The sequence below is a fragment of the Citrobacter sp. RHBSTW-00859 genome (assembly GCF_013729795.1).
Lineage (GTDB): Bacteria > Pseudomonadota > Gammaproteobacteria > Enterobacterales > Enterobacteriaceae > Citrobacter > Citrobacter braakii.
This window is the reverse complement of sequence record NZ_CP056284.1, coordinates 3,091,240-3,146,776: the sequence shown is the minus strand read 5'-3', so window position 1 is coordinate 3,146,776 and position 55,537 is coordinate 3,091,240. Positions and strand designations below refer to the sequence as shown.

The window sequence follows — 55,537 nt, the reverse complement described above, 5'->3', positions numbered from 1 at the left end:
TGGTGCCTTGCCAGACCAGGGTTTTACCGTTGGCGACGGTTTCGGTTGCGCCCGTGACGGGATTAGTGACGAAAACCTGATAGTCGAGACGATCCCGCGCATCGGTCTGACTTCCGCCGCGTCGCCGGATTGAAAATGCCTCTTCAGCACGGTCCGTTGAGGGGAGTCCGTCGTCCTCAAACCGAAGATAAGTGCGGGTGCTGGTACTGTTTTTGCCGTCGTACAGGCACATATCCAGCGTGTTTTCACCCTGAATTTCACTGCCACCCGGCCGCCCCGGGAAGTTGGTCAGGTTGAGGTTAACGACAGGCGTTGAGTGCGGAAATGCCGGCAGATAAATCTGCTGATTACCCGGATCGACAACCTCAATGCGCATCGTGGCCTGCCAGCTAGCAATGGCGCGATAGCCTGGACATCCGGTATTGGGGTCAGCGAAGTTCCCGCCGCAGTTGCCACTATCCCATTGACGCAGGTTCTGCCTCAGCGTTGCGGTCCAGATACCCGGCAGAGCGAGCTTTTCCAGTTCGCTTTTCACGATATAGAAATCGAAGTAGGGTTCTCTGGTCCAGTTTGCAACAATCTCTGTCCCTCCCGTGATAAAACTGGGATAGGTAAAGACTTTATTATTGAAAAACATGTAGTGGTCGCCATAGACCTTAAGATCCACCGTTTTGCTGGTAAGGGCATGCGTAAAACGTAAATTGATGGCATAAGGTGTCCCCGGGTTCGCCGTGAACCAGGCCGGGGCGGTCATGCAGGCGCCAACTGCGGAGTCGGTACGGGACAGACACGTCAGAGTATTACGTCCCCACTTTTGCGGATCGGCGACATCATAGCCGCTCGGTTCATGAACCCAGATATCAAAGCGCGCGGGGGGGGCCATGCGATCGAAACTGATATCGACGCTGGTGTTTCTTCCGGCAGGGGCCGCTGCCTGGGTCTGGCCCGCCCACAGGCTTAAAAAAAGTAAAATAATTAAGTGCTTGTTCACATCATTTCCCTTTTGTGATGTTGTCTGCATTCATGGCAGTTGGACCCGTTGGTACCGATCGTCCGGCGAGCATCAGCTGTGCCTGTTGCTGGACAGTATCCGGCAGGGCAGAGAAGGTTAATTCCCGGCAAGGGATCGACCCGACGTAACGCACGACGTCGCGCATAGTCTTTACATTCAGCTCGCACTGATAAAACTGCTGCTGACGCACCAGGTAGAGGTTATGCAGCAGAGCGTCGCTTTGAGCGCTAAACCCGCCGTTGCCAAGGTCGCTCCAGCCGTTAACGTTCAGTGGCACGCCGCCGATAAACGGCGAATGTTGCTCGTCAGTTAACTGGCCGAGCCAGGTGTAGCTTGCCGTGGTTTGCACGTCCCGGCGGAGCAGTTTGCCTGGCACCATAAACAACGTTCTGCTGCCTGAACCTTGTGTGATTTCACTGCTGGCACCCCGCGAGACATCCAGCGATTCGTTAATCGTCAACGTAGTCTGCTGATAGCCCGGCACGGCGAAGAGGGCGCGGCTATTGCCTGGAATGTCTGCACTGCCGCCGTTATCCAGCGACACGGCAATGCTCGGATCCTGGGAATCTTCTGGTGTGGCAACGTTAACCGCGATGGCTGAAGCAGGACGTCCGTCGCTCCAGCGGCCCAGCCACAGACCAGAGCGCGACAGCGCAAGCGTGGAGTTGTAATTGCCGCTGCTGCTCAGGGTATGGCGCCGATCCTGACGATCCCAGACATCGCTGACTGTCAGGCTCCCGTTGCCATATCGTCCGCCCTGGCGCGTGTAGGCAGAGGTATTGAGTGAATCGCTGTTAATACCTGATGCGCTAAGTCCATACTCATTTTCACCACGTGCGTCGGCATACCAGTTGTGCGCCACGTTATAGCTCAGCTGGTTTTTATCATGCTGCTGGTGCTGCCATGTCGCGCCCAGAGAGGTATAGCTTGTCGCATTGCCCTGACGGTTATGCGCCATTGACAGACTCACGCTCAGGTAGCCGCCTTTATCCCTGCCTTCGCGCGAGTCATCGTTACGCATGAAAAGGTTAATACTGCTGTTGATGTTCAGACCGCGCGTGCTGAAAGCCGTACTCAAGCCACCCTGCCAGGCCCGCGTGCGTGAGCGGGTCATATAAACCGACTCCCAGGGCAAGCCTGCATCGTGGCGATCGTCACTGTCCGGGAGTTCCCGACGAGAAACGTACCGTCCTTCGTTGCGGTTATCCGAATATCCCAGGCTGGCGTACCAGGTACCGACAGGGACGGAGAACATCACCGACAGGCTTCGGTAACAGCCATTTACGGCGTCATATCCCGCGCTTCGGGTATTGCAGTTTTCTGCTGATAACGCGTTGCGATAGAAGCTCAGTGAAAAACCGTCGTTATAGCTGATTTGCTGAATATTGCCGCGTTGTCCTTCGCTGCCGTAAAGGTAGCTAAACCGGGTCGAGAGTACGCCATCGATCGGACCCGCATTGAAACCACGACTCCAGTCGAGTGCATTTTCCAGAAAACGTTGGTTTTTCTTTATCGCTGCGCCACTGGTGAGTGCCAGCGTTGGAGTGACAGGCAGGCGGACACCCGCCTGCGCGACCGCGCTACGTTCATCGTTTTGATTGTTATTGTCGGTTTCGCCCGCCTGCAGGAACCACTCGACGCGGTCAAACGGCGTAATACCGGTGCGGGTAAACGGTATCTGCTCGGTACGTGTCAGCCGGTTATTTTCATAGACGGACAGCGTCACGGTATAGCTCCCATCGGGGAACGATCGCGTGTCCAGAGTCTGGGCCCCAGCATTGAGATAAAAACTGGCCAGCAGCTGATTGCCCCGGCGGGCGTCAATACGCGCATCATGGGAAAGCAGCACGGTGATAGGGGTACCCTTTGACTGCTGAACCGGATTAATCCATGCCCTTGTCGAGCCTGTGCGCAGGCCGCGAATTTTGCCCAGCGGCAGTTGGCTGAGGTTGATATTCCCACCAGCATTACTGAACAGATCGCGGGTATCCATCTCGCCTAACTGAATATAGTACTGACGCCAGATATCCTGGCGAAACCAGGCATTGTTGACGGTTATTTCTTGTTGCTGCTGGTGCCTTGAACGCTGCCCCAGCCAGGTCCAGTCGAGATTAAAGTAGCCGTCCTGCGTCATGGCCAGCGCGCCATTGCCCTGAACAGTGGCTGACTGGTAATCCCTGTCGGCAACAAAATTGATATTTTGTTGATGGATCAACGCATTCTCAGTGCCCTGCGTAGGCTGATACCACTGGTTTTCTGTGGTCTGTTTAGGCAGAAATTTCTTGTCCAAAAACAGGCTAATGCGCGCGTTATTCTCATCATAGATAATGGCCGCACGATGGGTATCAATGTAATCACATCCCGTTGCGGAGCCATTGCTGCTGCACGCCAGGTTGCCGTTACGGGCAAGTGGAACGGCGAGAGCTGCGGACACGGTGGCAACGAGGGCAGGAGCGTCATTAAACTGACGTTTGATAGCCGCGACCACGGTTTCGGGTGCGACAAAACTTACCGATTCAAGTGTGATATCCGTTTCAAAAAGGCCAAGCGATTCGCCATAGAGGTTAACCTCTATCCACAGGCGCTGCGTTTTCGCCAGATCTTCGAAACCTGCCGGGACGGCCATCTCGGCGCAGGCGAGTTGGATGGATGCGGGTAATAAAGCAACTAAGAGGAGAGTATTTCTGTGAAACGCCATGACCAAGCCTCGACATCATCCTGACGTCAGAGGGTGGGCACCCTCTGACGTTATCCCTTATGTACTGTGGTGTTACGCACCGCCTTCCGTGGTCGTCGCCTGCGTCAGCATCAGGCTGACAACGCCGCTGTACTGACCGGTTTTCAGAATGCCTTTGGTGGTCTGAGAAATGGTCAGTGGCAGTACCGCTGAACCGTTTTCAATGCTGCCTGGGAACAGTTCAGTTCCGGTAAATTCGGCATCGGTGGTAGACAGTGTTTTATCACCCAGAATCACCGTCATCGGTACAGTCTCGTCGCCATCCATATTGGTGAGCTTAGCTGCGCTAACGAGGCGCACTTTGACATTGCTGGTGGCTGAGTTCGACCACACCTTGGTGTTCAGGCGGTAGCTTTCCAGCCCACGACCTGGCAGGTACTGCATGTCGATGCTGGCCGGCAGTGGCGTGTTATCGGCCTGAGTCATATCCAACTGTGAGTCAACGCTGGCGTTGACGGTAATATCTTTTTGAATCGCCAGCGCGCTAAAGGACGAGGCCATCGCGGCAACAATCATCAGAGGTTTAATATAGTTACGCATTGATATCTCCATATTTACAAATGAGCACCTTGGCTCTTTAAACAAACTACGTGGGTTTTTACTGTGCCGTCGTGTTATTGCACGACGGGTAAATCAGCTTCTTCAGCGGTTTTATTCACCCAGTTGAAGTAGCGGAACTTATATTTCTGACCCTGTTTCATAGTGAGCGTTTTTAATTTCCGTTCAGTGTCCGGATAAATCGTCGCGTCTTCTTTTATCCATTTACACGATGAAACAGCATCACAAATACCAATCTCTCTGAGCGGCACACGCAATGTGCCGTTGTTTTTTAACGTTCCCCGGCGAGGGTCAATCGACAGTGAAATTACGTTTTCTTCTGGAGCAATGTGGACCAGTGCACCCCAGATCACATTGACACCTAATGTCGCCATTGCTGCAGGGGGTTCTGCCTTGCCCGGAATAATGCTGTCAGGTTGTTTTACCCCTTCAAAATAGACACGCCAGGTGGTCTCTTTTTTCGGCGGTATAAGCGATACCAGACGAACAACGCGCATCGCGCCTGCAGCTAGAGCAAATTTCTCGGGCGTAACCACCACGCCACCTTCTTTCCACGAAGCGACGTCAATTTCTTTTTCCTTGGCCGTTCCGGGATTAAGAATTTTCTTTTGCCTCACCCGAATGAACTGAATATCATCCGTTTTTGAAGCCACCTTAATTTGCGCCGCACCGGATCTGTCTACATTCAGCTCCATGGGATACACGCTCATATTGGCCATTGTCATTTCTGAGAAAAATGGCAATGACAGCGCGGCGACATAAAAGGCGGTTGTCATGCTCACTCTTTTTTTCTGTTTCACAATCAGTCTGCCTGCTCTGAGTTTAAAGGCGGCGCGTTAACACCAGGACACCGTCTGCTTTCGTATCGCTTCAGGGCAGGGAAACTTTAACCAGAACAGCGATTTGTGAAAATTTGTATTAGTTAACTCGTTATATACAGTTTTTTATCCTGCTTTTCTGGCTTTAAGGTTGTATAGTTAAGCGAAAATACCGCGGCCAAGGATGGGAGGAAAATTCCTTCTGATGAAAAAATAAGCAGGTCAGGGGGCGGTTTTCATATCGACGTACCAGGGAATAAAAAGCATGCGGTAACAGCCGAGAATAAAAGATGTTTTTTATATGCAATAATTCGTTGTTATTTGATCCTGAAGCACATGCAATAAGTCTTGTTGGACAACCCGAGTCTGTATTAACACTTTCGGCGCCAGCCGTTCGTCTTTTACAGGAATTCATTAAACACCGAGGACGCGACTTAAGCCGGGAGGAATTGATCGCTCGCGTGTGGGAAGAATTTGGCTTTACGCCATCAGGAAATAATCTCAATAAAGCGGTAAGCGAACTGCGTAAAAGCTTCCAGTCTCTGGGAGAGGGGCACGAATTGATCGTCACTGTCCCGCGCTATGGTTTCCGTTTTGATGCTGATGTGATTTTTCAGCCTGGAGAGAAAATTCAAGCCGTTGATCCGCAACCCCCCTCAGCGCAACAAGACGTTCTGCCCCGGCGAGTATCCCTGAAAAAGTGGTTCAGAATAGGGGCATTGATTGCCGTGCCGTTGGGAGCGATCTTTTACGTTAGCCGCCCGCAGGAGATAACTGTTCCGGCGAAATTAAAGCCGGTCCAGGAAAAAATCGCGCGTTGTAGTATCTGGGTTATCGAAGATCATGGACGGCCGTTAGTGCTATCAAAATTAGCTGAGCGACTGGAGGCCAATGACGTGGCTTGCGAGCGCGAGGAGTATGCTATTTATTTTTTCAGCGCCCGTTTTTCGCTTGCAACTGCTGATGAACTGTTTATCGGGGCCTGCCCGGTCAATAAAACACGTCTGTGCAAGACCATTCGCTATAAAAACGGGGCTGGAAAATGAAAATAAGGCTTCTTTTTGGACTGGGCGGAGCCCTGGTCGGCGGCGCGCTGGCGCTGTTTTACTATTGCGGCGCGACGGGAAAAAGCGATGTGCTGGCCTGCAGCACTGAATTTAACTTTACGCGCAATGAAGGGAAAGCAAGTGAAGTGAAGGTAAATGCCCTTGCTCAGTTCTATTTTCATCGGGACGGTACAGGGTTGACCACCTATAAAGGTGCGGCAAGAGCTGGCGGGCAAAATTTTATCGTTGACAGGGATGTAGACTTTACGTGGGAGCAGCGGGACGATGACAACGTCATTGTATTGACCTACACCAAAACCTGGCTTCGCCACAATGACAATACGCCGAATGCCCAATGGGGGAGTTTCGCCTATCCGACCTCACGCTACTACCTGACGATCTCTGAACTTTCACCTGCTGTGTGGCTTATTCAGGACCGGCGCTATCCTACCTATATCTGCCGGGGTCAATAAGGTATAAAAAAAGAGAATGCCATTGGCATTCTCTTTTTTCGTATCAGTGATGCTGCTTAATCGCGGCTGGCGAAGCCCAAAATGCTCAGCAGGCTGACGAAGATGTTGTACAGCGAAACGTACAGGCTGACGGTGGCACGGATGTAGTTGGTCTCACCGCCACGGATGATATTACTGGTTTCAAACAGGATTGCGCCTGAAGAAATCAGAATAAACACCGCGCTGATCGCCAGATGTAAAGCCGGCAACTGCAGGAAGATATTCGCAACCATACCAATCAGCACCACCACGATCCCTGCCATCAGCATACCGCCGAGGAAGGACATGTCTTTCCGCGTGGTCAGCACGTAGGCTGAGCAGCTGAAGAAGACCAGCGCCGTACCGCCCAAAGCCATGGCGATAACATCACCCATGCCCGCAGACAGGTATGTGTTCAGGATCGGTCCCAGAATGTAGCCCAGGAAGCCGGTGAAAGCGAAAGCTGACAGAATACCAACCGGTTTATCCGCCGTTTTATAGGTCAGGAACATCAGACCATACATACCCACCAGCGTCAGGATAAGCCCCGGAGAAGGCAGCATCAGTACGGTACTGGCAGTCGCAGTGAGCGCCGAAAACGCCAGCGTCAGGCTGAGCAGGAAATAGGTATTGCGCAGCACCTTATGCGTGCTGAGTAGCGATGTACGATCGCGTGAAGAACTAATAATACGATCCATGAGTCACTCTCTTATGACAGATGTAATTAATGATGGAGGATAATGAAATCAAGGGGAATGACACAGCGGTTTTACCCATCTTTACGCATTTTAACCCGCCAGGCTTAAGCATATTATTTCAACAAAAGCTCCCGAATTAGATGTTAGCACTATATGTGTAAAAATGCCTGTTAGATATCTGCCAGGTAACTGAAAAATATTGCGTTATTCCTGTTTCTCTCTGACAGTGACAGCGGTGTCTACATAAAACAGAGCAATAAGGTAAAGGGAATGATTCAACATAAATCGAAGATATTGACGTTTACGCTGTTGACTGTCTGTTTGATGTCTATCAACGGCGCGGCGATGGCGGCAAATGTTCCTGCAGGAACAATACTTGCAGAAAAACAGGAACTGGTCAGAAACAATGGCAGTGAGCCAGCGTCGCTGGATCCGCATAAAGTCGAAAGCAACGTTGAGTTTAATTTAATCAGCGATATGTTCGACGGACTGGTGGCGGTTAAGTCGGATGGGTCTATCGAACCCCGGCTTGCCGCGTCCTGGGAGAACAAAGACAACACCGTCTGGACCTTTTATTTACGTCCGGGTATAACCTGGTCAGATGGGTCTGCCATTACCGCACAGGATGTCGTCTGGAGCTGGCAGCGTCTGGTCTCACCGCAAACAGCTTCACCTTATTCCTCGTATCTGGGCAATATGCACGTAGCAAACGCCCTCGATATTGCCCAAGGGAAAAAAGATCCCGCCGCTATCGGGGTCAAAGCCCTGGATGATAGCACGCTGGAAATTACCCTGACGCAGCCAACGGCGGCGTTTCTGGCGATGCTGGCGCACCCGTCACTGGTTCCGCTGGATAAAGTGCTGATCGGCCGCTTTGGTGATAAGTGGACCCGGCCAGAACATTTTGTCTGCAGCGGGGCGTACAAGTTATCGCAGTGGGTAGTCAATGAGCGCATCGTTGCCGTGCGTAACCCGCATTATTGGGACGATCGGCACACCGTCATTGATAAGGTCACTTATTTGCCCATCAGTTCAGAGTCCGCAGACGTTAACCGCTATAAGGCCGGCGAAATCGACATTGTGTATAGCGTCCCGGTCAATCAGTTCGCGCAGTTGAAAAAGACGATGGGCGATGAACTCCATGTCTCACCTCAGCTTTCAACCTATTACTATCAGTTCAATACGACTCGAGCGCCGTTTAATGACCCGCGCGTGCGCCGGGCGCTGAATATGGCGTTAGATAAAGACATCATCGCACAAAAGGTGATGGGGCAGGGGCAACGCGCGGCGTGGGTTATCAGCCAGCCGGAAATAGGGGGAGTGCAACTGCATGCGCCGGAATATGCGGCGTGGCCGCTCGAAAAACGCATTACCGAGGCTAAGAAACTGCTGGCTGAAGCTGGTTTTGGCCCTGAGCATCCGCTTAGCCTAAATCTGCTCTATAACACCTTCGAAACGCACCAGCGTATTGCCATTGCCGCATCGTCAATGTGGAAGAAAAACCTCGGCGTAGAGGCGAAGCTGCAAAATCAGGAATGGAAAACCATGCTGGATACCATGCACACCGGTAATTTTGACGTCGTGCGCTACGCATGGATCGCCGATTATGATGATGCCTCAAGTTTCCTCAATATTTTCCGTACCGGCGATAGCGAGAATACCACCAGGTACAGCAATCCCGCTTTTGATGACGCGATGCGCAAGGCGGCGAAAGCAACTTCGCTGGAGGAGCGAGGCAAATACTACCAGCAGGCTGAAGACCTTTTAGGAGAGGATGTGCCAGCGATTCCGGTTTACCACTATGTCCGCACGCATCTTGTGAAGCCGTGGGTGGGAGGATTTGCGCCAGATAACTGGGGAAATTACTACACCAAAGATATGTTCATCAAAAAACATTAAGCGCTGTAGCCAGTATTTGTGCTGAATAAACGGTCAATCTGTTGTTATTTCAGTCGATTAACAATATTTTGGCTGTTTTTCAGGCAAACGAACGCATTGGTGCTTTACAGGTCCGTTCGGGATGTTTATAGTGCGCCTCATTGGAAGCGTGGCCGAGCGGTTGAAGGCACCGGTCTTGAAAACCGGCGACCCGAAAGGGTTCTAGAGTTCGAATCTCTACGCTTCCGCCAAATTAAACAAGGGGTTACCGAAAGGTAGCCCCTTGTTATTTTCGGCTATTGGAATATCTTGTTGGAATATTTTCCTCATCTGTCAGAACTTAGACGAAAAAAATCCCGCCGAAGCGGGAGATTTTTAGGCTTGGATTAGTCGTTTAAACAGCAACTGTTTGACGTCTTGGCGGTGTGATAAAATTGCATGTGCCGTAATCGTTGAACCATCTACCGAATACAAAACTCTATAACCACCTGCAGTGTTACACTCACGATACTTTGCAACCCCAATCTTGATCAACTCCGGGCAAACTTGGCAACCGAGGGGAAACTGGCTGACCTGTTTCTCAAACTGCTCAAGAATGTCGGTAATCACGGGTTTCACTTCCACGTCAACGTGATGCAGATAGTTGGCAATGTCATCAATGCAGGTTTTGACTGTATGCGTGTATTCGATTTTGACGCTTTCCATTACAGGATCCTTATATCAGTATTCTCTCATATAAGCCCATCCAGTAACTGCTCCTTCGAAAGTACCTTACCGTCAGATTTATCTTTCTCAGACAGTGTGAGTAGCTTCAGAAGAGCAATAGCATTTTCCCGCTCCTGCACTTGTTCATAAGACTCGATAACGTACGCGGGAGTGCCATTTTGTGTTACTAGGATCGGCTCAGATAAATTGAGAGAAGCTGCGTTTTTCTTAACGAAGCTAATAGTCTCAATTCGCATCGCACTTTCCTTTATCAGTTATGGGAGTCTTAATTTAGTCTAAATTTGATCTAAATGCAACGGTGTTGTTTTTCAATGAATGGAGCGTCCAACGTCGGCGTCACCTTCACTTTGCGGTCGTAAACCAGCACATGATTTCCGTTTTATGACCAGAAAATAGTTGCTTGTCCCGGCTGGAACCTGCGTAGTCCGAAATCTCCTTTGCTCTAATGTCGTGGAAATTGCGGTCGAACGGAACGCTGGCTTTCTGCTCTGCAGTTCGTTTCGCATCGTCCACCAGTTATTTAACGTTTTCGGGATCACACGAGTGCCTTTGTTTGTCGTCACAACAAACTCACCGCCGGTACCGAATGTATTCCGCGCCAACAGCACTTTTAAACGAAGAGACTAATAGATTAGTATCCGTAAATAACTCATCGTGATAAAAATCACTGTTATTAAGATCATCTATTGCAGTGAATGTTTACTTCTAATGAATAATTTCAGTTAATTTTTATAAATTCCTAAAGTTGTTAAAATCACGGATTCGCTCTGGCACTGTTCGCGCGTAGTGATACGGTGCGATTTTTCCAGGCATGGAGTTGTAAAATGAAACGAGTGGCGATGTGTATTTTGGGAGTGTTATTTTTATCGGGGTGCAGTCAGCGCGTTGCTGATCTAACGGTGGCAAGCACTAAAAATTACAATATGAACGGAGGACAATTTGTCACCGGTAATCGTGTTACCGGGGAGGATAGTTCCGCGATAGTTATTTTCCCTCTCGGTATGCCAAATGTTAAGGAAGCAGCGGACAAGGCTATTGAGAAAGATCGTTGCGCTGTGGGATTAACTAATGTTGTTGTCGAACACTATATGTACGCATTTTTATTTGGTGTTCAGGGGTTTACGGTTGAAGGCAACCTGATACTGGATAAAACCCTGCCAGGGTGTTTTAACGCTAAATAGATAATAATTTTAAATAACTAAAACCTCGCTCCGGCGGGGTTTTTTATTGCCCGGAGGAAATCATGTCAGAAGACCTGGGAGGCATTTATTACACAGTAAATGCCCAGACCGCCCCTTTATTGATCGCACAAAAAGAGGTTGATAGCGCGAACAAAAAAATGCTGTCGGGTTTTGACAAAACTGATAATTCCGTAAAAAAAGTCAGTGCCTCATTTGGCAAATTAAGCGCCGTTGCATCAGCGGTAGCGACCGCATTATCAGCAAACGTTGTTGTTGAATACGAAAACGCATGGACTGAATTAAGCAACAAACTGGTTAACGCCGTCAAAGCAAATGAAACGCTGGATGAAGTAACCAACCGTGTTTTTAAGGCCTCACAGGATATGGGGCGAAAAGCCATGCAGTCTCAGAAAAACGATCATTTTGTGCAGAGTATCCGAACTGAAGTCGACAGGTACATTCAGGAGCGCCAACCAGAGGCGCCGCAACCCATGCAGGCAATTATTGCCGTTCTTGAAGAATCTCTGCCCGGCGATGATTTAAAATTTGTGGCTGAAAATATTACTGTGCAGCCGGATTTTTTACGCAGTCAGGATGGAAAAGATTTTACTGGGAATACTGGTGAGGGAATTAAGAAAAAGGGGGAGCAGTGGCACTAATACAACCCCGGCCGCCAATGCCGGGAACACCACCTGATGATGGTGATTATGATGAACGGGAATTGATAGCCATGGAAGGCAGATTTCTTTGAAAGTGTTGGTATACTATCTTCAAGGTTGTGCCTAACATGTTGTTTTTTTCTGGGTACAAAGTTCGTACAATTTACCAAGAAAAATATCATGTCATTGATTTTATTGAAATTGTCATCGGTCTTGAAAACCGGCGACCCGAAAGGGTTCTAGAGTTCGAATCTCTACGCTTCCGCCAAACATAAACCCCGAGCTATTTAATAGCTCGGGGTTTTTTCGTTTTGTGCAGTTTATGTCATGCCATCTTTCACCAGCCTTAGTCGCGCAAGGGCAACTCAGCGCTGCTGCCCGGCGGAAAGCTGACGAACTGAATCATCTTCATATCTGGCAATGCCTACATGAGCGAACGCCTTTTCATTCGTCGTAATATCCATAGCAGCCCCAGCATAAAGGCCAGGTAGCCCATAACGTAATATCCCTGCTGTCTTCGTTCTGCGAGCGTTGGGTCGGCTGCCCATGCCAGAAAGGCGGTAACATCCCTGGCATATTGCTCTTCCGTTTCAGCTTGTAGCGACGCCGGGCGCCATTGAATCTCTCCGCTGGTCAACGGTTTCGGCATGTTAATCACGCCGCCGGGAAAATAGCGATTAGCCTTCAGTTCAGGGTCGGTAGGTTGATAACCGGTTAGCAGTGCGTAGACGTAATCTGCTCCCTGGTCCGTGTAGGGCAGAAAAGCATCCAACAGAAATTGCGGGAATCCGCGATCGTATGAGCGGGCACGTACGATATAGCTCAGGTCAACGGGGGAAGCACCATTGTTAAGGTATCGTGCTTCCTGCTCGTTTAGATACGGCGAGATGAAGCTGTCATTTAGCGTCCCGTCTCGCTCACCAATCTGGCCGTCATCCTGAAGCTCAGGAAACTGATAGCCGCTGGCGATACTTCTTGCTTCTTCAGCCGTGAGTTCCGGACCGCCGGGCCTGGTCAACGACCGAAAGCTAAGGTGCTTTATGCCGTGACAAGCGCGACACTTCTCTTCATAAACCTGCAGGCCACGCCGAAGCTGCGCTTTATCATACTGGCCATTGATGCCGCTGAAGCTCCATTCCTGCCGTTCAGGCGTGGCTTCCTGCGCATAGGAGGAACCCAGTCCCAACAGAGAAAAGGACAGAATGCTGATTTTCAATAGTTGTTTCATCATCAGTCCTGTTTTTCCAGAAAACGACGGCAAGGTAATACGATTAAAAACCAGGCAAACCAAATGAGAGTCGAAAGCTGCGATGCGGCACGGATCCAGCCCTCTTCGTTACGGAAACCGTCAATAAGATCGGGGCCAACCAGCGCTTTCGACCCTAACCAGCCTAAAAAGCAGGCATTAATGACCCACAGCCAGAATCCGCATTTAACCAGTTTGCTGTAATGGCGAAAACGAGCCCGGGAAGTATCAAGCCAGGGAAGGAAATAGAAAATCAGTACCGAGCTGCACATTGCGGCTAAGCCAACGAATTCATTTGGGAAGCAACGCAAGATGGAGAAGAAGGGGAGAAAATACCATTCCGGCGCAACAATCGCGGGTGTAACTGTTGGGTCCGCAGGAATAAAATTATCGGCGCTGCTCAGATAGTGCGGCGCGAAGAATAAGAACCAGGCGAAGATCATCAAAAAAAGGATGATTTTGATGGCATCAAGATCGGTAATTTTGTAATCGAACAGCAGGCTCCTGGACTCTTTCTCGCTAAACCTCTTTTTCATCGCCTGCGCAAACGCCGACTGTACGGTGCGAATATGAAAAACCGTTGCTCCAACAATCACAAAGGGAAGAATAAAGTGGAGAACAAAAAAGCGGCCAAGCATCGGCGTTCCCGGAGTATGGCTGCCGACTAAATATGCGTAAAGGGTATCACCCACCAGCGGAATGGCCTGGGCAAAGCGGGTAATTACCGTGGCCGCCCAGTAGCTTTTTTGCCCCCAGATAAGGCTATAACCAAGAAATGCGGTCATCATCAGCAGGATATACAGCGTCACGCTAATCATCCACATTGTCGTCCAGGGCTTGCGGTAAACGCTGTAGTACATGCCACGAAAAATATGCAGATAACAGGCAAAGAAAAAGAGCGACGCGCCAATAGCATGCATGTTGCGTAACAGTTCTCCATGGCGAACCGCACGCATAATATGAATAATGGAGTCAAATGCCAGCTCGGCCGTCGGCACGTAAAACATTGCCAGCACGATACCCGTAAGGATCTGCACACCGAGTATAACCAGCAGGATGGCGCCGATTGCGAATACCCAGAGTCCGGCAATCGAGCGAGGAAACGGGATACGCCAGCGAAGCGAATAGACGCGCTCACTCCTCATTTCAGGCTTCCTTCGTGCCGATACGCACGGCCTGACCATCCGAATGAATAACATAGTCCGGGATTGCCAGGTTGGTCGTCGCGGGGCCGCGCGTCACGCGCCCGGAGGTATCAAACTCTGAGCCGTGGCACGGACAGATCCAACCCACGCCTCCAGGTCGGGCGTTGGGTACGCACCCGGCATGTGGGCAATACCCTTGAACCACCAGCCATTGAGGATGAGTAGCAGAGACCCTCTCGCTGTCCGGTTGTGGGTCGATAAGCGTATGCCAGTCGGCACTTCTGGCAGTAATAATCTCATCCTGGGTGCGATGGTGAATAAGAATCAGCTTTCCCTGCCATACGCGTCTGACGGTTTGTCCAGCAGCAACCCCCGCAAGAGAGACATCAATCGGTTCATTTTCCGCAAGAGTCTTCTCATCCGGACCCAGGACCGAAACCAGCGGCCAGACGGCAGCAGCGACGCCTGCCGCACCGACGAATTTTGTCAGTTTACACAGACATTCCCGGCGCTGTTCCTGGATTTCGCCATCTGCAAGTTTATTCTCTGTCACCTCGTATTTCTCCCTGAGCATCGCGGATTAACGTTTGTCGATACGCGCGTAAATTTCCTGAAAGCGCTTATCAGCAATACCCGGCGCTTTGAATGCCCGATAGCTTGCTGGTAACGTGGCATCTCCAACCTTTATCAGCATCACCATGCCCTGAGCGTAATGCGGTGTACATTTGATGCCGTAAAATCCGGCATTGTCATAAGTTACTTCGATCTCTTCATCGATTTTTCCCAAAAAACCGGGATAGTTAGCCGGAGACAATTCAGCGATTGAAGCCGCGTTGTGACTCTTATGTTTACGGATAAACTTCACCGTATCCCCGGGCTGGATCTCCAGATAATCCGGCTCATAGACCATTGGTCCCGCAGACCCACGATTTTTCATCAAAACGTCGTGAGTTTGTGCGAAGGTTGAAGAGGCGAGGGCGAGTAAACATAAAACTTTCAGACTCTGTTTGAGATATTTCATCGATTCTTCCTTAAAATTCATCCGGTCTTTGATAACGGATAAAACAGTTTTCAGCGCCTGTTTCATGTTCAACAATGGCGTCGATACCAAACCAGGCATGGAGGTTTTCACGGGTAAACACGGCGCAAGGAGTCCCCTGCATCGCCATATGCCCGGATGTCATGACGATGATGCGATCGCAGAACATCGCGGCATGATTGAGGTCGTGCAGAGCGGCAATGACCGTGAGCTTTTCACGTTTAACCAGACTAAGCAGGCCAATCTGATGTTGAATGTCGAGATGGTTGGTGGGTTCATCCATCAGTAACAACTGCGGCTGCTGCGCCAGCGCCCGGGCGATATGCAGGCGCTGTTTTTCTCCCCCGGAAAAGGTATGCCAGCATCGGTGCTGTAATTCACGGAGATCGACCTTCTCCAGCATAGTTTGCACGATATCGTCATCTTTGGCGGACCAGGGCGAGAGCAGGCTAAGCCAGGGCGTGCGCCCCAGAGAAACGGCTTGTAAAGCGGTAAGACGCTCGCTGGTTTCTGCCTGTTGTTCGACCAACGCCACCCGCTGCGCAAGGTGACGCCGCGAATAATGCTGGAGCGCCTTTTGCTGCAGGGTGATACGCCCGGAAGTTGGCTTCAGCAAACCGGCCAGCAGTGAAATCAGTGACGTTTTGCCCGAGCCGTTGGGACCGATGATGCCGACAAACTAGCCGGGCGTTACGCTGAGTGAAATATCTTCAACAATCGTCTTACCTTTTACCTTCCAGTACAAATTACAGGCTTCAATAACGACTTGCGCAGAGGCAACGAGTGGCTGTACGAGATTCACCGTCATTTGTTCTGGTTTCCTCTAATCAGAATGATTGAAAACGCAGGAGCGCCAACCAGAGCCGTGATCACGCCTATTGGGAGTACCTGACCGGGTAGTAACGTGCGGGAAATAACATCAGCGATAATGAGGAAAATAGCTCCGGTAAGCGCACTAACCGGCAGCAGTCGATGATGCTGGTTGCCGACCAGCAGACGAGCAGCATGAGGGATCACCAGACCGACAAAGCCGATCGCACCCACAATGGAGACCATAATCGCCGTCATGCCGGTGACGGCGGCAATCAGTACTGCACGGGTACGTTTTACCGGAATGCCCAGCGATGCCGCAGACTCCGCACCAAAGGAGAAAGCGTCAAGATGGCGGGCATAACAGAAGCACAGCGCGATACCGACCAGAGCGGTAGGAATGGCTAAGACAACATCGGGCCAGCGTACACCGCTCAAATTGCCCAACAGCCAGAACATAATACCGCGTGCTTGCTCGGCGTTTGCTGAGCGGGTAATGATAAGCGACGTGATCGCATTGAAAAGCTGGGAGCTGGCGATCCCGGCAAGGATGATTTGGGTTGTCACACCCCCACCTTGTCTACCGCCAGCGGCCATCGCCAATAGCGCAACGAACAGAAATGCCGTCAGCGCACCAATGAAAGCGCCCAATGACATACTGATGATGCCAGCCCCAAGTCCAGTGAGAGCAATCAGCACCGCTCCGGTGGACGCTCCGGCAGAAATCCCCAGTAGATAGGGTTCGGCGAGAGCATTGCGTAGCAGCGACTGTAACACTACGCCGGAAACAGCCAGGCACGCGCCGCAACTGGCCGAGACCAGCGCTCGGGTCAGGCGGTAGTTCCAGACGATCCCTGCATCCAGCGCATCGACAGGATAGTGTGTATCAAAAAGATGATTTGCCAGCGTGCTGAGAACATGCTGCCAGGGGATAAGCGTTTCGCCGATGGAAATCCCCGCCAGCAGTACGCCACACATTAGCGCACTGACCCAAACGGCATGCCCACTGACTCTCACCGCAAGCTGACCAACAGCGCGACGCATCCTGCGTGAATCACTCATGATTATCTGCGTTCCTGAGTAACGGAGATGCGCTACACCGTGCGAGGATATAGCGCAAAACGTAGATTAATGAGCAGCCTGCGGATGTGCTAAGCCATATTCAACAAGGGCATCAGCCAGTTTTTCCACACCATCAATAGTTCTGATCCCGGCATTCATGGTCTGTACGTCAATGACCGGTAGATGGTTTTCTTGGACGGCAGGAACCAGTTTGGCGACAGGATCGGACTTGAGGTATTCCATCTTGACCTTCCAGTCATCCGCCGGGAAACGGCGACGGCTCATCTCACCGAGCACAATGAGTGAAGGATTCGCTTTTGCGATGGTTTCCCAACCCACCGTTGGCCACTCTTCAGCAGAATCAATCACATTCTTCACTCCCAGCGTTTGGGCGATCCATGCCGCCGGACCAAACTTCCCGGCAACGTAAGGGTCAAGCTGGAGATCGGCGCTTGAGAACCAGAACACGGCGGAAACATTCTCATCCATTCCGGTAATTTTATTTTTCGCTGCGGCTTCACGTGCTTTAAGGCTGGCAATCAGCGCCTCGCCTTTATCCTGAACATCGAAGATTTTCGCCAGATCGGCGACTTCCTGATACACCATGGCAATATCAAACATGCCCTTACGGACACCATCACCACCATCTTCGTTATCTTTCGCACAGTCAGCTGGCGCGGTGTAAACGGGAATTTTCAGTTCACTAAACTGTTCGTAAGAGGCAACCGTGCCAGCAGGGCCGATTTGCCACTCAAACTGACTGGCGATCAGATCCGGTTTTTTCGCCACGATCCCTTCAAAGCTTGGAATATTTTGCGCGATAACGGCGACTTTTTCATTTGCTGTTTTATAAGCCTCCAGTACCGGGCCAAACCACAGCGAAGTACCCACGACGCGATCGGCCAGCCCCAGTGAATAGAGAATCTCGGTACTGTTCTGACCCACCGTCGCCACGCGCGTTGGTGCCTGATTGAAGGTAATATCGCGGCCACAGTTTTTAATCGTCAGAGGATATTCGGTTTTTGCTGCCTCGGAAAAACCGGAAGTAAGCAGGAGAGCAGTCGTGCCAAAAATAGCCAGAAGCGTTTTTTTAGAGAAGTAAAAGGTAGAATTAGCGTGCATTATCATCGTCCCGTTGATGCCAGAATCTTAAGGTCTGGTCATGGCTTATTTCATTCCATATATCGGGAGGAGACATGAAGATAGATGACATTGAATCGTGAAATTTAAGAATGAAGATATGCAAAAAATGCAAATAAGCTTTACTCAGCCAAAATCTTATTCATAAATACACTACCGCTTGCGTCAAATAATTCATCCCATGGACCATCCCGTCCACTCAATGGCATATACCTTTGACAGCAGGTCTCCTGACTCACGGTAATCAGAATATCGGCCTTCCCATAAAGATGAACTTTACAGTGACCTGTGGTTTATGAGCCACACAGGGATATTCTGCATCCGCCTACAGTTGCGGGGGCAGTTATGGAATTGAATTGAATAATTCTCACCATATTCCTATTCATATACAAAAATGTAATGAAATGCTGTCGAAAGCGACTCTAGCGGCAATTGTTAACAAGGTCAACCATAGAGGGTAAGGGATAAAAGGTAGTGGTGTAGAAAAAAATACCCATTTAATACAGTGAGTTATGATTTTGTTGGTTACTGCGATGTTGTAAATGAAAATAGCAACAGGAAGCTAAATGAGAATTGGTTGATATTGATCAAATTACACGCATGCTGAAACTTCTGTGTATGAAACATATTGATCACCATCAAAAGTTCCGCATATCAGCACTTGACTCTTTTTTGTGTACTCTCCATATGTACCAATTGCCATTCATCCTGCATATCCATAATCACGTTGAAATTGTTACGCAACCAGAAATAATACCCTCCGGGTAAAAAATGATGTGTGTGGAGATACAAAATCTTATATTGATGTCGCTGACAGAATACCTCAGCTAAAGCAAACAACTGACTTCCGATCCCCTGTCTGCGGTAGCGCTCATCCACGTAACAACGACAAATTTCCGCCGTTTCAGCCAAGTTATAGCGACCACGTAGTTCAGTAATACGATCATCATATTGACATACCGCCAGTGTAGCGATTAATTCCTGGTTTTCACTCCACGCGCAAAGCAATGAATTCCTTTCCTGCAAGATATACTGTTGTGCGAGATCAAAGAGATCTTCTTCGGCAGAAGGCATGGCTCTACCGGCATTGAAGAATAAATTAAGATGCTCAACAAGAAACGACTGAACAGCAGGAATATCGGCGGGAGTCATCTCACTAAACCTAAATGGGATCATGGCAGCATAACTCAAATTTAGAACGGAAAATGATAATAACAATAAGACCACTTTAAAAACAATATTGAGCAGTAAGAGACAGACTCGCAATTGCATACGGAGCTATTCTCATTACGGGTTATAAATGGGTGTTTGGGCGGCCACCACAGAGTGCAATCAGGCAGAAACACTTAACAAAACTCTTCGCGCAGAAGGTCAGGCTGTCGCGAGAACTAAGGTTTTCAGCGTCCTCTTGGGATAGAAAAAAGAATTGCATCTTATTGGGCTGCCAGGCATTTGCAACTGGGGCTGCATTTTTTTCTTCATTACCTGGATTGCCCTAATAGAAAAGCATCTGACATTTTGTTTTTGAAAACGACGTCTCAAAACATATCTGTATTCATTCTCTAAGCAGAATATTATAGAAACTAAATTATGAGTGGTAAGAGTAAATGTCACAATAAGGTGATTTACAATATAGATTATTTCATACTGTTATAGTTGATTATGGTTAGGGTTTAGAGTATCTTTAATCTAATCGTACATTTTCAAATAAAAGTAGACAATAACAGTATGAAAACCAGACTCTATAATTTTTCAGAAGACACAAATGAAATTTTTGTTTTTAGATGGACTCGGAAGCACTATGAATTTTGGGTGATGCTGCCAACTTACTGATTTAGTGTATGATGGTGTTTTTGAGGTGCTCCAGTGGCTTCTGTTTCTATCAGCTGTCCCTCCTGTTCAGCTACTGACGGGGTGGTGCGTAACGGCAAAAGCACTGCCGGACATCAGCGCTATCTCTGCTCTCACTGCCGTAAAACATGGCAACTGCAGTTCACTTACACCGCTTCTCAACCCGGTACGCACCAGAAAATCATTGATATGGCCATGAATGGCGTTGGATGCCGGGCAACCGCCCGCATTATGGGCGTTGGCCTCAACACGATTTTACGTCACTTAAAAAACTCAGGCCGCAGTCGGTAACCTCGCGCATACAGCCGGGCAGTGACGTCATCGTCTGCGCGGAAATGGACGAACAGTGGGGCTACGTCGGTGCTAAATCACGTCAGCGCTGGCTGTTTTACGCGTATGACAGGATACGGAGGACGGTTGTGGCGCACGTCTTCGGTGAACGCACTCTGGCCACACTGGAGCGTCTTCTGAGCCTGCTGTCGGCCTTTGAGGTCGTGGTATGGATGACGGATGGCTGGCCGCTGTATGAATCCCGCCTGAAGGGAAAGCTGCACGTAATCAGCAAGCGTTACACTCAGCGCATTGAGCGACATAACCTGAATCTGAGACAACATCTGGCAAGGCTGGGACGGAAGTCACTGTCGTTCTCAAAATCGGTGGAGCTGCATGACAAGGTCATCGGGCATTATCTGAACATAAAACACTATCAGTAAGTTGGAGTCATTACCGAATTTTGCATGGATAACGATATCTTTTTGAATCATAGAGGTAAGAAAGTTTATAAAGAAAGAAATTTGTTACTGTTCTCGAAAGGTGACAAAATTAGAATTGAAGCTGATGTTATTGCTGAACAATATTCCACAATGCCAGTAAAAAGTTTTTCTAGCGTTGGTGCGTTTTCATTTCCAACCTGTTATTTTCCGGGTAATGTAAATATCGGAAGATTTTGTAGTATTGCATCAAACGTAAAAATCATGGGAGGGAACCATCCTATGAATCGTTTTACAACTCATATGCTTACTTATAATGGCGAGTTTGATAAATATGCTGCCAACGAGTTCGGACAAAACTGGGTATTGAAACCATTTATTACAAAGCCTAAAAATACAACGATTGGCAATGATGTCTGGATTGGCAATGATGTCGTTTTAAAAGGTGGTATTTCAATTGGTGATGGTGCTGTTGTTGCAGCAAATTCCGTTGTTACTAAAGATGTGCCTCCATATGCTATTGTCGCAGGGGTTCCTGCGAAAATTATCAAATACAGATTTGAGTCAGATATTATTGAACAGTTGTTAAAAATAAAATGGTGGAACTATAATTACACCGATTTACCCGATAACAGCAAGTGTGATGATATTATAAATTTTGTCACTGAAATGAGCACGTTGATATCGAATGGCACTATAAAAGAAAAAGCATATAAAAAATTTAATCTTACCGAAATATTTACAACTCTTTAGTTTAATATGTCATTGTTGGGACTGTTATCCGGCGAAAGCAAAATGAGATAAGGACAACACGATGACAAAAGTTAGCATCTTGCTAGTGATGAGCGTTTTGCCATTGTCAGCATACGCAGCAACGACCGGACTAACCAGACTGGCACCGAGCGTCTGTGTAGAAACGATCGCTATTTCGGGCCAGATGGTAAGCGTAGCGGGAAAGTGAATACTCGTTACACCGCTCTATTGTTCAGACAGAACGATAAATCCTGATAGTCCTGCGCGTTTTCACTGCCTGCGCGGCGGGGACGCTGTTTTCTGCTTTTCCATCTGCCCGCAACACTAACTCTCAGAAATGAGAGGCCGATCCTCTGAGCAGGACTTTTGTCCTCAATCCTCTGCAAACCGCTGGTTACAATCCCTGCATATCTTCAATACACATAATTCAGGAATTGTTATGACTGCACATATTAATGCCAAAGCGGGTGATTTTGCGCCAACCGTTATTATGCCGGGCGATCCGCTTCGCGCTAAGTTTATTGCTGAAAATTATCTAATGGATTACCGCGAAGTCACCAATGTACGCAATATGCTGGGCTATACCGGTCTTTATTTTGGGCAACCTGTTTCGGTGATGGGACATGGCATGGGTATTCCGTCAATGACGCTTTATGCTCATGAACTGGTACATGACTTCGGTGTACAGCGAATTATTCGTGTCGGCAGTCTGGGGGCAACACAACATCATGTCAAAATGCGAGATATTATTCTTGCCGTCGCCGCCGGAACGGATTCCGTCACAAATTTAAAACGTAGCGCGGGCTACACGATGGCGACATCTGCCCATTTCCCATTATTGCAGCAGGCGTGGGCATTGGCGCAGAAGGCCGGTATTGACGCTAAAGTCGGCAATGTCTTCAGTGGCGATCTTTATTACGATCCTGACGAAAATTTAATACCTGCACTGGAAAAGTTTGGTGTGCTGGGTGTGGATATGGAAGTGGCAGGGTTATACGCTTTAGCGCATCAGTTTAATATTGAAGCGTTGGCTATATTAACCGTATCCGATCATTGCCTGACAGGAGAAGAAACAACGGCGGAAGAACGGCAGTTAACCTTTAAAAATATGATAGAGCTGGCGCTAAATACAGCTGTTACGGCTTAGCATCAGCATTTAAATGAACCAATCAGAGATGGCATTATATGAAGAATAAAATAGCACTTACGCTGATTAGTTTTCTGGCAAATTTTATTATGGCAGGATTTGCCAGTCAGTTTGGCATGCTGATTGAACCGATTGCAGTACGCTACAGTGCCGATGTGAATACCGTCGCCTCGATATTTTCGTTGCTTAACGGTGGGGCTTTAGCCGGGACCATCGCCGCCTTTTTCCTGATTGAGAAAATCGGCGTTAAGCGTATGACGCTCATTATCTATTCGATAGTGTTCCTCTGCGCTCTCGCAATGCACTTAAGCCCTGGCTTATGGCCGGTGATGGTCGCCATGACCCTGGTGGGTTTCTGCGGCGGGATTGGTCTGTGCGTGGCGGGAACGATCGTGGTGTCGGTTTGGCAGGATCGCATTCAAAGTACGATGCTGGTGGTGCAGGACGCCACCTTTAACGTCGCGGGCGTAGTTTTCCCGCTGATTACCACCTTCGCCCTGACGCACAATATGTCGTGGAGTTACAGCTATCTGAGCGTAGGCATAGTGGCCTTACTCACGCTGGGCGTTGTGGCTCTCACCCGCTTTACCGCCTGTGAAACGGCTCCTGCAGCGGATAGCGCAGACCCGGTGAAATCCGAGTGGAATCCAGGGATTATCAGCGGAGGCATTGGCCTGTTCTTAGGTATGTTGGCGCTGTATACCTTCCTGACCTGGGCACCATTATTTGTGAAGAACAAATTTGGTATTCCCTTCGAAGAAGCAGGTAATATTATTACGCAATACTGGGGTGCTGCGCTGGTCGGCGCGTTAGTCTCAACCGTTATTGTTTCCCGCGTAAAGATACATTATTTCTTGCTTAGCATTATTTTGTTAGCTTGCGTTATTACCACCATCATTGTCACGAAGGAAAATATCTCCGGGCTTGATTATCTGGCCTATAGTTACGGGTTTGTCTGCGCAGCACTGTATAACTCCTTTATTGCCTACGGGGTTTCTTTCGTGAAGCGCGCGAGTAGCCAGAACGTTTCTTATATTTTAATTAGCGGTAGTGCTGGCGCCATGTTCAGTCCGGCGATCAGTGCGTTAATGGAAAAAACTATGGGATTGCAGAAAATTATGTATGCAATACCGGTGTTGTATTTAATTATCTTTATTATGTTGATGGGTACATTAAAACTCAAACGTAATTAAACACAGTAATAACGCTTACCTCTTTAATTAGATAGCCCGCCGTCACGCCATTTAACTGGTGGGGCGACACTCAACTTTGCTCAAAGGAATTGAAAATGCTGAAGAAAAATAAATCAATGATGAAAAAAACAGTTCTGGGTGCGGTAATTGCGATGTGCTGTACGCAAGCGCTTGCGGCTGATTATGCCGATGGCAACATCCGCAAAAATGATTTTAACTGGATGCAGATGAACTTAATGCAAAGTGTGGATGCGAAAGTGCCTTATGGTATTCGTAATGACACCTATCTTGAGCTGGAGTTTGGCGCACGATCCGGGATTATCGATCTGTATGGTTATGTGGATTTCTTTGATATTTTGGATCGCGAGCAGGACGATCGTCACGGGGGGGATAACTTCTTTGCCAAGATATCTCCACGTTTTTCCCTCGACGCCATTTTTAATAAAGATTTATCCGTTGGGCCATTTAACGAATTCTATATCGCAACGGTAAATAACATTGGCGACCGGGAATTATTCGAGCATTACGTTGGTCTCGGCACTGATGTTAAAGTGCCGTGGTTTGGTCTGGTGGGAATGAACATTTATGCGCACTATGTACGTGAAAATTACGGTGCGGATAACGAAGGCAAGTGGGATGGTTACATGTTCTCGACCAACTGGTCGACGCCGTTCTATACATTCGCCAACGGCAGTTATTTGAACTATCAGGGTTACTTTGACTACCAGTTCGCCGCGAACAAGATTGCTAACCAGCCGTTATATAGCAATAACGCGATTGAATGGTATAACGGCATCTACTGGCATTCAGAGCATTATGCAGTAGGTTATGGCTTAAAATATTTCCGCAACATGGCATTGATGGAAAACCACGGTGGAGCAGGGCGTACCACCGGACTGGGTCACTATTTCAACCTCACCTATAAGTTCTGATTGCGCTGAAATGACACACCAATGCTCCGTTTGCCAGGGTTGGTGTGTCAGTCAATGATGTCATTGCCGAGAAATTTACGCAGCCCATCCAGATCCTTAATTTCCAGTCCTTGCTTCGTGCGCGTTACCAGTCCGGCATCCGTCAGCGCTTTCACCGCCCGCCGATAGACCCGGTCGGTGGTGCCGAATCGCTCAGCTTCCTGGTATTTTTTATGAAAACCATCCATTGGCTGCTTGTCCTGATGCTGGCGATACAGGTCATACGCTACGTTATGTACGATAGGGTAGAGCATCCGGTGCAGGAAGATTTCCAGCATATCCTGATAATCAACGGCCATTGCGCTGGCGAAAAATATCGCCAGTCTGGGGTGCTGGTTCAGCGCTTCCTCCAGACGGTCACAGTTGCATACCGCCACGGTCAGCGGTTCTTCGGCTACGATATCAAGCTGGCAACGATACCCGGTAAAAAACTCCATTTCGCCAAACAGTTGCTCATCACATTCCATTGCACCCAGTTGAAAACGGCGACCATTCTCCGCGCTATAACGCAGAGAAATTCTTCCTGACTGCACCATGATAAGTCGATCGACTACCTGTCCCTGGCGGTAAAGATAGTCATCTTCCTGGATAATCTGTGTTTCAGAGAGCAACTCCTGGAATATCTTCTCAATTAAGGCATCATCTTGCTGCCAGATATTGTGAAAACGACCTTTTGTGAGGGGCTTAAGCTGCATGGCTCAACGTCTTATTGTTTGAGATAATTCTTATCGCTGACTGTATGCCATCTGCTGCGCAATGTCATTAAGAGCGGGTTGCGGATAATAAAAGGGCCAGCACCATGCTGGCCTTGACACACTAAGGATGGCTGATAAAGCGAGACAATCGCTGGCGCAGCAGGCGGTTTTCCTGCCGCAGTTGAGCGTTCTCTTCCAGCAATGTCAGCGCAACGGCAATTCCCGGCCAGTCAAGTTCCAGCTCCTGACGCAGGCGTATCGCGCGACGCATGACGTTCAGCGCATGATCGTCAAAAGTCTCGTCTTCATGAGGTTCTATCACCCCTAAGCCGACAATCTCATGTAGCTCTTCTTCTGACACACCGGTGTACAGACAAAACTCGGTAATGGTAAAGGTGACGGTGACGTTAGCCATTATGCTTTCCCCCACTCTTTGCGCGGATCAAAGGTCTTTTGTGCATCCGCCAGCTGCTGCCACAGGGCGGCGCTGGCGTCGTCAGGTTTCGGAGGCATGACGATTTTGATCACCGCATACAAATCGCCGGTATGTTTTTTACTTACCAGACCTTTGCCCTTAATGCGTAACCGCTGCCCGGCCTGGCTGCCCGCAGGAATGGTCAGCAGGATGCTCTCTTTTAACGTCGGAACGGTTACTTTCGCGCCCAGCGCGGCTTCCCACGGCGCCAGGGGAACGACCACTTCCAGATCCTGATTAACGATATCGAACAGCGGATGTGGCGCGATATGAATCACCAGCCACAAATCACCGTTTGGCCCACCGTTTTCACCGGGGGTGCCCTGGCCTTTCAGACGAATACGCTTACCGTTACCGACGCCAGCCGGAATTTTCACATTCAACGTTTTAGGAATTTCACGTTCGACCATGCCGAACGCATTGTAAACCGGCAGGGTGTAACTGATCGTGCGGCTATGCTCAGTAAGCGTTTCTTCGAGGAATACGGCGACTTCAATTTCAATATCGTGCCCGCGGCTGGCATGACGCTGGCGAGACTGTTGCGCATGCTGACCAAAAATGGAGGAGAAGATATCGTCGAAATCTTCGGCGTTATAGCGTTGATTCTCTCCTTGTTGGAATTGACGGTTGAACTGTGGGTCGTTGCGGTGCTGCCACAACTGGTCGTACTCAGCGCGTCGCTGTTCATCACTCAGGACTTCCCAGGCTTCAGCAACCTCTTTAAACCGGGCCTCCGCGTCAGTCTCTTTGCTGACATCAGGATGATATTTACGGGCGAGTCGACGATAGGCGGTCTTGATTGTCTTGAGATCGTCTGTCGGTTTCACGCCCATAATGGCGTAATAATCCTTTAATTCCATAGCGTTCTCTCGTGTAAATCAACACTTGCAGAAGGTGAACCCTGACAACAGGTATCACCGCTAAGTTTAGGGTAATCCTGATAACGGAGAATGCCAACCGGGAAGGGAGGATATTGCTATAAACGATGCGGGCGTTGCACCACCAACAGCGCTTTTTAACGTTATGGCGTCTGTTGTGTGGTGCGAATAGAGAGATTAGCTAAACATCAGGATTTAGTGATCAGGAAGCGGACCGTATCAGCATAGTTTTGTACGAACGCGTTAAGGTCATCAGATTTCAGTCCTTTCGGATTGATCATATATTTACCGTTGATAAAAATGGCGGGCACCCCGGTTAAATCTACGGCTTTAGCCATTTCTTGCTGTTTGGCGGTTAGTGATTTTACGGCAAAACTATTCCATGCGGCATCATAATCACTGGCACTGACGCCCGCGCTGATAAATACGTTACGAATATCGTCCGCCGATTTAATGGTTTGTTTTTTCTGCACGGCATCAAAAAGCAACGGTTTGACTTTATCTTGCACGTTCAACAGCATGGCGACGGACCAGGCGTGCGTCATGTCCTGCCCCAGAGGGCCTAAAAAGTCGACGTGGTATTCGGTGAGTTTGACGTCAGCAGGCAAAACTTTTTTCACGTTATCAGTGATTTCAAAAACTTCATCGTACTGATAGCAGGAAGGACAATAGAATGAGAAAAACTTCAGCGCTGCCGGGGCTGAAGCGACGGGTTTTTCAAGTGAGATAAACTCTTTGCCGTCGGTAAATGGTGCTGCCTGAGCGCTAACGGTAAAAAGTAACCCAATCAGGGGTAATAAATATTTTTTCATTTCCATATACTCTAAATAACATTCAATAAACAAATTTTCTGCGAATGAATACGCTATTCATTGCGTCGGGCTATAATACGATAATCACCTAAAAATGCGCTGACCCTTACTTTCATTTACGCATCAATACGTAGCGGGACAGTATTTATGTACTGTTCTGCGAATATCCTTTGGTACTCTTCGTAAATAGTGAATGATCACTTCCGTGATATTTTCGTAATTACTTTGGCAATGTTATATTGTAATAAATAAAAACGGAAATATGATTAATTATCATTTAATTTATAAAACGTGAGCAGCAACGCGTTGCGCTATGTTCTGTCAACGCAGCCGTAAGATTCTCTTTTTCTTGTAGCGTGTGAATGAATAGGGTAAGTGTCTGAGATGAGCAACCAAAATGGATATCGCTATGATTGACCACCTGGATCATCTGGTATTGACCTCCAATAATGAAGAGGCATGCGTTCGTTTTTATGTCGAACTTTTAGGGATGAGGCTGGAAACCTTCGCGCAAGGGCGGAAAGCCTTCGTCTTTGGCAATCAGAAAATTAACCTCCACATTCGGGGAAAGGAGTTTGAACCCAAAGCTTACGCGCCAACGCCGGGGGTGCTGGATTTGTGTTTTATCACCACGCGTGCGCTGGAAGAGGTGATAGCCACGTTTCAAACGCACGGGGTCGATATTGTTGAGGGGCCGGTTGCACGAACCGGTGCGATGGGACCGATTCGCTCGGTTTATGTCAGAGATCCCGATCTCAATCTGATTGAAATCGCGGTATATCCTGCTGATGACAGGACATAACTTTACAGCGCAAAGGTTGCCAAAACCTGGTGAGTGGTTAAGATAACTCGCATCAATCAGTGAGGGTATAATGGCGAAACGTCAACGGATGGGATGGTGGTTCCTCTGTCTGGCATGTGTTGTGGTGATGGTTTGTACCGCACAACGCATGGCGGGTCTGCACGCGTTGCAGATGGACACCGTTGCCACAAGCGTGGTCGTAAGCGCACAAGCGCAGACCGATGAGGCCTCGTCCGTTACCCCTTGTGAACTGAGCGCGAAGTCATTACTGGCGGCGCCCCCGGTACTGTTCGAAGGCGCTATTCTGGTGCTGTGTCTGCTACTGTCGCTGCTGGCGCCAGTGCGGGCGTTTCGTCTGCCTTTTTTCCCACCGCGAGCCATCTCGCCGCCCACACTAAGGGTACATCTGCGATTTTGCGTCTTCCGTGAATGACAGAACAGCCGTTGCTGACTGTTAGATAATTATTCACGGAGAAAATATATGATGACTGTTTTCAGGCAGGCGCTGCTCTGTCTGTTATTGCTATGGCTGCCCGTATCCTGGGCGGCTGAACCCGGCTGGCTGCGTTCACCCGATAACGATCACGCCAGCGTGCGGTTACGCGCTGATACGTCCTCAGGCGGCGAAACTCGTCTGTTGCTGGATGTTAAACTGGAGGACGGCTGGAAAACCTACTGGCGTTCGCCGGGCGAGGGAGGCGTCGCGCCATCTATCGCCTGGCAAGGGGAAATGCCTGCGGTCGACTGGTTCTGGCCAACCCCTGCACGCTTTGAGGTCGCTAATATCACGACCCAGGGCTATCACGATAATGTGACATTCCCGATGGTTGTGCGCGGCAGATCGCCCGCCACGCTTAGCGGTGTTTTGACGCTATCCACCTGTAGCAACGTTTGCCTGTTGACGGATTTTCCTTTTTCCGTGACCTCCACGACCCAGGACCCGACTTTTGCGCATGACTATGCGCAGGCAATGGGGCAGATCCCGCTTGCCAGCGGCCTGACCGATACTTTGCGCGCTGGCGCACGGGCCGGCGAGCTGGTCGTCGAGGCTCACCGCGCGGGAGGCTGGACTGCGCCTGGGCTGTATCTGGACGCCGTTGATGATGCTGATTTTGGCATGCCGCAAATTCACGTCGCAGGTGAGACGTTACGCGCCACGGTACCTGTTCATGACGGTTGGGGGGAAGGCGCGCCGGATTTACGCGGTAAGTCGGTCACGCTGGTGCTGGCAGATAACGGTGTTGCCCAGGAAAGTCGTCTTGCGATTGGCGAAGCCCCGGTTATTGAGAACGCCTCACTCCCATTGTGGCAGGTGGTGCTAATGGCGCTGCTGGGCGGTTTAATCCTCAACCTGATGCCCTGTGTGTTACCGGTTCTCGGCATGAAACTGGGCTCTATTTTGCTGGTTGAGGAAAAAAGCCGTCGCCAGATCCGCCGTCAATTCCTCGCATCGGTAGCCGGGATCCTGGTCTCCTTTATGGCCCTGGCGCTATTGATGACAGTGCTACGTTTAACCAATCAGGCGCTGGGCTGGGGGATCCAGTTTCAGAACCCGTGGTTCATTGGCGTCATGGTCGTGGTGATGCTGACGTTCAGCGCCAGCCTGTTCGGGTGGTTTGAATTCCGCCTGCCTTCGGCGATGACCACCACGCTGGCGACTCGCGGTGGCAACGGCTTGTCGGGACATTTCTGGCAAGGCGCATTTGCGACCCTGCTCGCCACGCCGTGCAGCGCCCCGTTTCTCGGAACGGCGGTAGCGGTGGCATTGACCGCTTCGCTGCCAACGTTGTGGGGACTGTTTATCGCACTCGGCCTGGGGATGAGCTTGCCGTGGCTGCTGGTGGCTCTGCGTCCCGGTCTGGCGCTGCGTTTGCCGCGTCCGGGACGCTGGATGAATATTTTGCGGCGTCTTCTCGGTGTCATGATGCTGGGTTCGGCTATCTGGCTTGCGACGTTGCTGCTCCCGCATTTAGGGCTGGCCGGACACGCTAGCGCTAAAGAAAGCGTGAACTGGCAACCGCTTAGCGAGCAGGCGATTGAGGATGCGCTGGCGCAACATAAGCGTGTGTTCATTGACGTCACTGCCGACTGGTGCATCACTTGTAAGGTGAACAAATACAACGTGTTGCATAAAGATGACGTACAGGCCGCGTTGCAACAGCCGGATGTAGTGGCGCTGCGCGGCGACTGGACGCTCCCTTCTGAAGCCATCACCGAATTTCTGAAAAAACGCGGCCAGGTTGCTGTGCCGTATAACCAAATTTATGGCCCCGGTCTGCCGGAAGGCCAGGCGTTACCAACGTTGTTAACCCGCGATGCGGTATTGCAAACGTTGACCGACGCCAAAGGAGCAACCCCATGAAAATAATGATTGTTCTGCTGTTAACCCTGTTTTCTGCCGTCAGCGTAGCGAAAGAGCCTGCACCGTTTACACCGGAACAGGAAAAGCAAATTGAAGCATTAATCCAGGAGGCCCTGTTTAACGATCCCAACAGCCCGCGGATTGGCGCTAAGCAGGCGAAACTGACCCTGATAAACTTCACCGATTACAACTGCCCGTACTGCAAGCAACTGGATCCCATGCTGGAAAAAATTGTGCAGAAATATCCTGACGTGGCGGTAGTGATTAAACCGCTGCCGTTTAAAGGGGAAAGTTCGGAACTGGCGGCGCGGACCGTGCTGACTACCTGGCTTGAGCATCCGCAGCAGTTTCTGGCGCTACATGAAAAACTGATGCAGAAAAAGGGTTACCATACCGACGTCAGTATCAAACAGGCGCAGGAAAAATCGGGAGCCAGTCCGGTGGCGTTGGATGCCCAAAGTGCTGAAACGCTAAGCACTAACCTGCAACTGGCGCGACTGGTGGGCGTGCAGGGCACCCCCGCAACGATTATTGGTGATGAGCTTATTCCCGGTGCGGTGCCGTGGGAAACCCTTGAGGAAGTGGTCAAAGAAAAGCTGGCGGCGGCAAATGCTCAGTAAACTGCGCCGCTGGCTGCGCGAAGGGCTGATCTTACTGGCGCTGTTGGCAGGGGCGATGCTGCTGATGGATGTCTGGCGCGCGCCGCAGCTCCCTGGCTCTTTTGACAGCACGCCTTTGCAAACGCTGGATGGTGAAACCGTCACGCTGGCGGCGCTCAGCAAAGACGAGCCGGTGCTGCTTTATTTCTGGGCGAGCTGGTGCGGCGTTTGCCGCTTCACGACGCCGGAAGTCGCCAGGCTGCGTTCGGAAGGGGCAAACGTGATGACCATTGCGTTACGCTCCGGCAGTGAAGCTGAGGTGTCTCGTTGGCTGTCGCGTAAAGGCGTGGACTTTCCGGTCATCAATGATGCGAACGGGGCAATTTCCCGCAGTTGGGCGATTAGCGTCACGCCCACGCTGGTGGTAGTGTCACAAGGTCGGGTGGTGTCAACAACCAGCGGCTGGACCAGCTACTGGGGCATGAAGCTTCGGCTGTGGTGGGCCAAAACGTTCTGATAATGTGCCGGGGAAACCCGGCATTTTTATATTATTACCCGTAAGCGGGAAGACATATTTCGTTGCCTGGCGAAGCGAGTGCCGCGATTAACGTCCAGAATGGGTCATCTTCTCTTTTTCAGGAAAGTGCAACATGACGAGTTCGTTAGCGTTTGGGCCCGCTCTGGTGATGATGATTGCCGCCACGTTTGTCCTCGCCGGGATGGTAAAAGGCGTCACTGGTATGGGATTGCCCACCGTGGCTATGGGGATCCTCGGATCGCTTATTTCGCCGGTTGCGGCGGCGGCCATGCTGCTGTTGCCTTCGCTGATTAGCAATCTGTTTCAGTTTGGCGGTGGCGGAAATACGCGTCAATTAGTCAAACGACTGTGGCCAATGTTATTGACGGTGGTGGTGGCGACACTGCTTGCCAGCGCCTGGATTACCGGCGGCGATACCACCCGTACCCAGTTTGCGCTTGGCGTGGCGCTGGTGGCTTACGCTATCTGGACGCTGGCCGGAAAGAAAATCGCAGTGGCTCCGCAGCATGAAAAACCGTACTCCCTCGTCATAGGATTTGTTACTGGCTTATTGACTGGTGGAACCGGTGTGTTTGTGATGCCCGCCGTGCCCTGGATCCAGTCATTGGGTTTTGAGAAGGATGAACTGGTTCAGGCGCTCGGGATCTCTTTTACGTTTTCGACATTGGCTTTGGCGCTTGGTCTGTGGTGGCACAACGCGCTGCCCGTACAGTCGTTGAGCTTATCGGCTTTGGCCATTGTTCCCGCGCTGATTGGTCAGTGGTTAGGAACCCGTGTACGACGGGTTATTTCTCCGCTCGTGTTTAAACGTTGTTTTCTGTTTTGTTTGGTCGGGTTGGGTATCGAGATGATGCTGCGTGCGGTGTGACCTGTGCGCTGACTTTAGAACGCTTTCATGGCATCGTTAATTCAGACATTCAGGGTCAAAGAGGTCGCTATGGCATCAGTGATGTTAAGTGAGGAAGAGAGCGCTCTGGAGTCGCGAATGGCGCTCACCGCGGCGGCGATGGCCGATAAATCGCGCTCGCGAATGTTGTGCGCCCTGATGGATGGCCGCGCCTGGACCGCGACCGAGCTCAGCGCAGTGGCGGATGTGTCAGCGTCAACCGCCAGTGCGCATCTGGCGCGTCTGTGCGAACAACGTTTTGTTGTGGCGCTCGCGCAGGGCAGGCATCGTTATTTTCGCCTTGCAGGCTCCGATATCGCTGAACTGCTGGAGCGCCTGATGGGCGTGGCGTGGGCTACATCTACGCCACGAAAAATCACGACGCCGCCAGGCTTACGACATGCCCGAACCTGCTACGATCATCTTGCTGGCGAGGTGGCGGTGAGGCTGTTCGATACGCTGGTTTCCCGTCAATGGTTAACGCCGGATGGTGAAACGCTGACGTCTCTTGGGCAGGAAAAACTGGCACAAATGGGGATTGTCCTTGCTGCGAGCGCATCGCGGCGGAAATTAACCTGCGGTTGTCTGGACTGGAGTGAACGACGTTACCATCCCGGCGGCGTGCTTGGCGCATCGCTGCTACGCTGGCTGATTGAAAAACGATGGATAAAAACGGAGCTGAGTGGTCGCCGCGTCACCTTCACCCCGCATGGCATTCGCAAATTAGAAACCGAGTTCGGTATTAAAACGACACCATAGATGGTGCGTTTTGCGAAAGCGTTCCGGGAAATATGTCATATTTCTGTCACACTCTGTTGTGATTGATAACAACAAGAGGTCGTAGGGATGAATAAATCGTTAATCGCCGCAGCCGTGGCAGGGGCTGTATTAATGTCAACCGCCGCGCAGGCGCAGACCGCGCCGGAAGGCTATCAGCTTCAGCAAGTATTGATGATGAGTCGGCATAACTTACGCGCACCTTTAGCCAATAATGGCAGTGTTCTTGAGCAGTCCACCCCCAAACAATGGCCAGAATGGGATGTCCCCGGCGGACAACTGACCACCAAAGGCGGCGTGCTGGAAATCTATATGGGCCACTATATGCGAGAGTGGCTGGCAGAGCAGGGGATGGTGAAATCGGGCGAATGTCCGGCGCCGGGTACGGTTTATACCTATGCTAACAGCCTGCAGCGTACGGTCGCGACGGCGCAGTTCTTTGTCACCGGTGCTTTCCCGGGTTGCGACGTCCCGGTCCATCATCAGGAAAAAATGGGCACCATGGATCCCACCTTTAACCCGGTGATCACCGATGATTCCGCCGCCTTCAGCCAGCAGGCGGTTCAGGCAATGGAGAAAGAGCGTAGCCAAATGCAGCTCAACGACAGCTATCAGTTGCTTGAGCAAATGACCGACTACAAAGACTCTCCGTCCTGCAAAGAAAAACAGCAGTGTTCCCTGACCGATGCCAAAGATACGTTTAGCGCGAAATATCAGCAGGAGCCTGGGGTTTCGGGGCCGCTGAAGGTCGGAAATTCGCTGGTTGATGCCTTCACGCTGCAATATTACGAAGGCTTCCCGATGGATAAGGTTGCCTGGGGCGAGATTAAATCCGATCAACAGTGGAAGGTTCTGTCGAAGCTGAAAAATGGCTATCAGGACAGCCTGTTCACCTCCCCGGAAGTGGCGCAGAACGTCGCCAAACCGCTGGTGAAGTATATTGATAATGCGCTGGTTACTGAACGCGTAAAAGCGCCAAAAATAACCGTGCTGGTGGGGCATGACTCAAACATCGCATCGCTGCTCACCGCGCTGGATTTCAAACCGTACCAGCTTCACGATCAGAACGAGCGTACGCCGATTGGCGGGAAGATTGTCTTCCAGCGCTGGCATGACAGCAACGCGAATCGTGATCTGATGAAAATCGAGTACGTGTATCAGAGCTCACAGCAGTTGCGTAATGCAGACGTTCTGACTCTGAAATCCCCGGCGCAACGCGTAACGCTGGAGCTGAAAGGGTGTCCGATAGATGCGGATGGCTTTTGCCCGATAGATAAGTTCGACAGCGTGTTGAATGAGGCGGCTAAGTAAAAGAAAAACTCCCCCGTGTTCGCGGGGGAGTCTGAGCGCTAGACGTTTTTGCGTTCGATAGTCTGTTCACCCCAAAAGAGCGAATCTTTGTCTGTTTTCTTAAAGGCTTTGATGAGCACCTCGTCGCTACCTTCTTCCCAAATTTTTTCCGCCAGTTTCTCGTCATAATGCGCGACTTCAAAAATGGCTTCGGCTATTTCCGGCGATGTATTGCGCAGACTTGCCCATTCGCCGACGCGATGGGCTTTCGCTTCTTGAGTTGGCATTCGAATCCTCCTGTTGAAGATTAGCCGTTGAGTTTTACTGCCAGACCTGCGACATATTCACCCTGATAGCGGGCGATAGATAATTCTTCCTGACTTGGCTGGCGAGAGCCGTCGCCTCCGGCGATGGTGGTTGCGCCGTAAGGGGTACCGCCGCGAACTTGAGAAACATCAAACAGCTCTTGCGCCGCGTAACCGATAGGCACAATCACCATCCCATGGTGAGCAAGCGTAGTCCAGGTTGATGTAATGGTTTGTTCCTGACCGCCGCCGGTTCCTGTCGAGCTGAATACGCTGGCGAGTTTGCCGTACAGGCCGCCTGAAGCCCACAGCCCGCCAGTCTGGTCGAGGAAGGTGCGCATCTGACCGGACATATTGCCAAAGCGTGTGGGGGTACCAAAAATAATGGCATCGTAATCTGCCAGTTCTTGCGGGGTTGCGACTGGTGCGTTTTGTGTTTTGCCGCCAGCTTTGAGGAAAATCTCCGGCTGCATGGTCTCTGGTACGCGCTTAATAATCACTTCCGCGCCATCAACCTTATTTGCGCCTTCTGCGACTGCATGGGCCATAGTTTCAATGTGTCCGTACATGGAATAATAAAGCACCAGAACTTTTGCCATTTTACACTACTCCTCGAGTTAACCGTGTCCGTAGCGACTCGCTACCTACCTTTAAAGATATGACGTACTGTCAGGAGTGCAAATTTCACAATCACTTCTTTGATTTATAACAATTTTTATAACAACTTCTCTTGTTGCAAAATGATACATATTTAACCGGGTGGAATTTGGTAGTCATAAGAAAGACTTATTGATTTCTCGCTGTGATTATTTCTCTATCACCACCAATCCTGTTGCAGGATATTACAGTTAGCGGCTGCTCAGGCCACGCTTCACTATGCTTAATCCCACGCAGTTATTTTCAGGGTATCGCCCGTAACGCTGCGTGAGGTATCACTCCTCAGTACCTATGCAATATGATGTCTAATCAATGACGGAGGTCAGTAATGGCAAACCATCGAGGCGGTTCCGGCAACTTTGCGGAAGATCGCGAAAGAGCATCAGAAGCAGGTCGAAAAGGTGGCCAGCACAGCGGGGGCAATTTTAAGAATGACCCGCAACGCGCTTCAGAGGCAGGCAAAAAAGGGGGCAAAAATAGCCACGGCAACAACAAATCGTAATTGCCGGGCTAGCTGTCAGATATGCCGTGACGGCTGAGGATCAGAGTCAGACGTTACGTAGCCACCCACCGCCGCCGGTTTCTTCCGGCGGTTTTTTTTGTCTGCAAGGTTGAACTGTAACAAAACGCAACGCAGACTAACGACATTCAGTTAATCGGGTGTCTCATGTCATTACTTTCTCGTTATTCCTTCTCTGTTAAACCTCAGGAAGCGATCCTCATTGTGATCACTATGTTCTGGGGTGGCACGTTTTTGGCCGTGCAATATGCCGTTACCCTGAGCGGACCTTTTTTCTTTGTCGGCGTGCGTTTTGCCACCGCTGCGCTGGCGGTCGCGCTTTTGTCACTACGCTCATTGCATAAACTGACGTGGCTGGAAGTCAAAGCAGGCGTTGCGATCGGTATCGCAATTGCGTTGGGCTATAGTCTGCAAACCTGGGGACTACAGTTTATTCCCAGCAGTAAATCGGCATTTATTACCGCGATGTATGTGCCGTTGGTACCGCTTTTACAATGGCTGTGTCTGGGGCGTATGCCCGGCCTGATGCCGTGTGTCGGCATTGTGCTGGCCTTTATCGGGTTGATTTTTCTCGCCGGACCAGGAGGCAATTTGCTGGCTTTAGGTGAAGGAGAGTGGATCACACTCGCCGGCGCGGTGGCGATTGCGGCAGAAATTATCCTGATTAGCGCGTGGGCGGGAAAAGTGGATGTGCGGCGGGTAACGGTGGTACAACTGGCAACCGCTTCGATAGTGGCGTTTATTGCGATGGGACCGGCCGGAGAGACCGTACCCCCGATGTCTACGGGATTGCTGGTGGTGGCGCTGGGGTTGGGGATTTTCAGTGCGATTATTCAGGTTACCATGAACTGGGCACAGCGCAGCGTTTCGCCGACGCGCGCGACGGTCATTTATACCGGTGAGCCGGTGTGGGCGGGGATCTTTGGTCGCCTGGCGGGGGAACGCTTACCGCTACTGGCTTTGCTCGGCGCAGCATTCATTATTGTTGGCGTGCTGGTCAGCGAACTGAAGTTCAAAAAGAAAAAAGGGGTAGTGCAAGAGGCACCGCCGGAGTCGCTTTAATTTAACCATTCACCGCGTGATTTGGTATGCTGACGCCCTCACAAGAAGGAGAGGGCGCATGGTCCAACGCGCAGAGAAAAAAACAGGTAAGCGCTCGCAGGCCGTCAGTGCAAAACGCCAGGCCATATTAACCGCGGCATTAAATATCTTCTCCCAATATGGGATCCACGGCACGCGTCTCGAACAGGTCGCTGAGCAGGCGGGTGTGTCAAAAACGAATCTGCTTTATTACTTCCCGTCAAAAGAGGTGCTCTATATTGCCGTTTTGCGGCAAATCCTCGACGTCTGGCTGGCTCCGTTGAAGGCTTTTCGCGAAGACTTTGCGCCGCTGGTGGCCATTAAAGAATACATTCGCCTTAAGCTGGAAGTGTCGCGCGATTACCCTCAGGCTTCACGACTGTTTTGTATGGAGATGCTGGCAGGTGCGCCTTTATTGATGGCTGAATTAACGGGCGATCTCAAAACGCTAATTGATGAGAAATCGGCGCTGATTGCCGGTTGGATCAAAAGTGGGAAACTGGCTCCGGTCGATCCGCATCATCTGATTTTTATGATTTGGGCTTCAACCCAGCACTACGCCGACTTTGCCCCACAGGTAGAGGCGGTAACGGGCGCAACGCTGCGTGATGAAGCCTTTTTTAACCAAACGGTGGAGAGCGTGCAGCGGATGATTATTGAAGGGATCCGCGTGCGTTAACTGGCTGGCGGTAACGGACAGCTTAAATCGCCCTCTTCGCACTGTAAGAGTGAGGCGAGAAACGCTTCACGCTCGTTGGTTTTATCCGTCAGGCACTGGCTGGAAATCATCGCCTGGGCGCTACCGCCTTCGGTGCCGGAACTGATTAACGCGCAGTCCGCATCGCGCAGGGTTATCCATGAGATTTGCGCTTTTTTCAGTAAATCGCGCTGGGTCGGGGCGGCGCGCTTAAGCGCATTCTGATAAGTGTCATTAAGTTTGGTGTCGGCCGCCTTAAACTGCTCTGCCGCACAGGTGTTCATCTCAATCTGAGTGTTCGCGTTGGCGCAGTCATCCGCCAGCGCCTGGCCGCTCAACAGCAGCGCTGCACATGTCAGTACGATTCGTTTCATGCTTCCCTCTGGATCCATAAAAAAAGGCCCCGTTACCGGAGCCTTAATTAACCACAACCTTAGCCGATTGTCATCAGGCTGGCGTTCCCCCCGGCAGCGGCGGTATTGACGCTCAAGGAGCGTTCAATGTACAGCCTCTCCAGCAGAATATTGCTTTCGCCACGGGCAAAGCCCTGGACTGATACAATCGCCCCTTCGCGGGCAGCTACCGCTTCGCACAGGGAACGCAGTTGATCGGAATCGCCGTGGAAAATAACGGCATCAAACGGCTGCGTGGTTATGTTGTCCGCTTTGGCAAACTGAATGCGCCCGGAGACCGCGGCAGGCAGACGTTTTGCCAGTTCACGATGGAACGCATCATCTGGCCACAGGATTAAGCTACCAACGGAAGCTACGGCCGCAATCTGTACCAGCGCATCCTGTTCATCATCGGCGATACAGAGTACGCGTTCACGCGGCAACAGCGTCCAGGTATTGCGCTCGCCAGTGGGTCCTGGCAGCAGACGCTGAGTACCGGCCTGCGCCAGTTCGCCAAACTGCTGGCAGAGCGCATGCAGTGAGGGTCGATCGGTTGCCCATTCGCTGAGCGCTTCCAGCGGCTGAACGAGTGCAGCTTTAAGCTGCGCATCGACCGGGTAGTCGGCATCCTGGCGGGCAAACGTAATGCCTAACGCATTTTCCGGGCGGTTAGCCAGCAGGCGATACAGATACAGCGGTCCACCTGCTTTTGGCCCGGTACCAGACAAGCCTTCGCCACCGAATGGCTGCACGCCGACGACGGCGCCGACCATATTGCGGTTAACGTACAGGTTCCCCACGTGTGCCGATCCTGTGACCTGGGCGATGGTTTCATCGATACGGGTGTGTACGCCCAGCGTCAGGCCGTAGCCGGAGGCATTAATTTGCTCAATCAGGTTGCCCAGATTGTTACGGGTGTAGCGCACGACGTGCAGTACCGGACCAAACACCTCTTTTTGTAATTCGTCGAAGCTTTCCAGCTCGATCAGCGTCGGAGCAATAAAGGTACCGGTTTGCCATTCACGCGCATCGTCGCTGTTTTCGCGCACGGCCTGAAACACCGGACGTCCTTTGGCGCGCATGGCCTGAATATGGCGTTCAATATTGGTTTTGGCTTCTTCATCAATTACCGGCCCAATATCGGTGGTCAGGCGACCTGGATTACCCATGCGACATTCCGCCATCGCGCCGCGCAGCATTTTCAGCGTATGGTCGGCTACATCATCCTGCAGACACAGGACGCGCAGCGCGGAGCATCGCTGTCCGGCGCTGTCAAACGCTGAAGCCAGAACGTCGACCACGACCTGTTCCGTCAACGCGGAGGAGTCGACAATCATTGCGTTCATCCCACCGGTTTCGGCGATAAGCGGGATTGGACGCCCCTGAGCATCAAGGCGGGTGGCAATATTGCGTTGCAACAGCGTGGCGACTTCCGTTGAGCCGGTAAACATGACGCCGCGTACGCGCTCATCGGAAGTGAGCTGCGCCCCGACGGTTTCACCCTGACCAGGCAACAGTTGCACCACGCCCGGCGGTACACCCGCTTCGAGCAAAATAGCGATGCCCTGGGCGGCAATTAACGGGGTTTGTTCCGCCGGTTTCGCCAGCACGCTGTTACCCGCCGCCAGCGCGGCGGCAATCTGCCCGGTGAAAATAGCCAGCGGGAAGTTCCATGGGCTGATACAAACCACCGGTCCTAATGGTCGATGGGTTTCATTATCGAAATCATCGCGAACCTGACCGGCATAATAATGCAGGAAGTCTACCGCTTCGCGCACTTCCGCAATGGCGTTGCTGAAGGTTTTACCCGCTTCGCGTACCAGGATGCCAATCAGCTGCTGCATCTGACCTTCCATCAGAACGGCGGCACGATGCAAAATGGCGGCGCGCTCTTGTGGCGGTGTGGCGAACCAGATCGGCGCGTTATTCGCTGCGTTCTGTAACGCCTGTTCTACTTCAGCGTGAGTCGCCTCACGCACGTAACCGACAATGTCTTTCGGCTCGGCCGGGTTAACGACTGGCGTCATTTCTCCGTCAGCAACCGGGTGCTCCAGAATGGGTTTAGCGTGCCATTTTTGTAGCGCGCTGTTGAGCAGGGCAGAGGACAGCGAGGCCAGACGATGTTCGTTAGCTAAATCCAGCCCGCCTGAGTTTTCGCGGCCTTTACCGTACAGGTCGCGCGGCAGGGCAATCTTCGGATGCGGCAGACCGGCCTGACCTTCTTGCTGCGCCAGTTTTTCAACAGCCTCGACCGGATCGGCAACCAGTTCATCCAGCGGCAGGGTCGTGTCGGCAATGCGGTTGACGAACGAGGTGTTGGCGCCGTTTTCCAGCAGACGACGCACCAGGTACGCCAGCAGCGTTTCGTGCGTGCCGACCGGTGCATAAATGCGGCATGGACGGTTCAGTTTGCCATCCGCAACTTTGCCGGTGACCTGCTCATACAGCGGTTCGCCCATGCCGTGCAGGCACTGAAACTCGTACTGGCCTGGATAGTAGTTTTGACCGGCTAACTGATAAATCGCCGCCAGCGTATGGGCGTTGTGGGTGGCGAACTGCGGGTAGATCAGATTCGGTACGGCAAGCAGTTTTTTCGCACAGGCCAGGTAAGAAACGTCGGTGTACACCTTACGGGTGTAGACCGGATAACCTTCCAGACCGTCCATCTGGGCACGTTTAATTTCGCTATCCCAGTAGGCGCCCTTAACCAGACGGATCATCAGGCGGCGGCGGCTGCGCGTGGCGAGGTCAATCAGGTAGTCGATAACATACGGGCAGCGCTTCTGGTAGGCCTGGATAACAAAACCGATCCCGTTCCAGCCTGCCAGTTCGGGTTCAAAGCACAGTTTTTCCAGCAGATCGAGGGAGATCTCCAGTCGGTCAGCCTCTTCGGCGTCGATATTAATGCCGATGTCGTACTGACGTGCCAGCAGAGTAAGCGATTTCAGACGAGGATAGAGTTCATCCATTACGCGATCATACTGCGCACGGCTGTAACGCGGATGCAGTGCCGACAGCTTGATAGAAATACCTGGCCCTTCGTAGATACCGCGCCCGTTAGAGGCTTTACCAATGGCGTGGATCGCCTGCTGGTATGAAACCATATAAGCCTGTGCATCGGCGGCGGTCAGGGCCGCTTCGCCCAGCATGTCATAGGAGTAACGGAAGCCTTTTTCTTCCAGTTTACGCGCGTTAGCCAGCGCTTCAGCGATGGTCTCCCCGGTGACAAACTGCTCGCCCATCAAGCGCATGGCCATGTCGACGCCTTTACGCACCAGCGGCTCACCGCTCTTGCCGATAATACGGTTGAGTGAGCGTGAGAGGCTGGCTTCGTTATGCGTAGAAACCAGACGACCGGTAAACAACAGCCCCCAGGTCGCCGCGTTGACGAACAGAGACGGGCTGCGGCCAATGTGCGACTGCCAGTTACCGTTGCTGATCTTGTCGCGGATTAATGCATCGCGGGTCGCTTTATCTGGAATACGCAGCAAGGCTTCGGCCAGACACATCAGCGCGACGCCTTCCTGTGAAGAAAGGGAGAATTCCTGCAATAAACCTTGTACCATCCCGGCGCGGCCGCTGGCGGTCTTCTGGTTACGCAGTTTGTCTGCCAGATCGTATGCCAGCTTATGCGCCTGCTCGGCGATAGGCTGCGGCAGACGAGCCTGCTCCATCAGCATCGGTACGGCGTCAGTTTCGGCGCGGCGGTAAGCGGCGGTGATTGCCGCGCGAGAAACTGACTGCGGCAGGATCTGTTCAGCAAATTCCAGGAAAGGCTGATGCGCTTCATTTTGCAGCGTGGTCGACTCATCGCCCTCATTCGCAGCACCTGCCAGCAGGGCCGGTAGTTCAGGAAGCGCGTCGTCATTTTCCAGTCTTTCGAGATAATTAAAAATGGCTTGTTTGATCAGCCAATGTGGCGTGCGATCGATTCGTGATGCTGCTGTTTTAATACGCTCGCGAGTGGCGTCATCCAGCTTAACCCCCATCGTGGTGGTTCCCATGCCGTTTACTCCTGTTGTACTGAAATACGGGTCTGATAGTTACCGAGAAATATCCACTATGTTGCAACTTTGTGCAACCGTGTTAAATGTGACTTGGTTTGCAAGCTTGGAAATGAATGAAATGTTAATAAACGTGAGTGTTTTGACGGGGGCTATAAAAGTTGCCGAATCTTTTTCTCTGCGGTAGTTAACACTTTTAAAAGGTGCAACCGAAAAAAGTGTGAGAGAGTGCAACCTACAGAAAAATGCTATCTACTCTGGATTAAATTTGATGTAAATGGTGTGTTAAATCGATTGTGAATGACCATCGCTTCCGGCAGGATACGGTCGCCCTGGTAAACATAGATATCTTTGCCACGTTCCGGCAGGGTAATAAAACGGCAAGCCACGGCATTGCTGATACATAATTTTGGAGAGTTTTGATGGCTATTAGCACACCGATGTTAGTGACATTCTGTGTCTATATTTTCGGCATGATATTGATAGGGTTTATTGCATGGCGTTCAACCAAAAACTTTGACGATTACATTCTGGGTGGACGCAGTCTGGGTCCATTCGTGACCGCGTTATCCGCCGGGGCATCTGACATGAGCGGCTGGTTGCTGATGGGGCTGCCTGGCGCGATTTTCCTGTCGGGGATTTCAGAAAGCTGGATCGCTATTGGCCTTATTTTGGGCGCGTGGATCAACTGGAAACTGGTGGCCGGACGTTTACGCGTGCATACCGAATACAATAACAATGCGCTGACGTTACCGGATTACTTTACCGGTCGCTTTGAAGATAAAAGCCGTATTCTGCGTATTATCTCCGCGCTGGTTATTCTGCTGTTTTTCACCATCTATTGTGCTTCCGGTATTGTGGCAGGGGCGCGTCTGTTTGAAAGCACCTTTGGCATGAGTTACGAAACAGCGCTGTGGGCAGGGGCGGCCGCGACGATTATTTATACCTTTATCGGTGGTTTCCTGGCGGTAAGCTGGACCGATACCGTCCAGGCCAGCCTGATGATCTTCGCCCTGATCCTGACGCCGGTAATGGTAGTCATTGGCGTGGGTGGGTTTGATGATTCGCTGGAAGTGATTAAACAAAAGAGCATTGAGAACGTGGACATGTTCAAAGGGCTGAATTTTGTTGCCATTATTTCCCTGATGGGCTGGGGTCTAGGCTATTTCGGTCAGCCGCATATTCTGGCGCGCTTTATGGCGGCTGATTCTCACCATAGCATTGTTCATGCTCGCCGCATCAGTATGACCTGGATGATCCTGTGTCTGGCAGGTGCAGTTGCCGTTGGCTTCTTTGGTATCGCTTACTTTAACAACAACCCACAGCTTGCCGGTGCCGTTAACCAGAACGCCGAACGCGTGTTTATTGAACTGGCGCAAATCCTGTTCAACCCGTGGATTGCCGGTATTCTACTGTCTGCGATCCTCGCTGCGGTGATGTCGACTCTGAGCTGCCAGCTGCTGGTGTGCTCCAGCGCAATCACCGAAGACTTGTATAAAGCGTTCCTGCGTAAAAATGCCAGCCAGAAAGAGCTGGTATGGATTGGTCGCATCATGGTGCTGGTTGTGGCGCTGGTGTCTATCGCGCTGGCGGCGAACCCGGAGAACCGTGTGCTTGGTCTGGTAAGCTACGCCTGGGCCGGCTTTGGCGCGGCGTTTGGTCCGGTGGTTCTGTTCTCCGTAATGTGGTCGCGTATGACGCGTAACGGCGCGCTGGCCGGGATGCTCATCGGTGCGGTGACGGTAATCGTCTGGAAGCAGTTTGCCTGGTTGGGTCTGTATGAAATCATCCCAGGCTTTATTTTCGGCAGCATCGGTATTGTGGTCTTCAGCCTGTTGGGTAAAGCGCCTTCAGCCGCTATGCAGCAACGTTTTGCCGAGGCTGATGCGCATTATCACACAGCTCCGCCATCGCGTTTACAGGCAGAGTAATCCGCCTCGCTCCTTAAGCCCGCCGCGTGCGGGCTTTTTTATTTGTCCCCGCTGCAAAACCGCCCTAATCGTTACCCGCCTAACTGTTTACATTAAGTCATCATTCTCAAAACATTCTGCTTGAGTTTTTCTTTACTGTAATGATAATCACTATCACTGTAATTTACTTTTCTTTTCATCAATTGACTGAGAATAACGTTTAAGGGTTCTTCGCATGTTTGTTCCATTTCTTATTATGTTGCGCGAAGGGTTAGAGGCCGCGCTGATAGTCAGCCTGATTGCCAGCTACCTGAAACGGACTCAGCGTTGTCGATGGATTGGTGTGATGTGGATTGGTGTTCTGCTGGCGGCGGCGTTATGCCTGGCGTTAGGCGTTTTCATCAATGAAACCACCGGTGAATTTCCGCAAAAGGAACAGGAGCTGTTTGAAGGCATCGTGGCGGTCATTGCCGTGGTGATCCTCACCTGGATGGTGTTCTGGATGCGTAAAGTTTCGCGCAACGTCAAAGTCCAGCTTGAACAGGCTGTCGATAACGCGTTGCAACGCGGCAATCATCACGGCTGGGCGCTGGTGATGATGGTCTTTTTTGCCGTTGCCCGTGAAGGGCTGGAATCGGTGTTCTTCCTGCTGGCGGCATTCCAGCAGGATGTAGGCATTTGGCCACCGTTAGGTGCGATGCTGGGGCTGGCCACCGCGGTGGTACTGGGTTACTTGATTTACCTCGGCGGCATTCGCCTCAACCTCGGGGCATTCTTCAAATGGACCAGCCTGTTCATTTTGCTGGTGGCCGCTGGTCTTGCCGCTGGGGCCATCCGCGCGTTCCACGAAGCCGGGTTATGGAATCATTTTCAGGATGTGGCGTTTGACATGAGCAGCGTGCTTTCAACGCATTCGCTGTTTGGCACATTGATGGAAGGTATTTTCGGCTATCAGGAAGCGCCGAGCGTCAGTGAAGTCGCCATTTGGTTTATCTACCTGATTCCGGCATTGATTATGTTTGCACTGCCGCCGCGTTCAGGCACTACGGCATCGCGTACCGCACCCTGATAAAAACGCGATGCAGAATACTCCTTAGTTACAACATACTTATTTATAGGGATAGGTTATGACGTTTAATTTTCGCCGTAGTGCGCTGCAGTTGGGTATTGCCGCGCTGTTTGCCTCCGCTTTTTCTGCACAAGCCGCCGATATCCCGCAGGTGAAAGTCACGGTTAATGACAAACAGTGTGAGCCGATGACGATCACGGTTAACGCTGGGAAAACGCAGTTCATCATCCAGAACCACAGCCAGAAAGCGCTGGAGTGGGAGATCCTTAAAGGGGTTATGGTGGTTGAAGAACGTGAAAACATTGCGCCGGGCTTTAGCCAGAAAATGACAGCTAACCTGCAGCCAGGTGAATATGATATGACCTGCGGTCTGTTGACCAACCCGAAAGGCAAACTAATTGTAAAAGGTAGCGCAACGGCGGATGCCGCGCAGGGCGATGCTCTGCTGAGCCTAAGTGGCGCGATTACTGAATACAAAGCCTATGTGACAGCCGAAACTGCACAACTGGTTGCGGGCACCAAAGCATTCACCGATGCGATTAAAGCTGGCGATCTGGAAAAAGCGAAATCGCTGTATGCGCCAACCCGTCAGCATTATGAGCGTATTGAACCGATTGCTGAACTGTTCTCCGATCTCGACGGCAGCATCGATGCACGTGAAGATGATTATGAGCAAAAAGCCGCCGATCCTAAATTCACCGGCTTCCACCGTCTGGAGAAAGCGTTGTTCGGCGACAACACCACCAAAGGTATGGACAAGTATGCCGACCAATTAAACCGCGATGTTCTTGACCTGCAAACGCGTATTAGCGAACTGGCCTTCCCACCGTCAAAAGTGGTTGGCGGGGCAGCAGGACTGATTGAAGAAGTCGCTGCCAGCAAAATTAGCGGAGAAGAGGATCGCTACAGCCATACCGATCTGTGGGATTTCCAGGCCAATATCGATGGCGCGCAGAAAATCGTCGATCTCCTGCGCCCTCAGTTACAAAAATCCAATGCTGAGCTGTTGGCGAAGGTGGATGCGAACTTCAAAAAAGTCGATACCATTCTGAGCAAGTACCGTACCAAAGACGGTTTTGAAACCTATGACAAACTGACCGACGCCGATCGCAATGCGCTGAAAGGGCCTATCACGACGCTGGCGGAAGACTTGTCGCAATTACGCGGTGTTCTGGGTCTGGATTAAGCAAAATGCAGCAAGATAATGAAAACGGCGTGAGCGAACCTTCACGCCGACGTTTACTGAAAGGGATGGGCGCCCTGGGTGGGGCGCTGGCGCTGGCGGGTGGATGTCCGGTTGCCCACGCGCAAAAACCACAAAGCGCGCCGGGAACGCTGTCCCCTGATGCGCGTAGTGAAGCGCAGCCGTTTTATGGTCAGCATCAGGCAGGGATCCTGACGCCACAGCAGGCATCGATGATGCTGGTGGCGTTCGATGTTCTCGCCAGCGATAAGGCTGATCTGGAACGCTTGTTCCGCTTGCTGACCGCCCGATTTGCGTTTCTGACCACGGGCGGGCCGGCACCGGATACGCCGAACCCGCGTTTACCCCCTATGGATTCCGGTATCCTCGGCGCATACATTGCGCCAGACAACCTGACGATGACGTTGTCAGTCGGCGCCTCGCTATTCGATGAACGTTATGGCCTGAAATCGCAGATGCCGAAAAAGCTGCAAAAAATGACCCGCTTCCCGAATGATTCGCTGGATGCGGCGTTGTGCCATGGTGATTTGCTGCTGCAGATTTGTGCCAACACGCAGGACACCGTTATCCATGCGCTGCGCGATATCATTAAACATACGCCCGATCTCCTTAGCGTGCGCTGGAAACGTGAAGGGTTTATTTCCGACCATGCCGCGCGCAGCAAAGGCAAAGAGACCCCGGTCAACTTGCTTGGCTTTAAGGATGGCACCGCGAATCCGGACGCGACGGATGCGAAGTTGATGCAAGACGTGGTGTGGGTTACGGACGGGCAGGGCGAACCTGTCTGGGCGCAAGGTGGTAGTTATCAGGCCGTCAGGCTCATTCAGTTTCGCGTCGAGTTCTGGGATCGTACGCCGCTGAAAGAGCAGCAAACGATATTTGGTCGAGATAAACACACCGGCGCGCCGCTGGGTATGCAGCACGAGCATGATGTGCCTGACTATGCCAGCGATCCCGAGGGTGAGGTGATTGCGCTCGACAGTCATATCCGCCTGGCGAATCCGCGCACGAAAGAGACCGACTCCAGCCTGATGATGCGCCGTGGCTACAGCTATTCGCTCGGTGTGACCCCATCCGGTCAACTGGATATGGGACTGTTGTTTGTCTGCTATCAACACGATCTGGAAAAAGGCTTTTTGACTGTGCAGAAACGCCTCAACGGTGAAGCGCTGGAAGAGTATGTCAAACCAATTGGTGGGGGCTACTTCTTTGCTTTGCCGGGTGTCAAAACCGCAGATCAATATCTGGGACAGTCTCTACTCGAAGCCTGATGATTACGCCCCGTTGTACAGCGGGGCTTTTCCTGACATCTGTATGAATGAACAAATTATTTTTTATGATCGGTACGAGACTGAAATAATTCTGTCATCTCTCTGCAAGAGACTGTCTCTGGTGATTAGATAGAATTTAAGTTAACAGCAAGTAAAAATATTGTTGCATTAACGAAAGATTATGATGTAATTATAAGAAACAGCGGTAGTTCCCGGCGGTGATAGTCGTTCACTATGGAGATCGCGATGGAAAAGTCCTGTATTGGACACATTTTTCACAGTAGCTGCAGTACGTTACGCGGACGTTTCTCTTCCGGTAGCCACCTCGTCACCGCTAAATCTCTCTCCCTTTCACTTCTTATCTTCGTAACTGACACCTTGTACGGTGCGCGTAGCCGTGTGTGGCGTCTTATCCGAAAGCAAGCAATGGCTTACAAGGAAGCCAACCCTCAGATGTTCGTGCGCATAATCGTGCCGCCAACGGCGCGTGTGATGTATACCTACAACTCAAGGTGCTATCCATGGGAAGACAAAAAGCAGTGATCAAAGCTCGTCGTGAAGCAAAACGTGTGCTGAGGCGGGATTCGCGTAGCCATAAACAACGTGAAGATGAATCGGTCACCTCGCTTGTGCAGATGGGCGGCGTAGAAGCGATTGGTATGGCGCGTGATAGTCGCGACGCCACGCCAATCACGGCGCGGAATGAAGCTCAGGCCCAGTACCTGAATGCTATTGAGAGTAAACAGCTGATCTTCGCTACAGGTGAAGCCGGGTGTGGTAAAACCTGGATCAGCGCGGCAAAAGCAGCAGAGGCCCTGATCCACAAAGACGTGGACAGGATCATTGTAACCCGTCCAGTTCTGCAAGCTGATGAAGACCTCGGCTTCTTACCTGGAGATGTTTCCGAGAAGTTTGCGCCTTATTTTCGTCCAGTGTATGACGTGCTGGTGAAACGTCTGGGCGCCTCCTTCATGCAATATTGCCTGCGGCCTGAGATTGGTAAGGTGGAAATCGCGCCATTCGCCTATATGCGTGGACGCACATTTGAAAATGCAGTGGTCATTCTTGACGAGGCTCAGAATGTTACTGCAGCACAGATGAAGATGTTTTTGACTCGCCTCGGGGAGAATGTGACGGTGATTGTGAATGGGGATGTGACCCAGTGCGATCTACCCGCCCACGTTCGCTCAGGGCTAAGCGATGCGCTGGCCCGTTTCGAAGAAGATGATATGGTTGGGATTGTTCGTTTCAATAAAGACGATTGCGTCCGTTCGGCACTCTGTCAGCGGACGCTCAATGCTTACAACTGATAAGTACTCCGTCTTCAAGGCCCGGGAAACCGGGCTTTGTTATTTGACGTCAGCAGATTACTTTCTTTTGCTGCTCCAGTAGTTGGCGCAGGCCTGGTCAAACAGCTGGTTATTTTCGTCTATTTTCTTTAGCGCTTGTGCCAGAAAGGTCAGCAGGTCATCCTTATAAATCCCGCCTACCGTAGTTTCTTTTCGTAAGATCCCATTGCTGGTGTAGGTTTTTTTAATGGTGACGTTATGCCTGACGTTGCAAATAACCGTTCGCTGATACTCTTCGTAGAATCGGCTGTCAGGATCGAAAAACGTATTTATTTCATTCGGTGTACGTTTGAGGATTTTTCGCGAGAAAACCTTCAACGGAATAAATCCTGCTTCGTCTGCCTGCGACATGATCTCATCCAGCAAAGTTCCTTCTATGTTTAACATGCCGTTATTTTCCTGATTGCTTGAGAAAGCGGTTGTTACAGCATAAGAGTGGTTTGGATAATGTGCAACGGGGCGGGGGATGATGCTTGATAGCACGTTGCTTATCAGACCTACAGGTTAACGCTATTCAGGACGGGTCACATGCGAAAAAAAAAGCCCGTACTTGCGTACGAGCTCTTTCTCGAATATGGCGGTGAGGGGGGGATTGACTCGCTTCGCTCGCCCTTCGGGCAGCCTGTTCGCTGCGCGCTCAGTCTGTCCAACTGGCTGCGCCAGTTGTCGACCCCCGGTCGGGGCTTCTCATCCCCCCGCAGGCGTGCAACATGCGAAAAAAAAGCCCGTACTTACGTACGAGCTCTTTCTCAAATATGGCGGTGAGGGGGGGATTGACTCGCTTCGCTCGCCCTTCGGGCAGCCTGTTCGCTGCGCTCTCAGTCTGTCCAACTGGCTGCGCCAGTTGTCGAACCCCGGTCGGGGCTTCTCATCCCCCCACAGGCGTGCAACATGCGAAAAAAAAGCCCGTACTTGCGTACGAGCTCTTTCTCAAATATGGCGGTGAGGGGGGGATTCGAACCCCCGATACGTTGCCGTATACACACTTTCCAGGCGTGCTCCTTCAGCCACTCGGACACCTCACCATATTGTTGTCCCTGTGCTACCGGAACGGGCGCTAATTTAGGGAAATACCGCTCCGGCGTCAATCAACTTTTTGAAATAAACGTGCATTTACACAAACTTCAATCAATATGTAGCTTAAATAAGCGGGAATTGTTTTTTTTGCCAGCACCCTAAAATTTGCTACTCTGATGTTCCCTCGAAAAATGATGATTATAAGTGCGAGTACGTTCCGCATAACAATGTTCAGGAGACGCTATGGATATAATTTTCTATCACCCAACATTCGATACAACCTGGTGGCTTAATGCGCTGACAAAGGCCATACCTGGCGCGCGGGTCCGTGAGTGGAAGGCAGGTGATAATGCGCATGCTGACTACGCGCTGGTCTGGCATCCTCCGGTTGAAATGCTCGCCGGACGAAAATTAAAAGCCGTATTTGCGCTGGGTGCGGGCGTCGATTCTATTCTCAGTAAACTAAACGCTCATCCGGAAATGTTGGATGCGTCGATCCCGCTTTTCCGTCTGGAAGATACGGGGATGGGCCTGCAAATGCAGGAATATGCGGTTAGTCAGGTATTGCACTGGTTTCGTCGCTTTGATGACTACCAGGCATTAAAAAACCAGGCGAAATGGCAACCGTTGCCAGAATATACTCGCGATGAGTTTAGCGTCGGGATCATGGGCGCTGGTGTTTTAGGTGCAAAAGTTGCAGAAAGTCTGCAAGCATGGGCGTTCCCGCTACGCTGCTGGAGTCGTACGCGTAAATCCTGGTCTGGTGTGGAAAGCTTCGCCGGTACCGAGGAACTGAGCGCGTTTTTGAGTCAAACTCGCGTGCTGATCAACCTCCTGCCTAATACGGCAGAAACCGTAGGCATTATTAACGCTGATTTACTCAGCCAATTGCAGGATGGCGCTTACGTGCTCAACCTGGCGCGCGGCGTTCATCTCAATGAAGACGATCTTCTGGCATCGCTGGACAGCGGCAAAGTGAAAGGTGCCATGCTGGATGTCTATAGCCGTGAACCGCTGCCGGAAACCAGCCCGCTATGGAAACATCCGCGTGTGGCAATGACGCCGCATATCGCCGCGGTAACACGCCCGGCAGAGGCGGTGGACTACATCTCCCGTACGATTTTGGACCTGGAAAGTGGGAAATCCGTAACGGGTCAGGTCGATCGCGTTCGGGGATATTGATGGTAACCCGGCAAGTGCCGGGTTTGAGCTAATAAATGGCGACGATACCTGCTATCCTTGACGGAAAATGACTACAGGAGAGAGTTATGTATCCCGTTGACCTGCATATGCATACCGTCGCCAGTACCCACGCCTACAGCACCTTAAGTGATTACATCGCCGAAGCCCATCGCAAAGGCATCAAGCTGTTTGCCATAACCGATCATGGACCGGACATGGCGGATGCGCCTCATCACTGGCACTTTATCAATATGCGCATTTGGCCTCGTATCGTCGATGGCGTAGGGATCCTGCGCGGCATCGAGGCGAATATTAAGAATATTGAAGGCGAAATCGACTGTTCAGGTCCGATGTTTACCTCCCTGGATCTCATCATTGCGGGCTTCCATGAGCCGGTTTTTGCACCTCACGATAAAGACACCAATACCCAGGCAATGATAGCCACGATGGCCAGTGGTCACGTGCACATCATCAGCCATCCGGGGAATCCCAAATATCCCGTTGATATCACAGCGATTGCGCAGGCGGCGGCAAAATACCAGGTCGCGCTGGAAATCAATAACTCCTCGTTTTTGCATTCGCGTAAGGGGAGTGAGGACAATTGTCGCGCGGTCGCTGCGGCGGTGCGTGATGCCGGAGGCTGGGTGGCGTTAGGGTCGGATTCACATACCGCTTTCACACTGGGTGAATTTGGTGAATGCCGTAAAATTCTGGATGATGTAAATTTCCCGGAAGACAGAATTTTAAACGTCACCCCTAAACGCCTGCTGGCGTTTCTGGAATCGCGAGGCATGGAGCCGATCGCGGAATTTGCTGAACTGTAATTGTTACTAACTGGAATATATCAATGAACGAGTTTTCTATCCTGTGTCGTGTACTGGGCTCGCTGTTTTACCGCCAACCGCAGGACCCTTTACTGGTTCCCCTATTTACCCTGATTAGTGAAGGTAAACTGTCCGCCAACTGGCCGTTGGAACAGGACGAACTGCTCACTCGTCTGCAGAAAAGCTGCGATATGCCTCAGTTGGCTGCGGATTACAACGCGCTGTTTGTCGGCGACGAGTGTGCGGTGCCGCCTTATCGTAGCGCCTGGGTAGAAGGGGCGAAAGAATCCGATGTTCGTGCATTTCTTTCTGCTCGCGGAATGCCGCTGGCAGATACGCCTGCAGATCATATTGGCACGCTGTTGCTGGCGGCTTCATGGCTTGAAGACCAGTCTGCGGAAGATGAAAGTGAAGCACTCGAAACCTTGTTTGTGGAATACCTGTTGCCCTGGTGCGGCACGTTCCTTGGCAAAGTTGAAGCGCACGCAAACACACAGTTCTGGCGTACCATGGCACCGTTAACGCGTGATGCCATTGGCGCGATGTGGGACGAATTGCAGGAAGATACTGAAGAATAAATGTGATTTAAATCTCATTAAACTGCAACTCAATTTACATCATTGCATGAATTGTGTGCACGATCTCATTCGCATGCCGTTTTTCTGCTAAGATACGCGGCATGAACATACTTCTCTCAATTGCAATCACAACGGGCATTCTCTCTGGGATTTGGGGATGGGTGGCCGTATCTCTTGGTTTACTCAGTTGGGCTGGCTTTCTGGGCTGCACGGCCTATTTTGCCTGTCCGCAGGGTGGGCTGAAAGGGCTGTGGATCTCGGCGTGTACGCTGCTAAGCGGTGTGGTGTGGGCGTTGGTGATTATTAACGGTAGCGCGCTTGCCCCGCATATGGACATTATTGGTTATGTCATGACGGGAATTGTCGCGTTTCTCATGTGTATTCAGGCAAAGCAATGGTTGCTTTCATTTGTGCCGGGCACCTTTATTGGCGCATGCGCAACGTTTGCAGGGCAGGGTGACTGGCAGTTGGTCGTGCCTTCTCTGGCGCTGGGGCTGGTATTCGGCTATGCGATGAAAAACAGCGGATTGTGGCTGGCATCTCGTCGTGAGAATCGGCTATCGTCGACGCTGACCAGTAAATAAAAAAAGCGTGAGGGTTTTCCTCACGCTTTTTATGCTGTATCGACCACTCAGGATTCCGGAGGTACCGACAAATGGCGGTATTTAACCAGGATGTCATTATCAACTTGTTTCTTATCCTGCAAATCCCACAATCCGCGATCAATCCCGTCATTAATCAGGAAGATAACGCCGGTTTCAATTGCTGACATCAGACAAAGCATAACCGGTTCGTTAGAGGTGTAGCCAATTTCACCTTCCAGCAGTCGCTGGTAGTCAATGAAGCGGAATACCCCAGCCTGCACTTCATAAGACAAGATAGTTTTGCTGGTATTCACCGATGAGAGGATTTCACCAGTACTAACGTTAACCACACGCAGGTTGACCGCTATCTGGTCGAGCTGGTACTGCGTATCGGCGCCAATACCGAAATAGCGCGCACCAACGCCACCCGATTTAACGTTGCTTTCATAACCAATAATTGACCCTTCTACCATGATGTTTGCCGCGGTCAGAGACTGCAGAGGGATCCGGTTATTAATGGCAACGGTGCCGTTTTCCTGAGCCGCACGAATGATTTTTCGTTCGTTAAGCAAGTTTTGCAATCCCTGACGTTCCAGCGGAACGAACCAACGAGAATCCTTCAATGCGGTGACAAGCATCGCCGTGGCGCTTTGCGGGACGGCGGTTGAGAAGTTACTTGCCGGATAAGGTTTAAACTGGCCAGTCTCATCCTGAATATTGTATACCGAGACAAATATCTTACCTGTAGGCATGGGCAGGTGCGTCAAGTCTTTATAGCTTTGGGCTCGGGGCATTAATGTCGGCTTAGCGGCTTCTTGCGGCGGGGCTGTTAAACATCCGCTGAGTAAAATTACTGCCACCATGATAAGTAAGCGCTGCATGATTTTTTCCTTTCGTGGCTATAATTTAGAAATCGGTCGACTGATTTTGTAAACCCGACACTTCAATAGTCGACGTTCTCCCCGTTTTCCTGTCCGTGACATTCAGTTGCAGTTGTCCATCCCGGTTGGCGATATCAACGATAAAATCGCTGGTTACCATCCTTCCCGGCTTACCGGTATTGATATTGGTAAGTAAGCCACCGAGTATTTGTGACTGGATCGCCTGGGTAAAGTTATCCAGCGCTGTTGGGGTTTCAATCCCGTAGTCGCCGGCACTCGGATCCTTATACGAGTTTTGCGCCTGGGCGCTGTTCAGTAAAAAAGAGCCGTTATTTGGGTTACCACCAAAGTTAGGATTGCGGAACTGGAACGTCATATTTCCGGCCCAACTTAATGGTGAAATCAGCATGAGCAAAACCACTGCATGTTTGACACGCATGAAAGCCTCCGGACAAAATCATGTTTTAGAATTCATCGCGCGCTAAATCGCTCGTGCTTAATAGTGTTTGATCTATTTGCCGACGATTTAATGCTTCCTCTGTTTCTGCCAATGCAAAGACCACAATTTTGTCGAAGTCTCTTTTCGTCGGGAATAAAAAAGTCTGGAAGATAACGTCCTGATTGACCGTTATGGTGATCCAACTTCCCCAACGTGCACTGGGTCTTTCATTAATGGTTAAGTTTCCTGTGTACTTACTTTCCCACTTGTCACTAAAGGCCCGGTAAAAATCATGGCCAATGGAAGAGACAGTGTGGTCGGTTAACAGTCCGGGAACCTCCACCTCTACAGCCGCGTGTAGATTCCCGGCAGCAAGGAACAAATTTGCTGCCACAATCCAGGTCAAATAGCGTTTCATGGCTTTATCGCCTGAGGTTATCATTGGCCCACGAGACCGCCTGCGTACGATTTTTGACAGCTATCTTTTTGAAAAGATTATAAAGATGTGTTTTCACCGTATTTTCACTAATAAATAGTGAACGCGCGATTTCAATATTTGAGGCGCCGATACGCAGTTTATTAAGGATCT

At 51.0% G+C, this 55,537-nt stretch carries 57 protein-coding genes, 2 tRNA genes, 1 other RNA gene, 4 pseudogenes and 1 riboswitch (2 of these 65 running past the window's edge); of the genes and pseudogenes, 33 read left to right on the top strand and 31 right to left on the bottom strand.

The features are described from left to right. From HV302_RS15845 to HV302_RS15830, 4 genes are all read right to left on the bottom strand, one after another. On the bottom strand, window positions 1-991 hold the 5' portion of the coding sequence (locus HV302_RS15845) for a CfaE/CblD family pilus tip adhesin (RefSeq protein WP_181626260.1). 167 nt of this gene lie to the left of the window's left edge; only the first 991 of its 1,158 coding nucleotides appear in the window; the start codon lies at window positions 989-991; the stop codon falls past the left edge of the window. 1 nt (window position 992) lies between these two features. Further along, the gene (locus tag HV302_RS15840) at window positions 993-3,710 is read right to left on the bottom strand and encodes a TcfC E-set like domain-containing protein (RefSeq protein ID WP_181626259.1); all 2,718 of its coding nucleotides are present in this window, start codon (window positions 3,708-3,710) and stop codon (window positions 993-995) included. A 72-nt stretch (window positions 3,711-3,782) separates the two neighbouring features. After that, complete coding sequence (locus HV302_RS15835; protein WP_016152497.1) at window positions 3,783-4,289, bottom strand: CS1 type fimbrial major subunit; 507 nt, start codon at window positions 4,287-4,289, stop codon at window positions 3,783-3,785. A 74-nt stretch (window positions 4,290-4,363) separates the two neighbouring features. After that, window positions 4,364-5,083: a fimbrial protein gene (locus HV302_RS15830; protein ID WP_326928923.1), complete on the bottom strand. Its 720-nt coding sequence runs from the start codon at window positions 5,081-5,083 to the stop codon at window positions 4,364-4,366. Window positions 5,084-5,415: 332 nt separating this feature from the next. On the opposite strand from HV302_RS15830, the gene HV302_RS15825 reads away from it, so the two are divergent. Both HV302_RS15825 and HV302_RS15820 read left to right on the top strand, forming a co-directional pair. Then, window positions 5,416-6,171: a winged helix-turn-helix domain-containing protein gene (locus tag HV302_RS15825; protein WP_016152499.1), complete on the top strand. Its 756-nt coding sequence runs from the start codon at window positions 5,416-5,418 to the stop codon at window positions 6,169-6,171. After that, window positions 6,168-6,644, top strand: coding sequence for a hypothetical protein (locus HV302_RS15820; RefSeq protein WP_019076424.1), 477 nt, complete (start codon window positions 6,168-6,170; stop codon window positions 6,642-6,644). The genes HV302_RS15825 and HV302_RS15820 overlap by 4 nt, the downstream gene beginning before the upstream one ends. Before the next feature lie 56 nt (window positions 6,645-6,700). Here the strand turns inward: HV302_RS15820 and yccA are convergent, their stop codons facing one another. After that, a complete protein-coding gene (gene yccA / locus HV302_RS15815; RefSeq protein ID WP_016152501.1) occupies window positions 6,701-7,360 on the bottom strand; it encodes an FtsH protease modulator YccA in 660 nt (219 codons plus the stop codon). A 270-nt stretch (window positions 7,361-7,630) separates the two neighbouring features. Here yccA and HV302_RS15810 point away from each other — a divergent pair, with 270 nt between their 5' ends. Both HV302_RS15810 and HV302_RS15805 read left to right on the top strand, forming a co-directional pair. Beyond that, the gene (locus HV302_RS15810) at window positions 7,631-9,259 is read left to right on the top strand and encodes an ABC transporter substrate-binding protein (RefSeq protein ID WP_181626257.1); all 1,629 of its coding nucleotides are present in this window, start codon (window positions 7,631-7,633) and stop codon (window positions 9,257-9,259) included. Between the two features lie 142 nt (window positions 9,260-9,401). Next, window positions 9,402-9,489 (top strand) — tRNA-Ser (locus tag HV302_RS15805). A 124-nt stretch (window positions 9,490-9,613) separates the two neighbouring features. Here HV302_RS15805 and HV302_RS15800 read toward each other — a convergent pair. The 3 genes and pseudogenes from HV302_RS15800 to HV302_RS28345 form a co-directional block, all read right to left on the bottom strand. Next, window positions 9,614-9,943: a type II toxin-antitoxin system RelE/ParE family toxin gene (locus HV302_RS15800; RefSeq protein WP_049040818.1), complete on the bottom strand. Its 330-nt coding sequence runs from the start codon at window positions 9,941-9,943 to the stop codon at window positions 9,614-9,616. Window positions 9,944-9,969: 26 nt separating this feature from the next. Continuing rightward, a complete protein-coding gene (locus HV302_RS15795) occupies window positions 9,970-10,200 on the bottom strand; it encodes a type II toxin-antitoxin system Phd/YefM family antitoxin (RefSeq protein ID WP_049040815.1) in 231 nt (76 codons plus the stop codon). Window positions 10,201-10,250: 50 nt separating this feature from the next. Continuing rightward, window positions 10,251-10,429: pseudogene (locus HV302_RS28345) on the bottom strand (hypothetical protein); the annotation flags it as partial. 359 nt (window positions 10,430-10,788) lie between these two features. Here HV302_RS28345 and HV302_RS15790 point away from each other — a divergent pair. Both HV302_RS15790 and HV302_RS15785 read left to right on the top strand, forming a co-directional pair. Next, window positions 10,789-11,145, top strand: a complete 357-nt coding sequence (locus tag HV302_RS15790; RefSeq protein ID WP_101699898.1) for a hypothetical protein — start codon at window positions 10,789-10,791, stop codon at window positions 11,143-11,145. Between the two features lie 62 nt (window positions 11,146-11,207). Next, complete coding sequence (locus tag HV302_RS15785) at window positions 11,208-11,804, top strand: hypothetical protein (RefSeq protein ID WP_181626256.1); 597 nt, start codon at window positions 11,208-11,210, stop codon at window positions 11,802-11,804. A gap of 424 nt (window positions 11,805-12,228) precedes the next feature. Here HV302_RS15785 and HV302_RS15780 read toward each other — a convergent pair whose 3' ends face one another. From HV302_RS15780 to HV302_RS15745, 8 genes and pseudogenes are all read right to left on the bottom strand, one after another. Then, window positions 12,229-13,032, bottom strand: coding sequence for a cytochrome c1 (locus HV302_RS15780; RefSeq protein WP_181627476.1), 804 nt, complete (start codon window positions 13,030-13,032; stop codon window positions 12,229-12,231). A 2-nt stretch (window positions 13,033-13,034) separates the two neighbouring features. Next, window positions 13,035-14,195 (bottom strand): cytochrome b, encoded by a 1,161-nt coding sequence (locus tag HV302_RS15775; protein WP_047501122.1) that lies wholly within the window; start codon window positions 14,193-14,195, stop codon window positions 13,035-13,037. Window position 14,196: 1 nt separating this feature from the next. Beyond that, window positions 14,197-14,748 carry a ubiquinol-cytochrome c reductase iron-sulfur subunit gene (gene petA / locus HV302_RS15770; protein ID WP_181626255.1) on the bottom strand — a complete coding sequence of 184 codons (552 nt, stop codon included), beginning with the start codon at window positions 14,746-14,748 and terminating at the stop codon, window positions 14,197-14,199. 27 nt (window positions 14,749-14,775) lie between these two features. Next, on the bottom strand, window positions 14,776-15,216 hold the full coding sequence (locus HV302_RS15765; RefSeq protein WP_047501117.1) for a pseudoazurin: 441 nt from the start codon (window positions 15,214-15,216) through the stop codon (window positions 14,776-14,778). A 10-nt stretch (window positions 15,217-15,226) separates the two neighbouring features. Beyond that, window positions 15,227-16,042 (bottom strand): annotated as a pseudogene (locus HV302_RS15760) (ABC transporter ATP-binding protein). Further along, window positions 16,039-17,106 carry a FecCD family ABC transporter permease gene (locus tag HV302_RS15755; RefSeq protein ID WP_016156150.1) on the bottom strand — a complete coding sequence of 356 codons (1,068 nt, stop codon included), beginning with the start codon at window positions 17,104-17,106 and terminating at the stop codon, window positions 16,039-16,041. Before HV302_RS15755 ends, HV302_RS15760 begins: the two are co-directional and overlap by 4 nt. 66 nt (window positions 17,107-17,172) lie before the next feature. Further along, a complete protein-coding gene (locus HV302_RS15750) occupies window positions 17,173-18,228 on the bottom strand; it encodes an ABC transporter substrate-binding protein (RefSeq protein WP_181626254.1) in 1,056 nt (351 codons plus the stop codon). A 221-nt stretch (window positions 18,229-18,449) separates the two neighbouring features. Further along, window positions 18,450-18,673: riboswitch (cobalamin riboswitch) on the bottom strand. 227 nt (window positions 18,674-18,900) lie between these two features. Beyond that, window positions 18,901-19,422, bottom strand: a complete 522-nt coding sequence (locus tag HV302_RS15745; protein ID WP_181627475.1) for a GNAT family N-acetyltransferase — start codon at window positions 19,420-19,422, stop codon at window positions 18,901-18,903. Between the two features lie 690 nt (window positions 19,423-20,112). Between HV302_RS15745 and HV302_RS15740 the strand changes: the two genes are divergently transcribed. From HV302_RS15740 to HV302_RS15720, 6 genes and pseudogenes are all read left to right on the top strand, one after another. Then, a protein-coding gene (locus tag HV302_RS15740) for an IS1 family transposase (protein WP_223429336.1) occupies window positions 20,113-20,810 on the top strand; the annotation gives its coding sequence in 2 pieces (ribosomal slippage) (window positions 20,113-20,362 and window positions 20,362-20,810; 699 coding nt in all). Then, window positions 20,789-21,560: pseudogene (locus HV302_RS15735) on the top strand (CatB-related O-acetyltransferase); the annotation flags it as partial. The gene HV302_RS15740 and the pseudogene HV302_RS15735, both read left to right, overlap by 22 nt. Before the next feature lie 147 nt (window positions 21,561-21,707). After that, window positions 21,708-21,815 (top strand): annotated as a pseudogene (locus HV302_RS28340) (YcgJ family protein); the annotation flags it as partial. A gap of 184 nt (window positions 21,816-21,999) precedes the next feature. Next, window positions 22,000-22,707 (top strand): purine-nucleoside phosphorylase, encoded by a 708-nt coding sequence (gene deoD, locus HV302_RS15730; RefSeq protein ID WP_181627474.1) that lies wholly within the window; start codon window positions 22,000-22,002, stop codon window positions 22,705-22,707. Between the two features lie 38 nt (window positions 22,708-22,745). Then, the gene (tsgA, locus tag HV302_RS15725) at window positions 22,746-23,900 is read left to right on the top strand and encodes an MFS transporter TsgA (RefSeq protein WP_016156155.1); all 1,155 of its coding nucleotides are present in this window, start codon (window positions 22,746-22,748) and stop codon (window positions 23,898-23,900) included. Between the two features lie 95 nt (window positions 23,901-23,995). Then, window positions 23,996-24,832, top strand: a complete 837-nt coding sequence (locus HV302_RS15720) for an outer membrane protein OmpK (RefSeq protein ID WP_016152568.1) — start codon at window positions 23,996-23,998, stop codon at window positions 24,830-24,832. Window positions 24,833-24,879: 47 nt separating this feature from the next. Here the strand turns inward: HV302_RS15720 and HV302_RS15715 are convergent, their stop codons facing one another. The 4 genes from HV302_RS15715 to dsbA all read right to left on the bottom strand — a co-directional run bounded on the left by HV302_RS15715 (window position 24,880) and on the right by dsbA (window position 27,731). Then, window positions 24,880-25,566: a Crp/Fnr family transcriptional regulator gene (locus tag HV302_RS15715; protein ID WP_016152569.1), complete on the bottom strand. Its 687-nt coding sequence runs from the start codon at window positions 25,564-25,566 to the stop codon at window positions 24,880-24,882. Between the two features lie 121 nt (window positions 25,567-25,687). Beyond that, window positions 25,688-25,981 carry a chaperone modulator CbpM gene (gene cbpM, locus HV302_RS15710; protein ID WP_016156156.1) on the bottom strand — a complete coding sequence of 98 codons (294 nt, stop codon included), beginning with the start codon at window positions 25,979-25,981 and terminating at the stop codon, window positions 25,688-25,690. After that, a complete protein-coding gene (gene cbpA / locus HV302_RS15705) occupies window positions 25,981-26,901 on the bottom strand; it encodes a curved DNA-binding protein (RefSeq protein ID WP_181626252.1) in 921 nt (306 codons plus the stop codon). The genes cbpM and cbpA overlap by 1 nt, the downstream gene beginning before the upstream one ends. Window positions 26,902-27,107: 206 nt before the next feature. Beyond that, a complete protein-coding gene (gene dsbA / locus HV302_RS15700; protein WP_016156157.1) occupies window positions 27,108-27,731 on the bottom strand; it encodes a thiol:disulfide interchange protein DsbA in 624 nt (207 codons plus the stop codon). 397 nt (window positions 27,732-28,128) lie between these two features. On the opposite strand from dsbA, the gene HV302_RS15695 reads away from it, so the two are divergent. The 8 genes from HV302_RS15695 to agp all read left to right on the top strand — a co-directional run bounded on the left by HV302_RS15695 (window position 28,129) and on the right by agp (window position 35,006). After that, complete coding sequence (locus HV302_RS15695) at window positions 28,129-28,533, top strand: VOC family protein (RefSeq protein WP_181626251.1); 405 nt, start codon at window positions 28,129-28,131, stop codon at window positions 28,531-28,533. A gap of 70 nt (window positions 28,534-28,603) precedes the next feature. Then, window positions 28,604-28,966, top strand: a complete 363-nt coding sequence (locus tag HV302_RS15690; RefSeq protein WP_016152574.1) for a hypothetical protein — start codon at window positions 28,604-28,606, stop codon at window positions 28,964-28,966. A gap of 48 nt (window positions 28,967-29,014) precedes the next feature. After that, complete coding sequence (locus tag HV302_RS15685) at window positions 29,015-30,895, top strand: protein-disulfide reductase DsbD family protein (RefSeq protein ID WP_181626250.1); 1,881 nt, start codon at window positions 29,015-29,017, stop codon at window positions 30,893-30,895. After that, entirely contained in the window at window positions 30,892-31,515 is a 624-nt protein-coding gene (locus HV302_RS15680; RefSeq protein ID WP_016156160.1) for a DsbA family protein, read from the top strand. The genes HV302_RS15685 and HV302_RS15680 overlap by 4 nt, the downstream gene beginning before the upstream one ends. Further along, window positions 31,505-32,011, top strand: a complete 507-nt coding sequence (locus HV302_RS15675; RefSeq protein ID WP_080858581.1) for a protein disulfide oxidoreductase — start codon at window positions 31,505-31,507, stop codon at window positions 32,009-32,011. Before HV302_RS15680 ends, HV302_RS15675 begins: the two co-directional genes overlap by 11 nt. 133 nt (window positions 32,012-32,144) lie before the next feature. Further along, window positions 32,145-32,900: a sulfite exporter TauE/SafE family protein gene (locus HV302_RS15670; protein ID WP_016156161.1), complete on the top strand. Its 756-nt coding sequence runs from the start codon at window positions 32,145-32,147 to the stop codon at window positions 32,898-32,900. 69 nt (window positions 32,901-32,969) lie between these two features. Further along, window positions 32,970-33,677, top strand: a complete 708-nt coding sequence (locus tag HV302_RS15665) for an ArsR/SmtB family transcription factor (protein WP_181627473.1) — start codon at window positions 32,970-32,972, stop codon at window positions 33,675-33,677. Window positions 33,678-33,764: 87 nt separating this feature from the next. Further along, window positions 33,765-35,006, top strand: coding sequence for a bifunctional glucose-1-phosphatase/inositol phosphatase (gene agp, locus HV302_RS15660; RefSeq protein ID WP_016156163.1), 1,242 nt, complete (start codon window positions 33,765-33,767; stop codon window positions 35,004-35,006). 38 nt (window positions 35,007-35,044) lie between these two features. Here agp and HV302_RS15655 read toward each other — a convergent pair whose 3' ends face one another. Both HV302_RS15655 and wrbA read right to left on the bottom strand, forming a co-directional pair. Then, window positions 35,045-35,272 carry a YccJ family protein gene (locus HV302_RS15655; RefSeq protein WP_016152581.1) on the bottom strand — a complete coding sequence of 76 codons (228 nt, stop codon included), beginning with the start codon at window positions 35,270-35,272 and terminating at the stop codon, window positions 35,045-35,047. A gap of 20 nt (window positions 35,273-35,292) precedes the next feature. After that, entirely contained in the window at window positions 35,293-35,889 is a 597-nt protein-coding gene (wrbA, locus tag HV302_RS15650; protein ID WP_003832057.1) for an NAD(P)H:quinone oxidoreductase, read from the bottom strand. Window positions 35,890-36,275: 386 nt separating this feature from the next. Between wrbA and HV302_RS15645 the strand changes: the two genes are divergently transcribed. From HV302_RS15645 to rutR, 3 genes are all read left to right on the top strand, one after another. Then, on the top strand, window positions 36,276-36,449 hold the full coding sequence (locus HV302_RS15645; RefSeq protein WP_003036022.1) for a general stress protein: 174 nt from the start codon (window positions 36,276-36,278) through the stop codon (window positions 36,447-36,449). Between the two features lie 165 nt (window positions 36,450-36,614). Continuing rightward, window positions 36,615-37,529, top strand: coding sequence for a DMT family transporter (locus HV302_RS15640; RefSeq protein WP_047359350.1), 915 nt, complete (start codon window positions 36,615-36,617; stop codon window positions 37,527-37,529). Between the two features lie 58 nt (window positions 37,530-37,587). After that, on the top strand, window positions 37,588-38,226 hold the full coding sequence (rutR, locus tag HV302_RS15635; protein WP_016156165.1) for an HTH-type transcriptional regulator RutR: 639 nt from the start codon (window positions 37,588-37,590) through the stop codon (window positions 38,224-38,226). On the opposite strand, the gene HV302_RS15630 is transcribed toward rutR, so the two are convergent. After that, the gene (locus HV302_RS15630) at window positions 38,223-38,618 is read right to left on the bottom strand and encodes a lysozyme inhibitor LprI family protein (RefSeq protein ID WP_016156166.1); all 396 of its coding nucleotides are present in this window, start codon (window positions 38,616-38,618) and stop codon (window positions 38,223-38,225) included. The two genes, rutR and HV302_RS15630, sit on opposite strands and share 4 nt — an antisense overlap. Before the next feature lie 59 nt (window positions 38,619-38,677). Continuing rightward, window positions 38,678-42,640: a trifunctional transcriptional regulator/proline dehydrogenase/L-glutamate gamma-semialdehyde dehydrogenase gene (gene putA, locus HV302_RS15625; protein ID WP_046274461.1), complete on the bottom strand. Its 3,963-nt coding sequence runs from the start codon at window positions 42,638-42,640 to the stop codon at window positions 38,678-38,680. A 422-nt stretch (window positions 42,641-43,062) separates the two neighbouring features. On the opposite strand from putA, the gene putP reads away from it, so the two are divergent. The 6 genes from putP to phoH all read left to right on the top strand — a co-directional run bounded on the left by putP (window position 43,063) and on the right by phoH (window position 49,404). Further along, window positions 43,063-44,571 carry a sodium/proline symporter PutP gene (putP, locus tag HV302_RS15620; protein ID WP_016152586.1) on the top strand — a complete coding sequence of 503 codons (1,509 nt, stop codon included), beginning with the start codon at window positions 43,063-43,065 and terminating at the stop codon, window positions 44,569-44,571. Window positions 44,572-44,785: 214 nt separating this feature from the next. Then, window positions 44,786-45,619 carry an iron uptake transporter permease EfeU gene (gene efeU, locus HV302_RS15615; RefSeq protein WP_181626249.1) on the top strand — a complete coding sequence of 278 codons (834 nt, stop codon included), beginning with the start codon at window positions 44,786-44,788 and terminating at the stop codon, window positions 45,617-45,619. A 58-nt stretch (window positions 45,620-45,677) separates the two neighbouring features. Further along, window positions 45,678-46,805 carry an iron uptake system protein EfeO gene (efeO, locus tag HV302_RS15610; RefSeq protein WP_016156169.1) on the top strand — a complete coding sequence of 376 codons (1,128 nt, stop codon included), beginning with the start codon at window positions 45,678-45,680 and terminating at the stop codon, window positions 46,803-46,805. A 5-nt stretch (window positions 46,806-46,810) separates the two neighbouring features. Further along, complete coding sequence (gene efeB / locus HV302_RS15605; RefSeq protein WP_094169057.1) at window positions 46,811-48,094, top strand: iron uptake transporter deferrochelatase/peroxidase subunit; 1,284 nt, start codon at window positions 46,811-46,813, stop codon at window positions 48,092-48,094. A 246-nt stretch (window positions 48,095-48,340) separates the two neighbouring features. Beyond that, window positions 48,341-48,637, top strand: coding sequence for a hypothetical protein (locus tag HV302_RS15600; protein WP_016152591.1), 297 nt, complete (start codon window positions 48,341-48,343; stop codon window positions 48,635-48,637). Then, window positions 48,616-49,404: a phosphate starvation-inducible protein PhoH gene (gene phoH, locus HV302_RS15595; protein WP_016152592.1), complete on the top strand. Its 789-nt coding sequence runs from the start codon at window positions 48,616-48,618 to the stop codon at window positions 49,402-49,404. The genes HV302_RS15600 and phoH overlap by 22 nt, the downstream gene beginning before the upstream one ends. Window positions 49,405-49,461: 57 nt before the next feature. On the opposite strand, the gene HV302_RS15590 is transcribed toward phoH, so the two are convergent. The 3 genes from HV302_RS15590 to HV302_RS15580 all read right to left on the bottom strand — a co-directional run bounded on the left by HV302_RS15590 (window position 49,462) and on the right by HV302_RS15580 (window position 50,468). Beyond that, window positions 49,462-49,830, bottom strand: coding sequence for a hypothetical protein (locus HV302_RS15590; protein ID WP_046274772.1), 369 nt, complete (start codon window positions 49,828-49,830; stop codon window positions 49,462-49,464). A gap of 369 nt (window positions 49,831-50,199) precedes the next feature. After that, a non-coding RNA gene (locus HV302_RS15585) (RtT sRNA) lies at window positions 50,200-50,336 on the bottom strand. A gap of 44 nt (window positions 50,337-50,380) precedes the next feature. Further along, window positions 50,381-50,468: transfer RNA gene (locus tag HV302_RS15580), tRNA-Ser, on the bottom strand. A 235-nt stretch (window positions 50,469-50,703) separates the two neighbouring features. Here HV302_RS15580 and ghrA point away from each other — a divergent pair. The 4 genes from ghrA to HV302_RS15560 all read left to right on the top strand — a co-directional run bounded on the left by ghrA (window position 50,704) and on the right by HV302_RS15560 (window position 53,628). Continuing rightward, window positions 50,704-51,642 (top strand): glyoxylate/hydroxypyruvate reductase GhrA, encoded by a 939-nt coding sequence (gene ghrA / locus HV302_RS15575; RefSeq protein ID WP_181626248.1) that lies wholly within the window; start codon window positions 50,704-50,706, stop codon window positions 51,640-51,642. A gap of 86 nt (window positions 51,643-51,728) precedes the next feature. Further along, window positions 51,729-52,466 carry a phosphatase gene (locus tag HV302_RS15570; protein ID WP_016156173.1) on the top strand — a complete coding sequence of 246 codons (738 nt, stop codon included), beginning with the start codon at window positions 51,729-51,731 and terminating at the stop codon, window positions 52,464-52,466. A gap of 23 nt (window positions 52,467-52,489) precedes the next feature. After that, window positions 52,490-53,044 (top strand): TorD/DmsD family molecular chaperone, encoded by a 555-nt coding sequence (locus tag HV302_RS15565; RefSeq protein ID WP_016152596.1) that lies wholly within the window; start codon window positions 52,490-52,492, stop codon window positions 53,042-53,044. A gap of 101 nt (window positions 53,045-53,145) precedes the next feature. Beyond that, window positions 53,146-53,628 (top strand): DUF1097 domain-containing protein, encoded by a 483-nt coding sequence (locus HV302_RS15560; RefSeq protein ID WP_016156175.1) that lies wholly within the window; start codon window positions 53,146-53,148, stop codon window positions 53,626-53,628. A 47-nt stretch (window positions 53,629-53,675) separates the two neighbouring features. Here the strand turns inward: HV302_RS15560 and csgG are convergent, their stop codons facing one another. The 4 genes in view from csgG to csgD are tightly spaced (at most 25 nt apart) and all read right to left on the bottom strand, a layout consistent with a single transcriptional unit that may run on beyond the window. Further along, entirely contained in the window at window positions 53,676-54,509 is an 834-nt protein-coding gene (csgG, locus tag HV302_RS15555; protein ID WP_016152598.1) for a curli production assembly/transport protein CsgG, read from the bottom strand. 25 nt (window positions 54,510-54,534) lie between these two features. Next, window positions 54,535-54,948 carry a curli production assembly/transport protein CsgF gene (csgF, locus tag HV302_RS15550; protein WP_016152599.1) on the bottom strand — a complete coding sequence of 138 codons (414 nt, stop codon included), beginning with the start codon at window positions 54,946-54,948 and terminating at the stop codon, window positions 54,535-54,537. A 25-nt stretch (window positions 54,949-54,973) separates the two neighbouring features. Continuing rightward, on the bottom strand, window positions 54,974-55,366 hold the full coding sequence (gene csgE / locus HV302_RS15545) for a curli production assembly/transport protein CsgE (protein ID WP_016152600.1): 393 nt from the start codon (window positions 55,364-55,366) through the stop codon (window positions 54,974-54,976). Window positions 55,367-55,370: 4 nt separating this feature from the next. Then, window positions 55,371-55,537, bottom strand: the 3' end of a protein-coding gene (csgD, locus tag HV302_RS15540; RefSeq protein ID WP_003036091.1) for a biofilm master transcriptional regulator CsgD. It continues 484 nt past the right edge of the window; 167 of the gene's 651 nt are visible here — the last part of the coding sequence; the start codon falls outside the window, past its right edge; its stop codon occupies window positions 55,371-55,373.

Excerpts from the sequence above, each read along its gene's own strand:
- HV302_RS15560 (WP_016156175.1), top strand. The coding sequence starts at position 53,146 with ATGAACATACTTCTCTCAATTGCAATCACAACGGGCATTCTCTCTGGG.
- HV302_RS15835 (WP_016152497.1), bottom strand. The coding sequence starts at position 4,289 with ATGCGTAACTATATTAAACCTCTGATGATTGTTGCCGCGATGGCCTCG.
- csgE (WP_016152600.1), bottom strand. The coding sequence starts at position 55,366 with ATGAAACGCTATTTGACCTGGATTGTGGCAGCAAATTTGTTCCTTGCT.
- efeU (WP_181626249.1), top strand. The coding sequence starts at position 44,786 with ATGTTTGTTCCATTTCTTATTATGTTGCGCGAAGGGTTAGAGGCCGCG.
- HV302_RS15695 (WP_181626251.1), top strand. The coding sequence starts at position 28,129 with ATGGATATCGCTATGATTGACCACCTGGATCATCTGGTATTGACCTCC.
- putA (WP_046274461.1), bottom strand. The coding sequence starts at position 42,640 with ATGGGAACCACCACGATGGGGGTTAAGCTGGATGACGCCACTCGCGAG.
- dsbA (WP_016156157.1), bottom strand. The coding sequence starts at position 27,731 with ATGAAAAAATATTTATTACCCCTGATTGGGTTACTTTTTACCGTTAGC.
- HV302_RS15780 (WP_181627476.1), bottom strand. The coding sequence starts at position 13,032 with ATGAAACAACTATTGAAAATCAGCATTCTGTCCTTTTCTCTGTTGGGA.
- HV302_RS15655 (WP_016152581.1), bottom strand. The coding sequence starts at position 35,272 with ATGCCAACTCAAGAAGCGAAAGCCCATCGCGTCGGCGAATGGGCAAGT.
- putP (WP_016152586.1), top strand. The coding sequence starts at position 43,063 with ATGGCTATTAGCACACCGATGTTAGTGACATTCTGTGTCTATATTTTC.
- HV302_RS15690 (WP_016152574.1), top strand. The coding sequence starts at position 28,604 with ATGGCGAAACGTCAACGGATGGGATGGTGGTTCCTCTGTCTGGCATGT.
- cbpM (WP_016156156.1), bottom strand. The coding sequence starts at position 25,981 with ATGGCTAACGTCACCGTCACCTTTACCATTACCGAGTTTTGTCTGTAC.
- HV302_RS15685 (WP_181626250.1), top strand. The coding sequence starts at position 29,015 with ATGATGACTGTTTTCAGGCAGGCGCTGCTCTGTCTGTTATTGCTATGG.
- HV302_RS15800 (WP_049040818.1), bottom strand. The coding sequence starts at position 9,943 with ATGGAAAGCGTCAAAATCGAATACACGCATACAGTCAAAACCTGCATT.
- HV302_RS15755 (WP_016156150.1), bottom strand. The coding sequence starts at position 17,106 with ATGAGTGATTCACGCAGGATGCGTCGCGCTGTTGGTCAGCTTGCGGTG.
- HV302_RS15680 (WP_016156160.1), top strand. The coding sequence starts at position 30,892 with ATGAAAATAATGATTGTTCTGCTGTTAACCCTGTTTTCTGCCGTCAGC.
- HV302_RS15590 (WP_046274772.1), bottom strand. The coding sequence starts at position 49,830 with ATGTTAAACATAGAAGGAACTTTGCTGGATGAGATCATGTCGCAGGCA.
- HV302_RS15600 (WP_016152591.1), top strand. The coding sequence starts at position 48,341 with ATGGAAAAGTCCTGTATTGGACACATTTTTCACAGTAGCTGCAGTACG.
- HV302_RS15570 (WP_016156173.1), top strand. The coding sequence starts at position 51,729 with ATGTATCCCGTTGACCTGCATATGCATACCGTCGCCAGTACCCACGCC.
- phoH (WP_016152592.1), top strand. The coding sequence starts at position 48,616 with ATGGGAAGACAAAAAGCAGTGATCAAAGCTCGTCGTGAAGCAAAACGT.
- HV302_RS15790 (WP_101699898.1), top strand. The coding sequence starts at position 10,789 with ATGAAACGAGTGGCGATGTGTATTTTGGGAGTGTTATTTTTATCGGGG.
- efeB (WP_094169057.1), top strand. The coding sequence starts at position 46,811 with ATGCAGCAAGATAATGAAAACGGCGTGAGCGAACCTTCACGCCGACGT.
- HV302_RS15795 (WP_049040815.1), bottom strand. The coding sequence starts at position 10,200 with ATGCGAATTGAGACTATTAGCTTCGTTAAGAAAAACGCAGCTTCTCTC.
- HV302_RS15645 (WP_003036022.1), top strand. The coding sequence starts at position 36,276 with ATGGCAAACCATCGAGGCGGTTCCGGCAACTTTGCGGAAGATCGCGAA.
- yccA (WP_016152501.1), bottom strand. The coding sequence starts at position 7,360 with ATGGATCGTATTATTAGTTCTTCACGCGATCGTACATCGCTACTCAGC.
- HV302_RS15565 (WP_016152596.1), top strand. The coding sequence starts at position 52,490 with ATGAACGAGTTTTCTATCCTGTGTCGTGTACTGGGCTCGCTGTTTTAC.
- HV302_RS15810 (WP_181626257.1), top strand. The coding sequence starts at position 7,631 with ATGATTCAACATAAATCGAAGATATTGACGTTTACGCTGTTGACTGTC.
- HV302_RS15750 (WP_181626254.1), bottom strand. The coding sequence starts at position 18,228 with ATGCACGCTAATTCTACCTTTTACTTCTCTAAAAAAACGCTTCTGGCT.
- HV302_RS15630 (WP_016156166.1), bottom strand. The coding sequence starts at position 38,618 with ATGAAACGAATCGTACTGACATGTGCAGCGCTGCTGTTGAGCGGCCAG.
- wrbA (WP_003832057.1), bottom strand. The coding sequence starts at position 35,889 with ATGGCAAAAGTTCTGGTGCTTTATTATTCCATGTACGGACACATTGAA.
- efeO (WP_016156169.1), top strand. The coding sequence starts at position 45,678 with ATGACGTTTAATTTTCGCCGTAGTGCGCTGCAGTTGGGTATTGCCGCG.
- HV302_RS15715 (WP_016152569.1), bottom strand. The coding sequence starts at position 25,566 with ATGCAGCTTAAGCCCCTCACAAAAGGTCGTTTTCACAATATCTGGCAG.
- agp (WP_016156163.1), top strand. The coding sequence starts at position 33,765 with ATGAATAAATCGTTAATCGCCGCAGCCGTGGCAGGGGCTGTATTAATG.
- cbpA (WP_181626252.1), bottom strand. The coding sequence starts at position 26,901 with ATGGAATTAAAGGATTATTACGCCATTATGGGCGTGAAACCGACAGAC.
- tsgA (WP_016156155.1), top strand. The coding sequence starts at position 22,746 with ATGAAGAATAAAATAGCACTTACGCTGATTAGTTTTCTGGCAAATTTT.
- HV302_RS15670 (WP_016156161.1), top strand. The coding sequence starts at position 32,145 with ATGACGAGTTCGTTAGCGTTTGGGCCCGCTCTGGTGATGATGATTGCC.
- HV302_RS15675 (WP_080858581.1), top strand. The coding sequence starts at position 31,505 with ATGCTCAGTAAACTGCGCCGCTGGCTGCGCGAAGGGCTGATCTTACTG.
- rutR (WP_016156165.1), top strand. The coding sequence starts at position 37,588 with ATGGTCCAACGCGCAGAGAAAAAAACAGGTAAGCGCTCGCAGGCCGTC.
- csgF (WP_016152599.1), bottom strand. The coding sequence starts at position 54,948 with ATGCGTGTCAAACATGCAGTGGTTTTGCTCATGCTGATTTCACCATTA.
- csgG (WP_016152598.1), bottom strand. The coding sequence starts at position 54,509 with ATGCAGCGCTTACTTATCATGGTGGCAGTAATTTTACTCAGCGGATGT.
- HV302_RS15840 (WP_181626259.1), bottom strand. The coding sequence starts at position 3,710 with ATGGCGTTTCACAGAAATACTCTCCTCTTAGTTGCTTTATTACCCGCA.
- HV302_RS15830 (WP_326928923.1), bottom strand. The coding sequence starts at position 5,083 with ATGACAACCGCCTTTTATGTCGCCGCGCTGTCATTGCCATTTTTCTCA.
- HV302_RS15765 (WP_047501117.1), bottom strand. The coding sequence starts at position 15,216 with ATGAAATATCTCAAACAGAGTCTGAAAGTTTTATGTTTACTCGCCCTC.
- HV302_RS15775 (WP_047501122.1), bottom strand. The coding sequence starts at position 14,195 with ATGAGGAGTGAGCGCGTCTATTCGCTTCGCTGGCGTATCCCGTTTCCT.
- ghrA (WP_181626248.1), top strand. The coding sequence starts at position 50,704 with ATGGATATAATTTTCTATCACCCAACATTCGATACAACCTGGTGGCTT.
- HV302_RS15785 (WP_181626256.1), top strand. The coding sequence starts at position 11,208 with ATGTCAGAAGACCTGGGAGGCATTTATTACACAGTAAATGCCCAGACC.
- HV302_RS15745 (WP_181627475.1), bottom strand. The coding sequence starts at position 19,422 with ATGATCCCATTTAGGTTTAGTGAGATGACTCCCGCCGATATTCCTGCT.
- HV302_RS15720 (WP_016152568.1), top strand. The coding sequence starts at position 23,996 with ATGCTGAAGAAAAATAAATCAATGATGAAAAAAACAGTTCTGGGTGCG.
- HV302_RS15825 (WP_016152499.1), top strand. The coding sequence starts at position 5,416 with ATGTTTTTTATATGCAATAATTCGTTGTTATTTGATCCTGAAGCACAT.
- HV302_RS15640 (WP_047359350.1), top strand. The coding sequence starts at position 36,615 with ATGTCATTACTTTCTCGTTATTCCTTCTCTGTTAAACCTCAGGAAGCG.
- HV302_RS15820 (WP_019076424.1), top strand. The coding sequence starts at position 6,168 with ATGAAAATAAGGCTTCTTTTTGGACTGGGCGGAGCCCTGGTCGGCGGC.
- HV302_RS15665 (WP_181627473.1), top strand. The coding sequence starts at position 32,970 with ATGGCATCAGTGATGTTAAGTGAGGAAGAGAGCGCTCTGGAGTCGCGA.
- deoD (WP_181627474.1), top strand. The coding sequence starts at position 22,000 with ATGACTGCACATATTAATGCCAAAGCGGGTGATTTTGCGCCAACCGTT.